The sequence below is a fragment of the Methanobrevibacter sp. genome (assembly GCF_050872065.1).
GTDB lineage: Archaea > Methanobacteriota > Methanobacteria > Methanobacteriales > Methanobacteriaceae > Methanocatella.
Genome location: NZ_JBNMGD010000001.1, coordinates 1 through 57,128 on the forward strand (window position 1 = coordinate 1; position 57,128 = coordinate 57,128).

71 protein-coding genes (1 of these 71 running past the window's edge) are annotated in these 57,128 nt (G+C 30.6%); 12 read left to right on the forward strand and 59 right to left on the reverse strand.

Annotated elements, in window-relative coordinates; all coding sequences use genetic code 11:
- Positions 1-146 precede the first annotated feature (146 nt).
- Genes ACR0P1_RS00005 through hemA form a run of 3 tightly spaced genes read left to right on the forward strand, consistent with a single transcriptional unit; the run spans position 147 to position 2,441 of the window.
- Positions 147-629, forward strand: coding sequence for a methanogenesis marker 9 domain-containing protein (locus ACR0P1_RS00005; RefSeq protein ID WP_432644358.1), 483 nt, complete (start codon positions 147-149; stop codon positions 627-629).
- Position 630: 1 nt separating this feature from the next.
- Positions 631-1,251 carry a precorrin-2 dehydrogenase/sirohydrochlorin ferrochelatase family protein gene (locus ACR0P1_RS00010; protein WP_432644359.1) on the forward strand — a complete coding sequence of 207 codons (621 nt, stop codon included), beginning with the start codon at positions 631-633 and terminating at the stop codon, positions 1,249-1,251.
- A complete protein-coding gene (gene hemA, locus ACR0P1_RS00015) occupies positions 1,248-2,441 on the forward strand; it encodes a glutamyl-tRNA reductase (RefSeq protein ID WP_432644360.1) in 1,194 nt (397 codons plus the stop codon). Before ACR0P1_RS00010 ends, hemA begins: the two co-directional genes overlap by 4 nt.
- 14 nt (positions 2,442-2,455) lie before the next feature.
- Here the strand turns inward: hemA and ACR0P1_RS00020 are convergent, their stop codons facing one another.
- Complete coding sequence (locus tag ACR0P1_RS00020; RefSeq protein ID WP_432644361.1) at positions 2,456-3,580, reverse strand: AAA family ATPase; 1,125 nt, start codon at positions 3,578-3,580, stop codon at positions 2,456-2,458.
- 90 nt (positions 3,581-3,670) lie between these two features.
- Between ACR0P1_RS00020 and ACR0P1_RS00025 the strand changes: the two genes are divergently transcribed.
- Positions 3,671-4,738 (forward strand): metallophosphoesterase, encoded by a 1,068-nt coding sequence (locus tag ACR0P1_RS00025; protein WP_432644362.1) that lies wholly within the window; start codon positions 3,671-3,673, stop codon positions 4,736-4,738.
- Between the two features lie 206 nt (positions 4,739-4,944).
- On the opposite strand, the gene ACR0P1_RS00030 is transcribed toward ACR0P1_RS00025, so the two are convergent.
- The 10 genes from ACR0P1_RS00030 to eif1A form a co-directional block, all read right to left on the reverse strand.
- Positions 4,945-5,781, reverse strand: coding sequence for a TIM barrel protein (locus ACR0P1_RS00030; RefSeq protein WP_432644363.1), 837 nt, complete (start codon positions 5,779-5,781; stop codon positions 4,945-4,947).
- 36 nt (positions 5,782-5,817) lie between these two features.
- Entirely contained in the window at positions 5,818-6,834 is a 1,017-nt protein-coding gene (locus ACR0P1_RS00035) for a phosphorylating glyceraldehyde-3-phosphate dehydrogenase (RefSeq protein ID WP_432644364.1), read from the reverse strand.
- A 294-nt stretch (positions 6,835-7,128) separates the two neighbouring features.
- Positions 7,129-7,332, reverse strand: a complete 204-nt coding sequence (locus tag ACR0P1_RS00040; RefSeq protein ID WP_432644365.1) for a heavy-metal-associated domain-containing protein — start codon at positions 7,330-7,332, stop codon at positions 7,129-7,131.
- A 60-nt stretch (positions 7,333-7,392) separates the two neighbouring features.
- Entirely contained in the window at positions 7,393-9,231 is a 1,839-nt protein-coding gene (locus ACR0P1_RS00045; RefSeq protein ID WP_432644366.1) for a heavy metal translocating P-type ATPase, read from the reverse strand.
- Positions 9,232-9,290: 59 nt separating this feature from the next.
- Positions 9,291-9,563: a metal-sensing transcriptional repressor gene (locus ACR0P1_RS00050; protein WP_432644367.1), complete on the reverse strand. Its 273-nt coding sequence runs from the start codon at positions 9,561-9,563 to the stop codon at positions 9,291-9,293.
- Positions 9,564-9,724: 161 nt separating this feature from the next.
- Positions 9,725-10,819, reverse strand: coding sequence for a DNA topoisomerase IV subunit A (locus ACR0P1_RS00055; RefSeq protein ID WP_432644368.1), 1,095 nt, complete (start codon positions 10,817-10,819; stop codon positions 9,725-9,727).
- A 9-nt stretch (positions 10,820-10,828) separates the two neighbouring features.
- Positions 10,829-12,535 carry a DNA topoisomerase VI subunit B gene (gene top6B / locus ACR0P1_RS00060; RefSeq protein WP_432644369.1) on the reverse strand — a complete coding sequence of 569 codons (1,707 nt, stop codon included), beginning with the start codon at positions 12,533-12,535 and terminating at the stop codon, positions 10,829-10,831.
- 293 nt (positions 12,536-12,828) lie between these two features.
- On the reverse strand, positions 12,829-13,449 hold the full coding sequence (locus tag ACR0P1_RS00065; RefSeq protein WP_432644370.1) for a KH domain-containing protein: 621 nt from the start codon (positions 13,447-13,449) through the stop codon (positions 12,829-12,831).
- A gap of 53 nt (positions 13,450-13,502) precedes the next feature.
- Complete coding sequence (locus tag ACR0P1_RS00070) at positions 13,503-14,276, reverse strand: serine protein kinase RIO (protein ID WP_432644371.1); 774 nt, start codon at positions 14,274-14,276, stop codon at positions 13,503-13,505.
- Between the two features lie 27 nt (positions 14,277-14,303).
- Positions 14,304-14,609 carry a translation initiation factor eIF-1A gene (gene eif1A / locus ACR0P1_RS00075; RefSeq protein WP_432644372.1) on the reverse strand — a complete coding sequence of 102 codons (306 nt, stop codon included), beginning with the start codon at positions 14,607-14,609 and terminating at the stop codon, positions 14,304-14,306.
- A gap of 605 nt (positions 14,610-15,214) precedes the next feature.
- Between eif1A and ACR0P1_RS00080 the strand changes: the two genes are divergently transcribed.
- Positions 15,215-15,547 carry a hypothetical protein gene (locus tag ACR0P1_RS00080; RefSeq protein ID WP_432644373.1) on the forward strand — a complete coding sequence of 111 codons (333 nt, stop codon included), beginning with the start codon at positions 15,215-15,217 and terminating at the stop codon, positions 15,545-15,547.
- 69 nt (positions 15,548-15,616) lie between these two features.
- On the opposite strand, the gene ACR0P1_RS00085 is transcribed toward ACR0P1_RS00080, so the two are convergent.
- From ACR0P1_RS00085 to ACR0P1_RS00155, 15 genes are all read right to left on the reverse strand, one after another.
- Positions 15,617-16,291, reverse strand: coding sequence for a cysteine peptidase family C39 domain-containing protein (locus ACR0P1_RS00085; protein WP_432644374.1), 675 nt, complete (start codon positions 16,289-16,291; stop codon positions 15,617-15,619).
- 16 nt (positions 16,292-16,307) lie between these two features.
- The gene (locus tag ACR0P1_RS00090; protein ID WP_432644375.1) at positions 16,308-18,431 is read right to left on the reverse strand and encodes a hypothetical protein; all 2,124 of its coding nucleotides are present in this window, start codon (positions 18,429-18,431) and stop codon (positions 16,308-16,310) included.
- A 3-nt stretch (positions 18,432-18,434) separates the two neighbouring features.
- Positions 18,435-21,254, reverse strand: a complete 2,820-nt coding sequence (locus tag ACR0P1_RS00095; RefSeq protein WP_432644376.1) for a hypothetical protein — start codon at positions 21,252-21,254, stop codon at positions 18,435-18,437.
- Position 21,255: 1 nt separating this feature from the next.
- The gene (locus ACR0P1_RS00100) at positions 21,256-23,400 is read right to left on the reverse strand and encodes an Ig-like domain-containing protein (RefSeq protein ID WP_432644377.1); all 2,145 of its coding nucleotides are present in this window, start codon (positions 23,398-23,400) and stop codon (positions 21,256-21,258) included.
- On the reverse strand, positions 23,397-27,827 hold the full coding sequence (locus ACR0P1_RS00105; RefSeq protein WP_432644378.1) for a hypothetical protein: 4,431 nt from the start codon (positions 27,825-27,827) through the stop codon (positions 23,397-23,399). Before ACR0P1_RS00105 ends, ACR0P1_RS00100 begins: the two co-directional genes overlap by 4 nt.
- A gap of 65 nt (positions 27,828-27,892) precedes the next feature.
- Positions 27,893-28,060 (reverse strand): hypothetical protein, encoded by a 168-nt coding sequence (locus ACR0P1_RS00110; protein ID WP_432644379.1) that lies wholly within the window; start codon positions 28,058-28,060, stop codon positions 27,893-27,895.
- Complete coding sequence (locus tag ACR0P1_RS00115) at positions 28,035-28,478, reverse strand: hypothetical protein (protein ID WP_432644380.1); 444 nt, start codon at positions 28,476-28,478, stop codon at positions 28,035-28,037. Before ACR0P1_RS00115 ends, ACR0P1_RS00110 begins: the two co-directional genes overlap by 26 nt.
- 2 nt (positions 28,479-28,480) lie before the next feature.
- The gene (locus ACR0P1_RS00120) at positions 28,481-29,815 is read right to left on the reverse strand and encodes a PEGA domain-containing protein (protein WP_432644382.1); all 1,335 of its coding nucleotides are present in this window, start codon (positions 29,813-29,815) and stop codon (positions 28,481-28,483) included.
- A gap of 26 nt (positions 29,816-29,841) precedes the next feature.
- Entirely contained in the window at positions 29,842-30,357 is a 516-nt protein-coding gene (locus ACR0P1_RS00125) for a hypothetical protein (protein ID WP_432644383.1), read from the reverse strand.
- A gap of 41 nt (positions 30,358-30,398) precedes the next feature.
- Complete coding sequence (locus tag ACR0P1_RS00130) at positions 30,399-30,830, reverse strand: hypothetical protein (RefSeq protein ID WP_432644384.1); 432 nt, start codon at positions 30,828-30,830, stop codon at positions 30,399-30,401.
- A 7-nt stretch (positions 30,831-30,837) separates the two neighbouring features.
- Positions 30,838-31,200 (reverse strand): hypothetical protein, encoded by a 363-nt coding sequence (locus ACR0P1_RS00135; RefSeq protein WP_432644385.1) that lies wholly within the window; start codon positions 31,198-31,200, stop codon positions 30,838-30,840.
- Between the two features lie 23 nt (positions 31,201-31,223).
- Positions 31,224-31,511, reverse strand: coding sequence for a carboxypeptidase-like regulatory domain-containing protein (locus ACR0P1_RS00140; RefSeq protein WP_432644386.1), 288 nt, complete (start codon positions 31,509-31,511; stop codon positions 31,224-31,226).
- Positions 31,493-32,500, reverse strand: a complete 1,008-nt coding sequence (locus ACR0P1_RS00145; protein ID WP_432644387.1) for a phage major capsid protein — start codon at positions 32,498-32,500, stop codon at positions 31,493-31,495. Before ACR0P1_RS00145 ends, ACR0P1_RS00140 begins: the two co-directional genes overlap by 19 nt.
- A gap of 63 nt (positions 32,501-32,563) precedes the next feature.
- On the reverse strand, positions 32,564-33,205 hold the full coding sequence (locus ACR0P1_RS00150; protein ID WP_432644388.1) for a hypothetical protein: 642 nt from the start codon (positions 33,203-33,205) through the stop codon (positions 32,564-32,566).
- Complete coding sequence (locus tag ACR0P1_RS00155; protein WP_303347367.1) at positions 33,206-33,550, reverse strand: XkdF-like putative serine protease domain-containing protein; 345 nt, start codon at positions 33,548-33,550, stop codon at positions 33,206-33,208.
- Between the two features lie 214 nt (positions 33,551-33,764).
- On the opposite strand from ACR0P1_RS00155, the gene ACR0P1_RS00160 reads away from it, so the two are divergent.
- Complete coding sequence (locus tag ACR0P1_RS00160; protein ID WP_432644389.1) at positions 33,765-34,478, forward strand: hypothetical protein; 714 nt, start codon at positions 33,765-33,767, stop codon at positions 34,476-34,478.
- Here ACR0P1_RS00160 and ACR0P1_RS00165 read toward each other — a convergent pair.
- The 19 genes from ACR0P1_RS00165 to ACR0P1_RS00255 form a co-directional block, all read right to left on the reverse strand.
- Positions 34,468-35,085 (reverse strand): hypothetical protein, encoded by a 618-nt coding sequence (locus ACR0P1_RS00165; protein WP_432644390.1) that lies wholly within the window; start codon positions 35,083-35,085, stop codon positions 34,468-34,470. The two genes, ACR0P1_RS00160 and ACR0P1_RS00165, sit on opposite strands and share 11 nt — an antisense overlap.
- A gap of 174 nt (positions 35,086-35,259) precedes the next feature.
- Positions 35,260-35,544 (reverse strand): hypothetical protein, encoded by a 285-nt coding sequence (locus tag ACR0P1_RS00170; protein WP_303347364.1) that lies wholly within the window; start codon positions 35,542-35,544, stop codon positions 35,260-35,262.
- 54 nt (positions 35,545-35,598) lie between these two features.
- Positions 35,599-37,236: a hypothetical protein gene (locus tag ACR0P1_RS00175; RefSeq protein WP_432644391.1), complete on the reverse strand. Its 1,638-nt coding sequence runs from the start codon at positions 37,234-37,236 to the stop codon at positions 35,599-35,601.
- A gap of 32 nt (positions 37,237-37,268) precedes the next feature.
- A complete protein-coding gene (locus ACR0P1_RS00180; RefSeq protein ID WP_432644392.1) occupies positions 37,269-38,666 on the reverse strand; it encodes a phage portal protein in 1,398 nt (465 codons plus the stop codon).
- 8 nt (positions 38,667-38,674) lie between these two features.
- Positions 38,675-40,024, reverse strand: a complete 1,350-nt coding sequence (locus ACR0P1_RS00185; protein WP_432644393.1) for a large terminase subunit — start codon at positions 40,022-40,024, stop codon at positions 38,675-38,677.
- Positions 40,021-40,638 carry a hypothetical protein gene (locus ACR0P1_RS00190; protein WP_432644394.1) on the reverse strand — a complete coding sequence of 206 codons (618 nt, stop codon included), beginning with the start codon at positions 40,636-40,638 and terminating at the stop codon, positions 40,021-40,023. The genes ACR0P1_RS00185 and ACR0P1_RS00190 overlap by 4 nt, the downstream gene beginning before the upstream one ends.
- Before the next feature lie 11 nt (positions 40,639-40,649).
- Positions 40,650-40,958 carry a hypothetical protein gene (locus ACR0P1_RS00195; RefSeq protein ID WP_432644395.1) on the reverse strand — a complete coding sequence of 103 codons (309 nt, stop codon included), beginning with the start codon at positions 40,956-40,958 and terminating at the stop codon, positions 40,650-40,652.
- Positions 40,959-41,683: 725 nt separating this feature from the next.
- A complete protein-coding gene (locus tag ACR0P1_RS00200) occupies positions 41,684-41,845 on the reverse strand; it encodes a hypothetical protein (protein WP_432644396.1) in 162 nt (53 codons plus the stop codon).
- A gap of 121 nt (positions 41,846-41,966) precedes the next feature.
- Positions 41,967-42,341, reverse strand: a complete 375-nt coding sequence (locus ACR0P1_RS00205; protein ID WP_303347357.1) for a hypothetical protein — start codon at positions 42,339-42,341, stop codon at positions 41,967-41,969.
- A 27-nt stretch (positions 42,342-42,368) separates the two neighbouring features.
- A complete protein-coding gene (locus ACR0P1_RS00210) occupies positions 42,369-42,674 on the reverse strand; it encodes a hypothetical protein (protein ID WP_303347356.1) in 306 nt (101 codons plus the stop codon).
- Between the two features lie 33 nt (positions 42,675-42,707).
- Positions 42,708-42,998: a hypothetical protein gene (locus ACR0P1_RS00215; RefSeq protein ID WP_432644397.1), complete on the reverse strand. Its 291-nt coding sequence runs from the start codon at positions 42,996-42,998 to the stop codon at positions 42,708-42,710.
- An 8-nt stretch (positions 42,999-43,006) separates the two neighbouring features.
- Positions 43,007-43,165 carry a hypothetical protein gene (locus ACR0P1_RS00220; protein WP_432644398.1) on the reverse strand — a complete coding sequence of 53 codons (159 nt, stop codon included), beginning with the start codon at positions 43,163-43,165 and terminating at the stop codon, positions 43,007-43,009.
- A 5-nt stretch (positions 43,166-43,170) separates the two neighbouring features.
- Positions 43,171-43,338 carry a hypothetical protein gene (locus ACR0P1_RS00225; protein ID WP_432644399.1) on the reverse strand — a complete coding sequence of 56 codons (168 nt, stop codon included), beginning with the start codon at positions 43,336-43,338 and terminating at the stop codon, positions 43,171-43,173.
- Positions 43,335-43,475, reverse strand: a complete 141-nt coding sequence (locus ACR0P1_RS00230) for a hypothetical protein (protein ID WP_432644400.1) — start codon at positions 43,473-43,475, stop codon at positions 43,335-43,337. Before ACR0P1_RS00230 ends, ACR0P1_RS00225 begins: the two co-directional genes overlap by 4 nt.
- The gene (locus ACR0P1_RS00235; RefSeq protein ID WP_432644401.1) at positions 43,472-43,876 is read right to left on the reverse strand and encodes a hypothetical protein; all 405 of its coding nucleotides are present in this window, start codon (positions 43,874-43,876) and stop codon (positions 43,472-43,474) included. The genes ACR0P1_RS00230 and ACR0P1_RS00235 overlap by 4 nt, the downstream gene beginning before the upstream one ends.
- A complete protein-coding gene (locus ACR0P1_RS00240; protein ID WP_432644402.1) occupies positions 43,873-44,034 on the reverse strand; it encodes a hypothetical protein in 162 nt (53 codons plus the stop codon). Before ACR0P1_RS00240 ends, ACR0P1_RS00235 begins: the two co-directional genes overlap by 4 nt.
- Positions 44,024-44,347: a hypothetical protein gene (locus ACR0P1_RS00245; RefSeq protein ID WP_432644403.1), complete on the reverse strand. Its 324-nt coding sequence runs from the start codon at positions 44,345-44,347 to the stop codon at positions 44,024-44,026. The genes ACR0P1_RS00240 and ACR0P1_RS00245 overlap by 11 nt, the downstream gene beginning before the upstream one ends.
- Positions 44,344-44,619: a hypothetical protein gene (locus tag ACR0P1_RS00250; RefSeq protein WP_432644404.1), complete on the reverse strand. Its 276-nt coding sequence runs from the start codon at positions 44,617-44,619 to the stop codon at positions 44,344-44,346. The genes ACR0P1_RS00245 and ACR0P1_RS00250 overlap by 4 nt, the downstream gene beginning before the upstream one ends.
- 139 nt (positions 44,620-44,758) lie before the next feature.
- Positions 44,759-45,103 (reverse strand): hypothetical protein, encoded by a 345-nt coding sequence (locus ACR0P1_RS00255; RefSeq protein ID WP_432644405.1) that lies wholly within the window; start codon positions 45,101-45,103, stop codon positions 44,759-44,761.
- Positions 45,104-45,172: 69 nt separating this feature from the next.
- On the opposite strand from ACR0P1_RS00255, the gene ACR0P1_RS00260 reads away from it, so the two are divergent.
- Complete coding sequence (locus ACR0P1_RS00260; RefSeq protein ID WP_432644406.1) at positions 45,173-45,373, forward strand: hypothetical protein; 201 nt, start codon at positions 45,173-45,175, stop codon at positions 45,371-45,373.
- On the opposite strand, the gene ACR0P1_RS00265 is transcribed toward ACR0P1_RS00260, so the two are convergent.
- The 7 genes from ACR0P1_RS00265 to ACR0P1_RS00295 form a co-directional block, all read right to left on the reverse strand.
- Positions 45,363-45,581 (reverse strand): hypothetical protein, encoded by a 219-nt coding sequence (locus ACR0P1_RS00265; RefSeq protein ID WP_432644407.1) that lies wholly within the window; start codon positions 45,579-45,581, stop codon positions 45,363-45,365. The two genes, ACR0P1_RS00260 and ACR0P1_RS00265, sit on opposite strands and share 11 nt — an antisense overlap.
- A 203-nt stretch (positions 45,582-45,784) precedes the next feature.
- Positions 45,785-46,273 carry a hypothetical protein gene (locus ACR0P1_RS00270; RefSeq protein WP_432644408.1) on the reverse strand — a complete coding sequence of 163 codons (489 nt, stop codon included), beginning with the start codon at positions 46,271-46,273 and terminating at the stop codon, positions 45,785-45,787.
- The gene (locus tag ACR0P1_RS00275; RefSeq protein ID WP_432644409.1) at positions 46,266-46,538 is read right to left on the reverse strand and encodes a hypothetical protein; all 273 of its coding nucleotides are present in this window, start codon (positions 46,536-46,538) and stop codon (positions 46,266-46,268) included. The genes ACR0P1_RS00270 and ACR0P1_RS00275 overlap by 8 nt, the downstream gene beginning before the upstream one ends.
- On the reverse strand, positions 46,539-47,357 hold the full coding sequence (locus ACR0P1_RS00280; RefSeq protein ID WP_432644410.1) for an AAA family ATPase: 819 nt from the start codon (positions 47,355-47,357) through the stop codon (positions 46,539-46,541).
- Between the two features lie 2 nt (positions 47,358-47,359).
- Positions 47,360-47,488, reverse strand: a complete 129-nt coding sequence (locus ACR0P1_RS00285) for a hypothetical protein (RefSeq protein ID WP_432644411.1) — start codon at positions 47,486-47,488, stop codon at positions 47,360-47,362.
- Entirely contained in the window at positions 47,485-47,880 is a 396-nt protein-coding gene (locus tag ACR0P1_RS00290) for a hypothetical protein (protein ID WP_432644412.1), read from the reverse strand. Before ACR0P1_RS00290 ends, ACR0P1_RS00285 begins: the two co-directional genes overlap by 4 nt.
- A complete protein-coding gene (locus ACR0P1_RS00295) occupies positions 47,877-48,098 on the reverse strand; it encodes a hypothetical protein (RefSeq protein WP_432644413.1) in 222 nt (73 codons plus the stop codon). The genes ACR0P1_RS00290 and ACR0P1_RS00295 overlap by 4 nt, the downstream gene beginning before the upstream one ends.
- A 138-nt stretch (positions 48,099-48,236) precedes the next feature.
- Here ACR0P1_RS00295 and ACR0P1_RS00300 point away from each other — a divergent pair, with 138 nt between their 5' ends.
- Positions 48,237-48,410, forward strand: coding sequence for a hypothetical protein (locus tag ACR0P1_RS00300; protein ID WP_432644414.1), 174 nt, complete (start codon positions 48,237-48,239; stop codon positions 48,408-48,410).
- A 232-nt stretch (positions 48,411-48,642) separates the two neighbouring features.
- Here ACR0P1_RS00300 and ACR0P1_RS00305 read toward each other — a convergent pair whose 3' ends face one another.
- The 4 genes from ACR0P1_RS00305 to ACR0P1_RS00320 all read right to left on the reverse strand — a co-directional run bounded on the left by ACR0P1_RS00305 (position 48,643) and on the right by ACR0P1_RS00320 (position 51,376).
- Positions 48,643-49,035, reverse strand: coding sequence for a hypothetical protein (locus ACR0P1_RS00305; protein ID WP_432644415.1), 393 nt, complete (start codon positions 49,033-49,035; stop codon positions 48,643-48,645).
- A 37-nt stretch (positions 49,036-49,072) separates the two neighbouring features.
- Positions 49,073-49,468 (reverse strand): hypothetical protein, encoded by a 396-nt coding sequence (locus tag ACR0P1_RS00310; RefSeq protein WP_432644416.1) that lies wholly within the window; start codon positions 49,466-49,468, stop codon positions 49,073-49,075.
- Positions 49,458-49,970, reverse strand: coding sequence for a Panacea domain-containing protein (locus tag ACR0P1_RS00315; RefSeq protein ID WP_432644417.1), 513 nt, complete (start codon positions 49,968-49,970; stop codon positions 49,458-49,460). The genes ACR0P1_RS00310 and ACR0P1_RS00315 overlap by 11 nt, the downstream gene beginning before the upstream one ends.
- Positions 49,971-50,197: 227 nt before the next feature.
- The gene (locus ACR0P1_RS00320; protein WP_432644418.1) at positions 50,198-51,376 is read right to left on the reverse strand and encodes a tyrosine-type recombinase/integrase; all 1,179 of its coding nucleotides are present in this window, start codon (positions 51,374-51,376) and stop codon (positions 50,198-50,200) included.
- A gap of 111 nt (positions 51,377-51,487) precedes the next feature.
- Here ACR0P1_RS00320 and ACR0P1_RS00325 point away from each other — a divergent pair, with 111 nt between their 5' ends.
- The 3 genes from ACR0P1_RS00325 to ACR0P1_RS00335 are packed head-to-tail and all read left to right on the forward strand — an operon-like array spanning position 51,488 to position 53,460.
- The gene (locus ACR0P1_RS00325) at positions 51,488-52,711 is read left to right on the forward strand and encodes a molybdenum cofactor synthesis domain-containing protein (RefSeq protein ID WP_432644419.1); all 1,224 of its coding nucleotides are present in this window, start codon (positions 51,488-51,490) and stop codon (positions 52,709-52,711) included.
- 26 nt (positions 52,712-52,737) lie between these two features.
- The gene (locus ACR0P1_RS00330) at positions 52,738-53,199 is read left to right on the forward strand and encodes a GyrI-like domain-containing protein (protein WP_432644420.1); all 462 of its coding nucleotides are present in this window, start codon (positions 52,738-52,740) and stop codon (positions 53,197-53,199) included.
- A gap of 9 nt (positions 53,200-53,208) precedes the next feature.
- Positions 53,209-53,460, forward strand: a complete 252-nt coding sequence (locus ACR0P1_RS00335) for a hypothetical protein (RefSeq protein ID WP_432644421.1) — start codon at positions 53,209-53,211, stop codon at positions 53,458-53,460.
- Positions 53,461-53,472: 12 nt separating this feature from the next.
- Here the strand turns inward: ACR0P1_RS00335 and ACR0P1_RS00340 are convergent, their stop codons facing one another.
- Genes ACR0P1_RS00340 through hypD form a run of 3 tightly spaced genes read right to left on the reverse strand, consistent with a single transcriptional unit; the run spans position 53,473 to position 56,543 of the window.
- On the reverse strand, positions 53,473-54,783 hold the full coding sequence (locus tag ACR0P1_RS00340; protein ID WP_432644422.1) for a TldD/PmbA family protein: 1,311 nt from the start codon (positions 54,781-54,783) through the stop codon (positions 53,473-53,475).
- 7 nt (positions 54,784-54,790) lie between these two features.
- Positions 54,791-55,495, reverse strand: coding sequence for a phosphoglycolate phosphatase (locus ACR0P1_RS00345; RefSeq protein ID WP_432644423.1), 705 nt, complete (start codon positions 55,493-55,495; stop codon positions 54,791-54,793).
- A gap of 1 nt (position 55,496) precedes the next feature.
- On the reverse strand, positions 55,497-56,543 hold the full coding sequence (hypD, locus tag ACR0P1_RS00350; RefSeq protein WP_432644434.1) for a hydrogenase formation protein HypD: 1,047 nt from the start codon (positions 56,541-56,543) through the stop codon (positions 55,497-55,499).
- An 85-nt stretch (positions 56,544-56,628) separates the two neighbouring features.
- Here hypD and ACR0P1_RS00355 point away from each other — a divergent pair, with 85 nt between their 5' ends.
- Positions 56,629-57,128, forward strand: the 5' end (the start) of a protein-coding gene (locus ACR0P1_RS00355; protein ID WP_432644424.1) for a cytidylyltransferase domain-containing protein. 1,174 nt of this gene lie beyond the right edge of the window; 500 of the gene's 1,674 nt are visible here — the first part of the coding sequence; it begins with the start codon at positions 56,629-56,631; its stop codon lies beyond the right edge, outside the window.

Sequence of the window (57,128 nt, forward strand, 5' to 3'; positions counted from 1 at the left end):
ATTAGTAATTAAAATATTAAAAATTTAATCATTATTAAAATAAGCCTTATTTATAAAAAAGATTTATATATGTTCATTGTTAGAATAAATTATATTGTTATTTTATAATGATAATCGAATAATGAAGAATGAATTGGAGGTTTATTATGACTTGGGAAGATGCGCCATCTCATATTTGTAGAGGGGGAGATGTTAGGGGGCTTGCTTTTTGCTGTCCACCAGTTAAACCATGTCCTGTTTTAAATGCATTACAGGAAGTTAACTTAACTCCTAAAGAATATATTGATATTAAAACTCAATTTGCTAAAGAAACTAGATTAGGTGATGGAGCAGGGACTTGTTTTGGGTCACTTGTATGGTGTTGTAAACCATCTAAACCTTGCCCATTAAGAGACATGACTTTAAAAAATATGGGAATGAGTCATGATGAATATTTAGACTTAAAAAAAGAATTATCTGAAAGGTTAGTTGGTGTTGAAAAACCAGCTCCCGATGAGAAAGCAGAAGCATTAGCTGAAACATTTAATATCACAAAACTTGAAGCAATGAATGTTTTAACTGAATGTAATGATGACTTAAGAGCTGCTGTGAAAGTTTTACGCGCACAATCTCTTGAAAATTCTGATTAAAATGGATTGGACTTCTCTTTACTTGAAAACAGCCAATTTGAATGTTTTTATTTTAGGAACTGGTGAAGTTGCAACCAGGCGTGCAAATAAATTTTTAGACCATGGAGCTAATGTTAAATTAGCAGGGAATAAATTATCTAATGAATTGGAATCTAAAGGAGCTATTTTATGTTCCACTAATGATGTTAATAAATTGGTTAATTGGTCTGATTTGGTTGTTATAGCTAGTGGTGATCGGGAGTTGTCTGATTATGTTTGTGGAATTGCTAAAGGTAAACTTATTAATCGTGCAGATTTTCCACAGGAAGGGGATGTGATTGTCCCAACAAGTTTCAACATTGGTGGAATTGAATTTTCTATTTTTACAGGTGGTAAAAGTCCTTTAATGGCTCGCCAGCTTAGAAAAAAAATACAGTCAATAATCACTGAAGAAGATATTTTAGAAATTGAACTTCAAGATTATGCTAGAAGTAAATTAAAAAATGTTGTTGAAAATCAAAAAGAGCGCAGGAAATGTCTTTATGAAATATTGGCAGATGAAGAAATTAATATTTTGATTGAAAATGGGAAAGTTAATGAAGCTAAGGATTATATTGATGAGTTAATAAGGGGATTATTTTGATATTAAATTTAAGAGTTGATCATAAAATTGCAGATATTCAATCAATGGAAGTTATTGCAAATGAGATAGATGAACTGTTCACTAAGTTACAGGAAAAATATTCTATTGGTGAATATATTGAGATTAATACATGTAATAGAAAAGAGTATTATATCCATAATAATAATATTCTCGAAGATGATGTTTTACTGTCTCATGAAAATAAGAGTATTGTAATTGATTATGGTCAATCAGCAGTTATGCATTTATTGCGTATGACTTCTGGTTTGGAATCTATGATTGTAGGTGAAGATCAGATTCTAGGTCAAGTTAGAGATGCAAAACATAAGGCTGAGAAAAACCGTCATTGTGGTAAAGTTCTAGATTTAATTTTCACTAAAGCAATTCATGTTGGTCGTGTTGTTAGGAAAAAAACCAATATTAATAAAGGATCAGTGTCAATTGGTTCTGCAGCTATTGATTTAGCTGAAAAACATATTGGTTCACTAGATAATAAATCTGTTTTGGTAATTGGTGCTGGAAAAATGGGCAAATTAGTTGCTAAAGCACTTGCCGAAAAGAATTTAAATGCTATTTTTGTTGCAAATCGTACTTTTTATGTTGCTGTTCAACTTGCTGAAGATTTGGGAGGTCAAGCTATTCTTTTCAATGATTTGGAAAAATATTTAGCTACTGCTGATTTAGTTATTAGTGCTACTAGTGCTCCGCATCCAATCATTACTAAAGAACGTCTTTTAGGAATTGATATGGACTATGAAAATGTGATGATGGTAGATATTGCAAATCCTCGTGATATTTCTGAAGATGTTTTGGAATTGGGTGTTAAATCATTTAATATTGATGATTTAAGGGAGATTGCTGATGAAAATACTCGTCTTAGAAAAAAGGAATTTGGTGAAGCTGAAAACATTATCAATGAAGAGTTCATTTTACTTCAAGAATCCTTTAAAATGATAGATGTTGATGAAATACTTGGTAATTTAAGAGCATCTATGGAAGATATAAGGCAACGTGAGATAGAAAAAGCTAATGCTAAGTTGTCTAATGTAGATGGTAGTACTAAAGTTTTGGATAATTTAACAAATTCAATTGTCAACAAAATTTTTTATGATATTTCTAAAAAAGTTAAAAAAGCTGCTAAAGATGAAAACAAGGAAGTAATTGCAGCTTGTGAATATATTTTTAATTAATTTGAATGTTTAACTTATTCAAACATTCCTTTTACATCTTTATTTTTAATTTTAGTTAATTCTATGGAATACTCTATGTTTTTCATGGTAATAATATCGCAGTCATTGGCAATTGCATTGTGAAGAGAAGTTTTTAATATTTTTTCTTTTATATCTCTTCCAGATAATCCTTTAGTAATTTTAACAATTTTTTCTAAATCAAGTTCATATTCCAACGGCATACTTTTTAGATTATTTTCTAAAATAGCTAACCTTTCTTTGTCATTAGGTAATTTGAATTCAATTTCTTCTTCAAATCTACTCCTAACTGCATAATCTAAACTACTAGGATTATTTGTAGCACCAATAGTTATTACATGTTCATTTTCACTAATTCCATCCATTTCTGTTAAAAGGGAGTTTACAATTTCTGAAACATCTCCTCTCAGGGATTGGAATGATCTATGAAGTGCGACTGCATCAATTTCATCTATGAATATTATTGATGGTGAGTTTTCACTGGCTTTCTTGAATAAATCATGAATTTTAGATGCACCATCACCAACATGATCTCCAATCAATGATGTTGCTTTAATTAAATACAATGAAACTTCCAGCTCATTAGCTATTGCTTTAACCATCATAGTTTTACCAGTACCTGGAAGTCCGTAAAACAGTATATTTTTAGGAGCCCAAGGTCCAAATTTTTCTGGATTTTCTAAATATTTTGTTATAACTTTAAATTTATTTTTAGCATTTGTTTGCCCGACAATATCTGAAATATGCACATCTGTTTTAAATGCGTGTTTGTCTTTTTTATTTTTTAATTCATCTGTAACTAGTTTTATTCTAGTTGTCTCAGAGATTATTGAGTTATTAGGTTCTGCTTTTATAACTTCAAAACCATAATCGGGAATAATTTTTTGATCAAATAAATGTGAATTTTCTTTTACAACTAATCCCATCCATTGTTCACGAGCATATTCTTCAAATAATTCTTTGTTGGTAATTTCAATATGTTCATCCATTAGATTGAATTCAAATGGATAACCAACAGGTTTTAAAATGATACATTCAGCGCATTCTTTACTTTCTGCTTTTTTCATTTGCTGCTTTTGATTAGTTGCTTTAATTTCAGCTATTTTGTTATCATTTTTCAAGTCACTCGCCTCCAATATTTTTTTATATGTCTATCATTTGTTTTAATTATTTAAATATTTGATGGGATATAATAAATATATGGTGTTGTTATGAGTTTTAGGTCAAAAAGAGTAATATTTATCACTCCATTCTATATGATATTCCAATTTTTTCTATTGAAATATTTATTGCTTCTGTTTGGTGGACTTAATGATGTATATTTAATTATTCTTTCAGTTTTAATTGGATTAATTCATTGTATTCCAATGTTTTTTGAAGCTAAAAAGTCAACTATTGTTGGAAGATTTCTCACAACAGTTGATGGTATTTGGATGTGGATGTCTGTAATGTTTTTGATTGATATTTTAATTATTTATATAATTGGAACATTCATGATGTTACTATTTAGTGTAACTTTAGGTTTAATTTTAATAGTGCCTGTTTTAGGTCTTTATAATTTTTACAAGGCCAATAAATTAGTAATCAATGAAAAAACATTAAAAATAGATGATTTACTTAGAGATATTAACATTGCACATTTATCTGACATTCATTTTGGATCTATACGTCATAAAAAAACTATTAAATCAGTAGCTAAAAAATTAAAGGAACTTGAAGGCATTTGTGAATTAGCCATTATTTCTGGTGATTTGGCAGATGGTTCTTCAACTGTTGAACCTGATGACTTTTTAGCATTTAAGGATGTTGAAATGCCAATAGTGTTTACTCCTGGAAATCATGATTTCTATCCTGGAATTGATAATGTTCTATTGGCCTGTAAAAATGCGGAAATTATTGTTTTAGACAATGAAAGAAAGGAATTTGGGGATTTAAGTATATTTGGATTGACATTTAGCTTTGGTGATAGGAGCATTCCAAAATTGGATGAAAATTGCTTAAACTCAAGTTTAATTAATATTATAAATTATCATGTTCCTTATTATTGGGGGGAATTTTCAAAATTAGGTTTTGATATTCAGCTTTCAGGTCATACTCATGGTGGACAATTTTATCCAGTAGTTTGGTTTTCTGATATGATGTTTGGGTATAATAGAGGATTATTTAAAAATAAATCAGGTAAATATTTACATGTTACAACAGGTGTAGGTTCAATGGACACTCCAATGAGATGGGGAACTGATTCTGAAATTGTCATTTTAAAATTGAGAAAATCATAGTATTTATAAAATGTTAAACTATTGTCATATGACAATTAATGAAAATCATGATATTTTTGTATTGAAAATAAAGTCAAAATATTACATACATTCATTGATAAAATGAATGATTTAATTGATGAATTAAGTTCTAATAATCAGGATAATGATGAGATTAATTGTCTTTTTGAGAATATGAATGATTTAATAAACTCTGTAAAAGATTATTAAATCATTTGTTCGTATAGTTTTTTCATTTTAATCGAATCGATATCTTGGAGTGGAGTTTCACATATGATATTTGCATTCCATCCATTGTCGATTAGATTAGAGAGTAAGTCCTGAATATTTGGTCCATATTCATCATTTTCATCTAAAGTATGATGTTTTACTTCGCCACTGTTACTATATTCAATGGTTGTAAAATGACAATGAAGAATATCAATATCTAAATTATCTTCGATTGTTGAAAAAATACAATTGTAATCTTCTTTTTTATTTAAAAATCCTCTTCCTCTTGCATGAACATGCGCAAAATCAATTGTTGGTTCAAAATGGTCGAAAGTTGCACATAACTCCACAACTTCATTTACATTTCCAAGTTGTGTTCTTTTGCCTGTTGTTTCTGGTGCAAATGTAAATTTTTCAATTCCTTCTACCTCAAGTTCTTCAAATAATCTGTTAATAGTATTTTTGGATATTTCCATTGCTTTTTCAGGTTTTCTATTCATGTAAGCTCCTGGGTGGAATACCAATCTATATGCACCCATCCATTCGCCTGCACGTGCTGCGGCTATTAAATGACCAATACTTTTATCAAGTTTTGATTCTTCTTTTGCACATAGATTAATATAATATGGAGCATGCATTGAAATTAAAATATCATGTTTTTCGGATTCTTCTTTTAGAGTATTTGCGGAAGATTCTCCAATTCTTACACCATAAGGTGATTGGTATTCATAAGAGTCAAGACACTCTTCTGAAATATATTTCGGAGCTTTGTATGCTGGGCCTTTATAATCAACAGGACTTCCTGCAGGTCCAAAAAGTACTTTATGTTTCATTTAAATCATTTAAAAAATAGTAAAAAAAGAGGGAATTTAGAAGATTCCCATAGCTTTGTTAGTTTTTGCAATTGATTTTTCGTTGTCACTTTCCATTTCTAAAAGTGCACGGATTGCATCAATGTTTTCTGGAACAACATCAGATTCTTGGTGTACCGCTTGCATGTAGAACAATTCATTACCTACAACATTAATTGATTCTCTCCAAACTGGGATTTCATATAAATCATTTCTGTTTCTTCCAAGCTCTTTAGCATATTCCATTAGTTCTGCAGTAGATCCTAAACCTTCTTCAGCAGAAACAACAAGAACTCTAGAACGTTTTTCTAATGCTTCAACTATTTCTTCGGTTTCTACATCATTATTAAGTTCTACCATGATGTTATGTTGGTGCATTAATGTAGTAGGTACAAGTAATGCCATAGTTGTTACGTCAATGTCTTTCATAACGGTTTTTACATCAGGACCGTGGTGAGATGGTACTTTTGGCGGATTTGGTACAATTGAATTAATTGGACCTTTTTTAACTTCGGATGGATCTGAGCCTCTTCTTACCATTACTGCTCTAACTTTTTTGATATCTCCAATTGGATCAATTGTAGATAATGTACGAGTTAGACCAGTGGTGTTACAGGATACAACTCTTGTGTAATCTGCGCCGTATGAATCATCGTAGTTAGAAATAGCATTAAATGAAAGACCTGTTAGTTCATGGTCTTCTCCACCTTGATAAATTGCTTTAACGCCTGCTTTTTTATACATTTCAAGATTTTGTGGTCCGATGCTTCCAGGTGTACAGTCAACAACAATATCTGCTTCTTGAATCATGTCTTCAACAGTACCTGCTATTTCGATTCCAGCATCTTTGAATAATTGTTCTCTTTCTGGAATTCCAATGTATAAAGGATAGCCTTTTTCTTCAACTGCAGTTCTTGCTTCGTAGTTTGGTCTAGTTTTACTTACACCAATTACTTTCATATCATCTTGAGCAGCTACAGCATCAGCTACTCTTTTACCGATGGTTCCATAACCATTAATTGCAACAGTTTTCATTTTAATCCCTTTAATTTACAATAATTTTTATTATGTTATAATTTATGTTTTTTTAATTATTTATAATTTGATAGTTTGTTTTACAAATCGGTAAATTATAATTGAGGATAATTTGTTATGAGGTATTATTCTAAAGGTGACTTATTATGTTATCAAGTTTTTATTCTTGCAGTAATCATCCTGAAGATATAAATTATTTTTGATAATTGAGAAGATGATAATTGGAAAAATATTAGTAAAAAATAGTATTTTAATGATTGAGATAGTTTTGGTAAAAAATAAATGGAAGAGGAGTTATTCTACTTTAAATCCTGCTTCTTCAACAGCTTCATTAATGTCTGAATCGCTTACGTCACTGGATAATGTGAGAGTAGTAATTCCAGATTCAAGGTCTGCTTTTGCATCATCGATTCCATCAACATCTTTTAAACATAATTCCACAGCGTTTACACATGAAGGACAGTGCATACCTACAACTTTAATTTCTTTTTCGCTCATAATAATTCACCTTTTTTATTATAAATTATCTTATAAAATATTAAATATTTAAAGTTTTGTTTAATCGAATAGAGTAATTTTGTAATCTATTTTTGAACTTTTGTAGTTGACCAATATGGCAGAATAGATAATGACAATAACTGATCCGATGTTATGTATTAATGCTCCTTGAATAGGATTTAATATTCCTAAAATGGCCAATATCATAGTTATTATATTCAATGTTAATGCAAATCCAATACTTATGTTGATTGTTCTTATCGTCTTTCTGGATATTTCGATTAAATGTGGAATATTTTCTATATTGTCATTAATTAGTGTGATGTTGGATGATTCAATCGAGAGGTCACTTCCGATGTTTCCCATTGATATTCCTACATTTGATTTTCTCAATGATGGAGCGTCATTTATCCCATCCCCAATCATTGCGACTCTATGGTTTCTTATTTGTTCATTTGTTATGTATTTGATTTTATCTTCTGGTAGACAATTAAATTTAAGGTTATTTATTTTAATTTGATTTGCAATTGATTTTGCGGTGTTTTCATTGTCTCCTGTAAGTAATGTTGTTTTGATTTTTAATTTCTTCAGATTTTTGATTGTTGATGTTGCATTATTTCGTATTGTATCTGCAAGAAATATTCTCCCAATTAACTTTTTTTCCTTTGCAACGAAAATTTCTATTTTGTCATTGTTTTTAGTGTTACAGGAATCTAGTTGGATATTTTCAGATTCCAACAGCTTTTTATTTCCAGCTATTATTCGTGTTCCAGCAATTTTTCCTGTAATTCCTTTACCTATGTGTATCTTAAAGTCATCAACTTCTGCTAAATTATCATTATCGTAATATTTAACGATAGCTTTTGCTATGGGATGTTCTGATTTGGATTCAATTGATGCTAGAAGATACATCATTTCATGTGGATTTTTTGAGATTATTTTAACTACATTTGAGGTTCCATGAGTCAATGTGCCTGTCTTGTCGAAGATGACTTCATCAACATGAGCCAATTCCTCTATGGATTTTCCATTCTTGACTAAAATTCCATATTTTGTTAAATTGCTTGTTGCTGCCATAAGTGCTGTTGGTGTTGCAAGGACTAATGCACAAGGGCAGAATACAACTAATATTGTAACTGATCTTATTATTTCAAATGTGAATAAATATGTTAATATTGCTGCGGTAAATGCTATTATAACAATCATTGTAGCCCATTTATCTGCGGTTCTTACAATATTGGCATTTTCAGGTTTTGAAGATTCAACTAGCTTAATTAACTTTTGAATAGAACTGTCTTCACTTATTTTTGTTGTTTTCATTGTAAATGAACCATAAAGATTAATAGTCCCACTATATACTTCGTCATTTGTTGTTTCATCTACGGGTATTGATTCTCCAGTAAGTGTAGCTTGATTAATGGATGTGTTTCCTGTAATAATGATTCCATCAGTAGGGATGCTTTCTCCAGGGAGTATTTTTAGGATATCTCCAATTTTTACTTCTTCTATAGGTATTGTTTCTTCAATTCCATTTTTTATTCGTGTTGTAACTTTTGGAGTCATTTTTACAAGTTCTTTGATTCTATTTTGTGCTTTTGATACAGTATATTCTTCTAAGAATCCTCCAATTGCCATAATTGTTGCAATTTCACCAGCAGCAAAAGTTTCTCCAATAATTATGGATGCAATAATTGCTATTGAAACAAGTAGATCCGCCTTGATGTCGAATTCTGTAATTAATCCTTCAATACATTCTTTGAATATTGGGATTCCACATAATATTATTGAAATCCATGAAAGATAATTAATGGATAATGTGAATTCTAAAATTAAACTGATTGTTGATATTAGGATAAATATGATTTCAATTTTTTCTTCATTATTAAATTTTAAATTCATATCATAACCTCTAATTATAGGTATACCCATTAGGGTATATAATTATTTCAAAAAAAAAATTAAAGTCTGGAATAATATTCTAAAATTGATGAAATGTCACCCAAAGCTTCATCTGCGTCGCCTTCTTCAATAGCTTCTTTAACACAGTGTTCCAAGTGTCCTTCAACAATAATGTGTCCAACTTTATGTAAAGCTGATTTAGATGCATTTACCTGCATTAATATCTGTTCACATGGAATATCTTCTTCAATCATACGATCAATAGCATTTAATTGGCCTATGATTTTTTTAAGTCGTCTATGTAAATTTTCAGTATCCATACATTGTTTCATAAATAACACTACCTATACCTATTAGGGTATATGGATTTTTTAGTATATAAATATTAGCTTGAAAGGGGGATTTAATTTTTAGTTATGTTCAAAATAGAAAAAGAATAAATCGATTGATTTTGCAGATAAAAAATAAAAAAAGTAGGAAGGAAAATTAAAATTTAATTTTCCAATTCTTCAAGTTTTTGTGGGAAGTATGTGTCTACTACATACTCGAGCCCATATTTGGAGAAAGATTGCTGTTCTGCTTTTTTACCGATTTTAAGCATCTTTTTGATTTCAGTTTGCCAGAAATCACTTTTATACCTTGGGTCTTTAGAAAGTTCTTTAAGTCTCATTACATCAACATCTTTGAGTTTATCAGTAGGTAAATCATAGTTGATGATATCAGATGCAGTTACTCCCATAAATTTAGCATCAGGAGTTGCTAAATCATGATTAACGTGAGCTAATTTAGCACTTCCAGAAATAATTACTTGTGCGATGTGGAATCCCCAAGGGTCTCCGTCGTTACAGATGTAAACAGGTAATCCTATTTCTTCATTAACCCTTTTAATGAATCTTCTTGTAGCACGAGCAGCTTGTCCTTTAAGTCCAACAATTAATGTGTTGAATCTTTTATGAGCATTTTCTTGAACCATCCTGTGGAACATCCCCATAGTTTCCACAGCAATAACTCTTTCAACACCACAATCTAAGAATTCTACTTGATCGATAGTAGGTGAAATGGTATAACCAGATTTTCCAGTTTTTGCAGCATTAATTTCAACACCATCATCTAATAAGGTAATGTCTCCATATACGGATGCTCCATCTTCCTCTGGCATTAATCCTAAATCTTCACGAGTAGTTCCGAGGGTTACTTCTAAATCTTCTCCAACAATGTTGGATTCTTGTTGTGTTTTAAAACTTATTCCCCAACCTTCGGACACATAATACATTTCCCTGATTGTTGCTGTTTTTTCACGAGCAACTAAGTCCTTACAGAAATTAGCAACATAAACCATTTGTCCTAATTTCCTGATTTGTTTTACGTTACCTAAAGATCTTCTACCGTATCTGTCACCTAATACATAATATCTTTTAGCATCATCATAAACAATATTTCCAGTACCTCTGGACGGAACTCTAATTGAAGGAACTTTTTGTTTTTCAATGTTTTCAATGATTTCCTGACCTAATCCTTTTAACTTATTGTAGGTGTATTCTTTCCTTTTTTCCCTGTGTGTTTTTTGATCTTCTTTTATTTCAGTCATTTAAATCACCTAATCCTCGAATTCATCATCAGCATCATCATCAACGAAGTTATCTAAAGTACTATCTCCTTTTTCAACTGCATATCCTCTTTCATCAACTTCTTCCATGATAATTGCATCAAATTCTTCTTCTTCCTCATCTTCTTCAACTTTTTCACCAAGCAATTCTGCAAGAGCCCTTTTAGTGACTTTTGCTAAAACTTCATTATATTCTGGAATTCCAGTTTCTCCGAGTTTAGCTGCTTCTTCAATAATGACCGGTACATATTCTTCGAATACTTTTGAACGTTTTTCTTTTTCTTTTGCTGCTTTTTTAGCTCTAAGATGTTTTTGAAGTTTACGAGCTAATTTCATAGATGCTTGTCTAATCTCATGAACGATTTCAGGTTCTGGTGAAACACTTTGTTTACCAGTTGAAAGGTAAGGGACCTGTGTTGAAATAATGTTCACAAATAAAGTCAATGGAGTATTATCTAAGTCTTTAAGACCGTAACGTTTCCAATCAATACTTTTAAGTGCTTCGGTAATAGCACAACTTCCAGCATCGAATGTTAATGGAACTCTATTAGCGAATCTCATAATTTCAGATTTTCTCTGTTCTTTTACAACTCTTCCAGCATCTCCACCATAAGCAAGTCCTGCTTCAATAATGAATGAAACACCACCTTGATATGTTACAGGTTTTCTAGTAATTGTTGCTACGAATTCAGGTTTTAGAATTTGTTTCATACCTTTTTCAATTTGTTCAGATCCGATTGGTATAAGTCCATCAGTTGGAGGAGCCATGAATTTCATTTTCTTAAAGCAGTGTACAATAGCTTCTGCTTCAGGGAATGTTAGGTCTTTTGGGCGTTTGTTCATGTCTATTCCTGTAATCTCAGAAATTTCATCAACTCTTTTGTTGGACATTCTAGATAATGATGATGTTAACATACTTTTATATCTTCTGCTGTCTGTATTTCGGGCCATTGTCATTAAATCATCAGCACTCACACCTTTTGGGTGAGGTAATACTTCTTTTGGAAGGATTGGGACAATGTTTGCAGCTCTTTTAAAGATGTATTTGTGTCCAGATGGGTCTCTGAATGTAATTTTAGCATGAGGGTTTCCAATCATGGTTCTTCTAATGTATTCAAAAGCACCTTGTTCTGCAAGGGAATATGAAACTTCTTTAAATTGGAGTTCAATGCATACTCCTGTACTTTCAGCAGGATAATCTTCTCTTTCCATTAAAATTCCACGGTTGTTTTGCACATCCATCTGGAATTTCATTTTTACTCCTTTGATTTTGCCGTCTTCTTTATAACATGAAATTACACGAGCAGGTTTACCAGTGGTCATTTGTGAAAGTAGTACACAACCACTACAACCTAATCCTTGTTGTCCTCTGGATTGTATGTTTCTAAATTTAGATCCGGCAAACATACTACAGTATACTCTCATTACATAATCTTCAGGAATACCTGGGCCGTTATCTTTGAGTCTAAAGATATAATGTTCTTTGTCAACTCTTTTTAATTCAATATCTATTTCTGGTAAAATACCAGCTTCTTCAGCTGCATCAAAACTGTTTGTAATTAATTCGTGGAATACAATAGTTAATGAACGGATTTTACCAGTAAAACCTAACATTTGCTTGTTTTTCCTAAAGAACTCGGATGGAGTCAAGTTTTTAAAATCATTTCTCCAATCGGTTCCAACATCTTGTTCTGGCAAAAAAATTTCCTCCTAAAATTATATGTTTTAATTTATTATGTGATGTTTTATATTTAAATGGAGTTAGAGAGCATTTGAAAAGTAATATTTTACATTACCCTATCTAACTTGGATAAATATCTAATAAAATAATAAGTTAAAAACATGTAGAAAATATGGTATTTATACTACACTATCTATATATGTTTGTTGCAGTATATAATAGTTTTCTATTGATAGTATAATAGTTGTATTAAAATTGCATTAAAGTAATACTTTAATCTAAAAAAAATAAAAAGTAGTAACATTTAATGTTACTGTAATGTTTTTTCATCAAATTCAATTCCATCTTTGAATTCGATTTTATCATCTTCGATTCCGACAAGGTCTTTGAATTCTTTCATTTTCAAATCTTCTTTTTTATGTTCTAAGAATCCATAAACTGATTTGTGTCTGGAACCTTTTAAAATCATTTCAATAGCTTCTTTAGCAATCATTATGTTTTCCATTCCACCAATTAATGAAACGGTTTTTCCATAAACTGCCATATCTACTTCAGCCATTTGCATGATTATTTCACGTGTTTTTCCCTCAGTTCCAATGATTCTGGATTTATATCTTGCAAGGGCTTTTTTGGATTTACCTATGTATAGTGGTAAGCTAATTACTTCTAAATAACAATCATCACTGACTAATTTTAATGCAACTTCAGGATTGAATCCACGTGCTATTGCTTTTACAATATGGTTTGCATTCCATACTCCTAATGGATCTTCCATATTTTCGCCAGGTTCGATATAAACAGTACCTTCATCACTGTCTATGTCGAGAATAACTCCAGTTGCATTTTCAATAGATTTTTTAACTCCTCCATTTTTTCCAATTAATGCACCTATTCTATTTTGAGGTATTTTTAAATAATCTGTTTCTGGCATAATTTCACCTTTCTTAAATTAGAATTAATTAATAATTATTTAATTGAAGTTATTTAAAATTTAGGATTAATGTATTCCCAAATTTCATTAAAACTAGTTTTAACACCAAGCTTAGTATATTCACGAACAAGTGTGTTAATGTCTCTTTCAAGAAGTTCTTTTGAAATTGGATTGTCTAAAACAACTGATTGTGAAACATCAATAATTACAGGTTCTTCATCTTTATTTAATATATTGTAATTTGATAAATCCCCATGAACTAATTTTGCTTCATTTACAAATAATTTTAGATTTACAAGAAGCTTAGTGAAAAATTCATCAGGGTCTTTTGGGGGGTGGTTTTTAACGGGTTGTGCAGGATTTCCTTTTTCATCTCCAATAAATTCAATTAACAATACATTATTTGCACTTGTAATTGGATGAGGTACTTTAACTCCTGCATTTTCTAGTCTTGTTAGGTTTTTAAATTCTTTTGTAACCCAGGAATAGATAATTTTTCTTTTATTTTTACTTTTAAGGTTAAATCTTGGATCTCCTTTAAGGTAATAATCCATTTTTTTAAAATCAGATGTAGCAATTCTGTAAACTTTAACTGCTATAAATTTTTCATCATCGGTAATGCCTGTAAGTACATTAGCTTCTTTTCCAGTACTTATAGCGCCGTTTAAAATATCAATGTATCCTTGATTAGCTAATTTATATAATGTTTCCAATGTTATTTTATCGAAAATTTCATTTCCCACTTTTCTATCGGAGCTGTCTTTTTTTCTTTTTTGGGAATGTATTTTTTCGTGTTTTGCATCTGCTTTAGCTATTTTAGAATCCATTAAAATCAAAAAAAGTAGGTAGTTAGACTACATTTTTAAGTAGCCTTTTCTTTCAAGCCAATTTGATTCGGTTTTTGTGTATCTCCAAATTACATCAGCTTTTTCATCAGATTGGAAATCCCATGGTTTTACAAGGATTACGTCTCCTTCACGAATCCAAATACGTTTTTTCATTTTCCCAGGGATTCTGGTCATTCTCATATGCCCATCAGCACAGCGAACTTTTAACTTTCCGTGTCCCATGATTTGTTCAACTACTCCTGCAATTTCACCTTTTTTAGGTGTTCTTACTCTTCTATATTCTTGTTGTTGATTTTGATTAGGTTTAGACAAATACTCTCCTCCAATTTTAATAAGATTAAATTATTTATATATTTATCAATATATGCATTATAAATTTATCGTACTTTAATATGTCCTCATATATTATTTATACACATTTATTTTAAAATAGTTTATGATTTTTCGGAAAAAATAAATATTGATTTGTTTTATTTGTATTGTTTTTTTAAAATTGTCCCTACTTTTTAAATAAAAAATAGAAATCTTTATATACTATGTAGTACAATATAATAAACAAGGAGGTGAGAACATAAATGGAAATGTTAACAATAATATTTCAAATAGTAACATGGTTACTAATGATAATAACCATATTACAAAACAAAAACAAGAGGGATAAATAAATCCCTCGCCCTACAATTATAAAGTTTATAATTTTTTTTATTTAAATTTTTACCAAAAAAACAATAGGAGAAAAAAAATAATGTTAACAATACTCGAAATAATAAACATAATATTACTAATCATTTTAGCAATATTAATATACAAAAACCATGAAAACAAACTAATAATCGCACTATTAATAATCGACATAATAATATTTATTTGTGGGATAATACTCCCATAAATAAAACCAGTTTAGGGAGAATATAAAAATGAGTGAATACACAAGCATTAAAATAAAAAAAGAACTTGCAGAGCAAATGCAATTAATTAAAGCTAATAATAATTATAAAAGCATTAATGAACTATTGGAAAACACATTAGATAAAACAGTAAACGAAAACCTTGAAGTAATACAAGAACAACCATTATTTATGGTAGGTGATAAAGCAATAACATGGACAGAACTAAAACAAAGTGAAAATAATGATAGTTGGAGTCAAGGAAACGAAACAGTAACAGTATTATTTAAAGATACCCAAGGAGCATTCCTAAGATTTGAATATAATGATGAAGTAGGAGTAGAATATTTCCACTTCATCTAAACTTATTTTTTTAGGAATTATTTAATAAAAAAAGTAGTAAAAAAAATAAAAAAATTATAAAAAGAATTTTTATAAAATCCCCACACCATAATAATTAATACTTCTACCTAATTGAGCTTTATCCAACACACTAAATTTACATCTTTTTAAGCCTTTGGTAGGGTCTGCAACAAAATAATCCGTACTATTAGCCCCATAAATAAGTACATAATGACCATAATTATTCTTGTATCCTAAACATGTTGCTGGTTTAGTGTCAATATGTGCAATAACTGGTTTACCCATACTTAATTGTGCTTTAACACTAGACTTATTACGACTAATCTTTTTTAAAGAATACCCTAATTTTTTAGCACCACTCATCATATCAGAAGGAGATGTACCACTACCAATAATAGTATTAACTGCTTTTGCACATTCCTTTTCAGATACATAATCAAACAACATTTGAATAGCCATAGATAATGAAGTTGGACCACAAGTATACGCATTATCCTGATAATCCATCACCAATGGATTATTTGCTGTTGAATTTAATGTCACATAGTTAGGATAACGACCATGTTTCCTAATAAAAATATTCTGAGCTTCAAACAAACCCATATACTCTTTTTTACTTATTTTATGTTTCTTACTAGACATGTCAGTCATTGTTATACTAGACAAATATCCTTTATTCTCTTTAATACCTTCTCTTAATTGACTACTTGCTTTTTTCATTTCATTTTTACTAAATCTAATCATATTCTTTACTCTCCATTTATTTTATTTTTAATGTAATTTCTTTACTAACTGCTCCGTATTCAATGTCCCCACCAAAATTAAAATTAACCACATAATCCCCTGGATTTAAATTAACTTTTAATTTAAACTTCCCATCAGCATCTGTCTTTGCAGTGTATGTTTTACTTACTGCTTTTTCAGTTGTTGTGGTAGTGACAGGAGTGGTTGTTTTTTTAGTTGTAGTTTTAATTGACATTCCTTTCTTAAAACCTGGAAAAGTACTTGCGATTTCTTTAGCTGATTTGCCTTCTGCAATACCAATTCCAGCATTCAACAAGTTAGTTCTAGGCTTATTCCATCCACGAAAACTTGACGGACTAAAATTATCATCATGAGCTCTTGGAAGAAACTTATCAGTTAACACACGATTATAAAAACCAATAACCATTTTAGCATTTCTCTTTTTCAAAACAGAATGAAAATGAGCAGAATAACATTGTTCCTTAAGAGTACCTGCACATAACCCCCCATACAATGTAAAATAAATACCATTCTTTTTAACTTTAGAAATATCATTATAATGTGTTGATGGCCCAATACCTCCAACAGTCACACTATACCCTCTTTTTCTAAGATATCCTGCAATATCATTCATTAACTTCTTATCCTTTGATTTACTGTTAATGTTATCAGTGTTCATGTATATATGAACTCCAGCACCTTCTTTAAGTTCTGAAGTAGTAGTTGTAGTAACATTTTTTGTAGTGGTTATAGTCTCCTCAGGTTTAGTTATATTAATAGAACATAACTTATTACTAAGTGATTCATCTTCAGTTTTAAGTACTGCAGTAATAACTCCTCCTTTTTTAATAGTTGCATTACTCGCAGAGATTATTGTTGCTTTTTGATTAATCCTTGTTCCAATATCAGTATTCGCCAAAGTAATTTTAGTTTCTCCAAGCAAATGAGGATTTTTTTCAATTTTTGAAATTTGAACTTTTATTAATTTTGAATAACCTGGTACTTTCACATACAATTTATCATACACATTTAAATTATCATCTCCTTTTAATTGAGATATATCTTTTAAATCAACTTCAATATTTAACTCAGGGTATCTTTTATCAATCAAAGTGTTTGCACATCTGTTATAGATAACATATTTGTTAGTTTCTGATGTTTGAATTGTTCCTATCTTTGGGAGTATCACAGTAGGGTTTTCACTTTTTGATAGTATTTTACTGTATTCTACTTCTGTGTCTACATCATCACGAATAAATAATTCATTAGCCCTTTTCTCAAAAGGAGCTGCCCAATATGCAGTGACAGTTTCAACAACATTATTATTCTCATCAGTTGATTTTTCAACAATCATAGGAATATTAGCACCTTTCTTAACAACAAGATTATTCCATTCATTAATAATTTTTTGTAAATCCGTACGAGTTATTTCACCAGTTCCTCCAATTTCATTTAAACTCAATACTGGAGCTATTGCTTTATAAGTATCTGCTTCATTGATTTCATGTTCAATATTTTCTGCATTGAAGTTTAGATCAATAACTTTATCATGTTCGCTCCCAGCATGCCCGGGTTGTACAAAATCAAGATATCTATGTATGATATTGCTTTCTGTGTCTTTTTCGTATCTTGTTAAGAAAATATTACTTGTTTCTTCTTCAATATATCTTAAAAGTCCTAATTTGGTCATCGTACCATTTAATGGAACATTTCCACGACTGCCCATACATGATTCAACAATGCCTATGTTAAAATAATCTCCGAATTGTTCTTCTAGTAATGTTCTGTTAATTGTTTTAGTTTCAGCAGAATATTGTTTAAATAACTCAACATAATTCAGTTCAACAAGTACTTCTTCCAATTCCAATTTTACACTACTTTTATCCCAGTAATCATATTTGATTGAATTACTAATAACATACAAACAAGCGTTTAAACCATTTTTTTCAGGAACCCATACCTTATTACCTATTTTAAACAATTCTCTTATCAGATTAATGTTTATAGTATCAAGAGGATAAGTTATAGTTATCCTCTGTAATTCGCCTATTTCACTAACTTGCGTTATCTCTAATTGCTCTGCATCAAGATATTTTAATGGTTCTTCCTGTTGGTTCAATATTACTATTGTAAAACTCATCTTTTACCATCTCTCAAAAAATCTTACAGATTGTATATTCGCTGTATTATTACAATTGAAACTATACTCTCCCTGTATAACAAAAAAATCACTATTAATGTCGATATTAGGAGTAATGTTTATGTTTACATATTCTTCAGTATTATCAGAATTGTCTTCAAGTATATATGCTTCACGATTGCTACAGTCAACTCGAATTAATTTATTAACAATATTTTCCCCTCGAATAATCAATTCCTGATTACTTTTGTCTTCGGTGATCACTACAGTATTTTCTAATGCAACAACATAAATTTCAGGATTGACTTTTGCAATACTGTTATTCACACCGTATGCATTAGAAATATTCATATTTTTGTTAGTACTAGTACCAGACGGAACAATTAATTTTATGCGTCCATCATAATCGGCTGAGTTTGAATCCGCATCAATTGCATCTTCAGTAAGGAATTCCCAAACTCTATCAGGATAATGTGAAAATTCAATAGTATTCAAAATAGGTTTATTGAATTTATCACGTTCATTCGCAAATAATCTTCCTATACGTTCTAAGAATTTTGAAGTTTCAGTGATATCACAACCAAAAACACTAAAATCAATTTCAATTTTTTTTTTCTGTATACTACTACGATATGCCACTGTTGAATCTGTTCCATTAACCTCTAAATATTTCACTTCATTTTCAGTACCAGACGGAATTTTAACATCATTAAGAAACATATTATAATATCTTACATCTACACCATTCACCCAGCATTTCACTAATGATTCAGGCACTTCAACGTAATGAAATGTTACTCTAAGATTATTTAATTCAATGTAACTATCATAGTTGAATGCATTCAGTAATGTTAATTCTAATTCAAAATCATCAAGATTACCATCAATGAAATCATCGAAACTAAGACCCCACAAGTCAAATTCCCCACCTAGATTTTGAGAATCAGTTATGGAATTAAAATTAATACTTCTTTGACCAATTTTATTGTTTACAATTAATTTCATTAATAATGCAACTTCAGAATCACAATTAACATCAAAATCAACACTAACTCCTTGAATAACTGCATTATCCGATAATTCTAAACCAGACATATTAAAATTATACACCCGGATGGAATTTGTACGTCTGTTGCTTGGAACATTTGCAACACAAAAATCATCAATACTACTTATTTGTTTTATAGGATATGGGAACAGTCCAGGAGATTCACGATTCACAATAAACTCAGTTTCCATCAAGCAAGGATAAGTGTATTGTATTTTAAATGCTCTTGAATTTGCTTCAAGATATTCTCCAGTCATAACAATTATCACAGGATATTCAGCATGATAAATAAAATCCACACTTAACTCCTCTTCAACATTAGGCTCACTCACAGATTCAGAGAAATAAGTATAATTTAAATAATCTAAATCTGTAAAATCCTCATATATTTCACTGTTAAAAACACCTAAACGATAATTAGCATTAAATGGATCAAAAAGATTAATATTATCCTCATCAAGCAATAATTTAAATACACTACTTACAGTATATGTTCTCCCATCTCCTAAACGATCTAAAATTTTTTCATCTAACATGATTTTAGAGAAAAAAGGAACTGTTAATTCACTATTTTTAATCTTAATATTATAATTTTTTGTAACATTCTCAAAAACAGTAGTGAATGTATGATTACCAGAAACAGAACAATTGACTCGGAATATGATTTCATCAACAGTTTGTTCTATTAAATTAGGTGTAAACACATAATTATTCCCATCAAATATAATATTATCCTCTTCAATAACTACTGTAACATTGAAAATATCCGGAAAACTAATAATCACTGGAGAATAGTTACTAGTTATTTTCTCTGAAACAACAGATATACTAACATCAGTCTCATCTGAATCATTAATTATTGGTGGATAATCAACATATAATTCAATGTAATTATCTAAAACTTTCAAAATATTTTTAGAAGTTGTATTTGTTGTGGATTCTTTAAAAATGAACGTTTTAGTCCCATCAGTTTGTAATACAACATTAAAACTAACATTAATAGTTTTTGTATTTTGGAAATTTCCTTGCCAAGTTACAATATCATTATTTACATTAAAAGCACCATTACCTTTTGTTTTTTCTTTAAAAACAACTCCTGGAGGTAATGTAAAACTAACATTAGAAGTATAAGAAGCAATATTACCCGTTTTACTAGTTAATGAAAGATTAATCTCAGCAGTATCACCAATATATAAATTTTCATTAGAAACCTGTATAGATGAATTAATACCAAAACTAAAATCAGTATAAGTAACTTCTACCCACACATCTTTTAATTGTATTTGTGATGGATTTGTACTACTATTTGCAGGGTAATTAATTTTTACTCCAAAATTACCATTATTGATTTTAGATGGTGAAATATCAACATTACTAAAAGTTGTAACGAAACTTTTACTCTTTGTTGGAACAGCATATCCTTTACTACTATAATTTGTAGTTAATAATGAAATTGTAGGTGCTGCAAAAACACCATACGTTCCACCAATACGATTTTTCCGTTGAGTATAACCTACACGAATACGAGTTATTTTTGCATGAGATGGAATATTAAACCCAAAATTTTTAAAACTAATTGTACTAGGTCTATCCCAAGTACCAGTTTTACCTCCAATGAGAGTGTAATTATTATTGCTACTTGTAACTCCACAACTAGCCCAATTATCCTCACTTTTGAGATTATTTAAATTAGTCCATTCACGATAATATTTCTCAGTTTTATATGCTCCTTTTGTTTGGCTAATACTTTGAGCATGTTTTTCAACTGTAACCATTTTATATTACCTCCTGTGCAGGAATATACGTTGCGGTTAACTTAACACCCATGAAATATATTTGCCCTATTTCCCCACTAGTATTTGCAGGGAACTGAACTTTCACATTAACCCCATCATTTAATCCAGCTGCATTTGCGCCTGAATAATTAAAGGTTCCAGAAACATAACTGCCTTTACCTGGAGTTCCACCAGTTTTTGTATGAGCTGAACCTGAACCATCACCACTAATAGTAATTGTTGGAGCACCAATACTTGCATACCCACTACTACTTGTGTATTTAACAAGTTGACTTTTCCAATCAGCTTTTAAATTTTTCACGGTAGCATTAGCTGGAAGGTTAAAATTCACACTTCCGGTTAATGCAGCAGGACGTTTATAACTACCACTACTAGTTGCGATATTGGTACATCTACAATAATTATCATCACAATTACTATACACATCAACCCATTCACGATAAGGTACTGCATTACTTCCACTAATCATAGTACCAGTACATTTAGATTGTGTTAATGGAGATTTTATTATGAATGTCTTATTAGCAGTAACAGCAGTATATTCTGAATCTCCTGTGAAAATGTATTGAGAATACACGGTGCAAGGATTCCCGTTCATTTGAAGTTTTGATTTTCCTTCACCATCACTTATTTGCGGATAACTTGAAAAAGTAGAATTATCCTGAGAAACTTTTATATTTATATTTTTACCAGTTAATGGGCGTCCAAGACTGTCTGTAATTATACATGCAGTATACCAGCTTTGATATATATCTCCTGTGATTACATTGATTATTGGAGTGTCTTTAACAATGTTAATGGTTAAATTACTGCTTTGACTAGAATAATACTCCGAGGATCCATTGAACACTGCATAAAAATTATGTTCTTTGATTTCATTAGTTGAATATGTATAATTCGCAATATTATCCACTAGTGATACATTGTCTAATAATACTTCATTATCATAGAAACTAACAGTGCCTTCGATAGGTTGACTAATATCCGTGGACACTGTTGCAGATAATGTGAACTCTTCAACAAAACTAATGTTTGATGAACTATTACTACTTGTTAATACAGTAAGAGTATTTAATTTTCCAACTGTTATAGTTTCATGTATACTAGTTGAAGAATAATAATTATTTTCAACAGAAGTCACAGTTATATCAATGTCTTTTGCTGACAAAACCGTATAATTCATAACATATTGTCCAAAAGCATCAGTAACTCCATCATAACTATTACTCCCAATATTTATTACTAAATCTACTCCTTCCAAAGCATTTCCTTTTTTATCATTCACAAGAAAAGTTAAAGGAATAATATCTCCTATACTATACTGTGCAGATGGATATTGTAAACTAATATAGGGTTCAGATAATTTTATAGTTTTACTTACAATACTTGACTGTGAAGGTAAATACGCAACAGTCTTATTAAAAACTGCTTTAAAATTTAAATTACTTCCATGATCTCTTTTTAACTCATAGGCATTATAATAATCCGAACATTTCCCTTGATCATCAGTGACACTTGAATTTAATAAAACATCACCATTATAAATTTCAATAAACTCACCATTTATAGGAGTACCATCATCACGTAAAAGAGTAGTATTAACAACAACAGTATCTGCAGTATCAATAAGTTCTGGAGAAACATTTAAATCAATACTAGTATTGTAATAAACATAAACATTGACATTTGTACTTGTAGCATCATATTGTAATTCATCATTTGTTTTAACAACAATAACATGTTCTCCACGAATACTACTTGAGTATTCATATTCACAACAACCATCTACTGTTTCACCATATCCTAATAACACATCATTTTCATAGAAAAAAATATTCACATTATCTATGAAATCCCCATCACTATTTGTAAGAGTTGCATTCAAAATCAAACTCTCATCTGGAGCAACACTCCCTTCCGGTGGAGTTAATTCCACCGCAATATATGCAGGTTCACCATTTAATTTTATCTCAAAAACAGGTAACTCAAGGTTATCATGATTAAAAATAATATCAGTTAGAATGGGAGAGCAATTACTACCCTCCATGTGTTCTAACTGATTATCACTATTCATCACATTACCCAGTCCCCGACTATTCTCGGAATAAACTGTGTATTTTTTCATATTCCTCTACTCCTTTTTTGTTTACTTTCAATTTTTGATTTAGCTTTTAGATCTTCCAATTGAAAACGAATATTATTTGCTAACTTTTTAACCCATCCATCACTACTAGTTGTTTCGTTAATCATACTGACAATTGTTGCTTCATCAACATTATCCGGCAGATTTTCAAATTTATGAACAACAGTAACTTCACCGTTTAAGTTAACTTCACTTTCATTAGAGTTGTTATTCACTACAACAGTAGAATCATTTTCAGATTTAATGGCATCAACAAATTCACCAAAGGTCAAACCTTTTTGTGCGGGTCCTGCATGACTGGCTGCAGGGGTCCAATTACGTTGATTCATCCAACCAGTAGTATCCATTTTATGACCCGCTACATTTGCCCAGAAGTGACCGTATTGGTTCCAGTGCCCATGAACTTTACTAGCAGACAAACCACAAGCATGAGCAAGAGCAATTAATGCATCACTTGAATCACTACAATTCATTCCTCCATTACGGAATGCTGCTTGCCATGACCCATATTTATCACTGTCATAATAAAATTCATAATGACATTGACTGAATACATCCTCAGCAATCTGTTTAAATGTTCCAAAATCAATGTTTGGTGTTCCATTTTCAAAATCACCAACTTTAAATCCTATACTTGTTGCATATTTACCTATGATTTTAGGACCTTTCATTCTCCATTTATCAGATAATGATTTAATTTTTTGTACGTGTTTTCCAACACCATCAGACCAACCCGCACCTTTGTTAGATGGATCTTCTAAACCAATTGGAATTTTGATATTACCTGATCTTACTAAGTCTGCAACATTAAATTTATTGTTATTAGTAGAGATATATGAGCCAACATTATCCATGGATACTAAAGGATTTCTTCTTATTTCTCCTAATGTCATTGTTTGTGGCATTTGGTATTTTCTTAAAGCATTTGAAATTGCTTTGAATCCATTTGTTCCTGAACGTTTTACTGTTGAAACTCTGCCACTAGCTGGAGCGGGACCCGCACCAAAACCTCCTGGATTTTGAAGTTTACGATAGAATGATCCAATTTTACTACCTAATTTATCAAAGTGTTGACTTGATTGAGTTTTAATTTTAGCCGCAAAACTGATAACATCTCCACTCATTTTTTTCCATGAAGAAATCATTTTACTGTTAGCAGTTTTAGTTTTACTAACCATACTGTTTAACTGAGTTGTAGTGTCCTTTTTAGCAGAGATAAATCCTTGTTTATTATTCAAAACAATACTATTCATGTTAGTTTTAACATTATTAGTCATTTGTTGCATTTTAGTTCCAACAAGAGTAGTAATACTACTCATTTGTGCAGTATCATTTGCTTTAATAGTATCAAATGCAAGTTTATCCTGTGAAACCATGTCTTGAAGACTATTTCCAGTTAGATTAGTAAGGTCTCCATATTGAGTCATGACATTTTGATTCACTGAATCTAATTGACTAGCATCCATTCCCACATTCACGGTTGGAGCATCTAAATCTTGAACAAGACTTGTATCCACATCAAGTGATGGATTTCCAAATTCATCAACGAATGTTTCACCAAATTCCTTAGCAGTTTCACCAGCTGGTTTAATCCAATCAGCGACTCTACCAACCATATTTTTGAATTCAGTTACCACTTTAGTTTGAATAATACCTGGTGAATGTATACCCATAGCACCTAATAAACCATCAACAATGTTTTTACCAATGTTTTTAGCTTTATTAATGAGGTCAGAACCTGCACTCATTATTCTTGAACCAATGTTAATGAATTCAGTGTATACTTTACCAGGTAATTGTTGAACATGACTTATTACTCCAGATACCATGCGAGAAGCAGTACTAATTCCACTGCTTACCCAACTTGCACCGGCACTAATAATTCTACTAGCCACACTTATAAGATATGAATATACTCTTCCAGGTAAACTGGATATTCTGGATATTATTGCACTGACAAAACCTCTAGCAGCACTTATTGCACGTGATACTAAACTTTTTGCAAATGATCCAACACGAGTAATAATAATTGTTAATACAGAGAAGAACATTGATTTAATAACTTCCCATATTTGCCCAAGCATTGCACTTAATGTTATCTGACCACTTAGAAATTGACTAAATATTAATATAATCTGTTGAAGATGATTCCAAACAGTCATGAATACTAATATTATTGTTTGCCATGCGAATTGGAATGTACCTAATAAAAATTCTCCAATTAATGTGAGTATATCTAAAACAGGTTGAATAGCAGTTAAAACACTAGGAATAATTCCACTTAATAATGAAACAATAGTATTCCAAACTGTACCAAATATTTCTAATACTTTTCCTAATGCTGGAACAATTCCTGGACTACACCCAAGCAATATACAAACAATAGGTTTCAAAGCATCATATATTCCCTGACCAATGCCTACTGCAGTACCGACCAATGATGATAATACACTCCATGCACCTTGCAATACCATAATAGCAAATCTGATAGGAACACTTATACCTTTAAATGCGGCACCTATTGAATCAATGATTATTCTTGTACCATCAACTTTACCTTTAGCAGACTCAGGGAAAATTTGATTCCATATTCCTTTTAACCAATCCACTACTGGTTTTAACGAATCATTTAACCATTTCCAAGCATCACCTATAGCATGGATTGTTGCCTGAACATCTGGATGATGAATAAAAGCATCCCATAATCTACCAATATTATTTTTAATAGCATCTATCATGGAACCTACATCATCCCACCAGCCAAATGCTTTTCCTAATTCATAAACTGCGAAGATTACAGCACCTATAACCGCTACAACTGCAATCATAGGAGGAGTAATTCCCCCAATTATACCGATTATTGGTGCTAGTGCAGTTTTTAATAATCCTACTGCTCCACCAAGTGAAGATATATAACCCATAAGAAGTAATACTGCACCCGCCATAACCATAATGCCTGCTGCATCTTGAACCCAATCAGGTAATCCACTCCACGCAGCTTGTAATTGACCCATAAAATTTTTAATTCCATCAATCACACCAACTACAGCAGTTGCAATACCAATTAATGTAGGTGTAAGAGGAATTAATATGGATCCTAATAATTGTCCTCCACTAACACTTAACATTTGATAAGCTTCATCAAGAGTGTTAACTTGCATTGCCGTATCTGTAAAACCCATTTCATCTAATGTTTTATTCATTGCTTGAAGCAGAGAAGTTTTATTATTAATATCTCCGTCCCAACCATTGTTTTTTAATTGGTCTTGACTGATACCTAATTCTTGGAGTCTTCTAAATTGACCGTCCATTGCATCAGACACTGCTAATATTGCCTCTTCTTGGGTACGTCCTTCTTTAACGAATGCTGAACTCATTACTGCAGTAGTTTTAGTTAACTCTTCCATGGACTCTTTCGGTAATTTCAGTTTCACCCCCATTTCTAGTGCACTTGCACCTACTGCTTTCATGTCAACTTTTTTAAAGCTTTGTTGTAATTTATCACAATGTTGGCTGAATGAATCTATCTCTGATTGTGACATGTTCATTCTTTTACCAAATGCTTGAAAATTACCTGCAGCATTTATGGATTCTCTAGCAGATTGAGCCATACTGTTGACAAGGTCGTAACCTATCATACCTACGGTCATTGATGCTGCACTTCGAAGGAATCCCAATCCTCCACCAGCACCTCTTGCAGATGCACTGAATTGATTTAGTTTTGCTCTTGCTTGAGTAATGCTGTTACCCAATCCTGCCAGTTTGCCTTTTGCACTTGCAGTTGCACTAGTAAATGCTTGAGTGATACTATTTTTTGCAGTGGAACTGAAGTTAACTATCTTAGTCTTTAAATTATCAAAACTTGAACCAGTTCCCATTACTGTTCCTTTGACTTCTATAAATGAAGAATCCATTTTAGAACTAACAATACCTGCTTCTGTGCCTAATTGTTGTAATGGTATTAATGCTCTTTGTTCACTATTACTTACTTCAGAAAATGTTTTTGTACTTGATGAACCAAATGAAGATACCGAATTTTTTAAACTATCAAATTTACTTCTGACACCATCAGAAACTCCTTTGATTCTATCCATTGCTTTAGAAGCAATATCCGTAACATTTGTAATTTTACCAATACTATTAACAGCATTTCCTACTTTTTGTTTGATTTTATCAAATGCTGATGATCCACTTTTTCGCAGACTATCAAATTGGGTTCTTGCAGATTTCACGAATTTTTCCATTCTGGACATGGTTTGTTGTGCTGTACGTGAAGCTTGATTAATTCCTTCCATACCTTGTTTGCCTGACAACCCCATGTCTTTTATTGCTTTTTCTGCTTGTTTTGCAGCTTTACTTATTGTTTCTTCTGCTTCTATTATTACACGAATTACTTGTTTAGATACCATCCAATTATTCACCTCCATTTAAAAATTTTTGATTAAAAAAAAAGGAGATGAACAAAATAAAAGCTTTATATGTCTTTTACTTCATTCATCTCTTTGTATAAATTCATTCTGCCTTTACTAATTAATAATGCTTGATTTGGAGTTAAATCACTTTGTTTTTCTGCTAAGTGATAACCACAATAATCAAGCCATATGATTCTTGTACCTTCAGCTGTTTTCAGGAAAGTCTTCAATCTCAGCTTCTAAGTCTTCCTCAGTAGCTCCTGAAATTTCTTCAATTTTTTCATAAATTTCAGCAACCTCATTTTTACGGAGTTTCTTAATATGGTCCATTGTCCATTTTTCAGGGTTACCTGGATTATCTGTACTTAATTTGATTGCTTCATACATTGCTTTTTTAGTGGCTTTACTTGAAGCATTGATGTTGAATTTTGCTTTGGATTCCATTTCACCTTTAACTCTTCTTTTCTTTTTGGTGATTGTTTTTTCGTTAATGGTGTAATCTCCTAAATCTTTTTGTTTGATTTCATCGATTTTATCCCATTCTCCACTTGTCAAAGGTCTTAAGCAAATTTCACCATCGAGAGATTTAATATGATACTCATGATAATCATCTCTTCCGTTTAATATTTCAGATATTGATAATACCAATGTTATTCACCTTCCTTATTTAATTTTATTTCAAAAGTAATATTTTCATTAGAAACATTTATTGTTTCAGAGTAATTTTCATACCCAGATGCAGTTACAATTATAGTTTGAGCACCTATTGGAACATTATTTAATGTGCATCCTCCAGCACTTCCGGTTGTTGAAGATATTTCATTAATACTTACACTTGCGCCGTTTACTGGATTTTCACCATCATTTACTGATACACTAATATTTACTGTTTCAGGAGTTTCCTCACCTATGGGAGTGGAATCAACACCTAATTCTGTTTGATTATTTTTAAGTAATACATACATATCAGTTTGAACTTTAGTAGTTTCATCAGCAAGAGTGATTTCATTTGAACCTAATGTTTCCATACTAATCGTAGCATCAATACTGTCTGCACCACTCATATCGTATTCAACAGCAAGAGTGCACATTGGGAATACTATTCTCATTAATAAATCAGGATACTCGCACATTCTCACATTTATTGCAAATGGAATTTCAAGAATAGTACATCTTGAAGGTTCATATGCTCCACTGTCACCTAAAGTTAATTCACCAATTTTACCATATTCTGCTGCAATAATTGATTCGAGTGTATCTTCTGTTAAACTAATAGTTACACTTGGAGTGTTTTCTCTTTTTTGTGCTAAAGCTATAGCTTGCGGTGCTCTTGAACCAAAACCAACAGTCTTATCTACTGCAAGGTTGTTTTTACCTTCAAAAGATAAATTAGTTCCTATACCAGTCATTGGTTTATTATTTAATTCTAAGCTTATGTCATAGAACATTAAGAATAAATCATTGATAAGTTCTTCTGGTTTATTGAATGTTTCACCATTTTTACCAATAATTCCGGCATGTTCTGTTTTATAAATCCAGTTTGCTTCCACGCTCATGGATTCATCAGATACTTCGAATTTTAAACCATCACAAAGTAGACCAAATATGTATTTTTTCAATTGATCTGCAACATATACTGCTCTGAATGATTGGAGTTTTTTATTTTCTCCACCCCAGAATTCATGAGTATGTACATCTCCAGAACCTGCAGTATATTTGTAATTGTCAAGATATGCTCTGAAATATATTGCAAATCTTTGTAAATCTGCATCTGCTTTTGTGGTTCCGGTTGGTTTGATGATTCCTGCACGTGAACGTTTGTTCATTCTACTTGAACCTGATTTTGTAACTGGTTTATCATTTAATTTAAAGTCAGCAGTATCTGCTTCACTCCACCAGTCCAATTGGGATTCATTGAATTCGGAAGTACTTAATACTTCTCCGTATGTGCTTTCTTGACATAATCCAAATCCTCTATCTACCATTGTTTAATCACCATTATTTTTTTTCATTATATTTGATTTTTAAGTTCACAACATATTTTCCAATCAACGTAATAAATGAAATTAATTCTTAGCTTTGTAATGGGTACTTTTTCTCCAAGTTCATCATCTTGTATGAATCCTACTGGTTCTAATGATTCAAATACTGGTCTTAAACCTTGAATCATCGTATTATCTTCTTTGAGCACTCTTATATGATTTTTAGCAATGCATGCTGCTATTCTACTTGCTAAGTTTTTTCCTTTTATTTCGGATTGTTCTATGTCATCTTCGTCATATACTATACAATAAAATTCAAAAGGAGTTTGCAGTTCTAATTTGCTTGAAAGTGTTCCTTTTCCACTTGCTGTTGTTGTTTTTTGTTCAAATAACCATATGCATGGTTCTTCGATTTCTTCATCAGAACGATAACTAGGAATGAACATTTCAACATCAGATAAAATTCCGTCTTCAGTAAGTTCTTTAGTGATGCATTGTTTCACCATTCTTGTTACTGCTTCTGGACCTTCAATAATATTCAACATTTTATAAACACACCATTTTTTTTTACACACTATTATTTTTTTTATTCCAATGTTCCTTTCTTAGCAATTACAACTGCACTTTCAGCAGAAGATAATATTTCCGGTATACTCCTTTCAACGAATTTTTGAGGTTTTTGACCTTTAACATATTTAAGAAACCATTCCCTACCCCTCCAAGTAAAATGTAATACTTTTGCTTTTTTAGGTCTTATCACAGCACGTCTTACACCATAAACTCCAGTACCATCATTAACCAATGGTAACCAAAAAGCATCATTGGTTACTTCATGCTTGTCATCAGATTTAGTAATTTTATAATTATTCGCTCCACGACTTGTTTTTCTTGGAGTGTTTTTTTCAAGAATATTCTTAGTATTTTCACTGAGTTGATCCAATAATTTCTTTTTAAATTCAACTGCGTTTTCTGCAAGGTGAATATCACTTTCAACTTTGATGTGAATTGTAACCATCATATCCACCTTATATTTTGAATACTTTTGCTCGTGATGATTTCTTAAAAGGTTTAAGGTCTTGTTTTAAGTCATTTGTGAAAACTTCACTTGAGTAAATTTTAGTAGTGTAATCATTGACTTTCTTGATTGGTGATTCACCACGTGAAAGATGAAATGCAATCATATTAGAAACTAATCTACTGCAAACGTTTTTCACAGCCGAAGGAATATCTTCTTCCCATTTTCTGTTGCAGTAAGAATTGATTAATCCTTCACTTTGTGAAATCCATTCATTTATAAGTTTGTTAAATTCAGTTTCATTGTCTTTATATCCTAGATTTTTAGGTTTGATTCCACTCATGTTTTTAACATCCTCAACTGTACAATACAAGACCTCTTACCTCCTTTTTATAATTATTCTGCTGTTAAAGTAATAGTAAGCGTAGTGTTTTCTTCACCTACTATAATGTTTCCAGTGTAAACAGTATATCCTGTCTTGGAAGCCATTACAGTGTAACTTCCTTCTGGAACATTATTTAATGTGCATCCTCCAGCACTTCCAGTTTTACCAGCATATTGATTTTCATCTGCATCTTCCAATACAACATCAACACTTCCAATTCCAGTTGTTCCATCTGTTACAGATACTGAAATGTTCCTGGTAACTGTTGGTGTTGAAGGAATTATGCTTCCTTTAACCATGCAAGACTAGTAGCATCTTTAAATGCAAAGTTGATATCTGCATACATTGTTGAAGCAATATCGTAAGTGTTACTTCTTAACATGAATTGGGATTCGACCATGATGTTATCAGGGTCTGCTAACCATTGGATGTTTTCTTTGTGAGTTAAGAAGATTGGTTTTTTAGTGAATCCATTACGTAAAGTACTGAATTGTGGTATCGCAATAATTGGAATATCTTCAACTATTAATGTACCATCTGTGGTAATGGAAGCTACATCACCATATTTGTCCTTGTTATCAGCGACAAATCTGTGTAATGTTCTTCTGTATACTGGAGGTACGAAACAAGCCATTCCTCCATCATTTTGATATTTATCAGGGAATAAATCAATCATTCTACGGAGTTCATTTAACGGGTTGGAATCGGTTGCTGTTAAATCGATTTCTTCAACAGCAATGTCACTATTATCCCTTACCTTTTTAACAATACCATCAATGACTTTATAACCAGATGATGCAGAAGAGTCAGAGGAATTTTTATCCCCATATAAAAGAATTCTTTCTAATGCAAGACCGTTTGCTTCTGCAAAGGTGTTGGTTAAGGTGTTCATGAAGTTTTTACCTTCAATGGAATCGTATAATACTGTACGATGTAATCCAGTTAATGCTCTTAGTTCTTCTGCATCGAAACTTGCATCTGTGAAAGTTGGGTGTTGAGCATCAGATAATTTTTGTGGTGTTCCATTGATTCTTCCAGCTTCAAGTTCAATATCAAAACTCATCATGTCCAATTGTCTTTTGTGATTGTGGCTGGGGATGAGTTTGGTTTTATCGAGGAAGGTTGCTTTGTTACTTAATGCTTGGATGTATTTGTCAGATTTTTCTGCTTGTAATACTCCATTGTTTAATTTTCCACTTCCTTTACCAATATCTACGAATTTAGTAACGAATCCTTTTCCATTTATGATACGGTCACGGATAGTGTTTTCAACTAGTGCTATTGACATTTTATTATACCTCTATAAAAAAATTGTAAAAATTTTGATGATCATATAAAATTATTATTTTTTTTACCAGGTCATACCATTACTATTCCTACCTGTTCTTTTCATGAAAGAATCATTAGTGGTGGAAACTGTACTGTTATCTGGGTCTAATTCTTGTGATTTAGCAATAACAGTTCTAGTATCTAAAACAGCATTATTATCTTCTGGTGGTTCTGGATCATTTCCCTGATTATTACTATCATCATTTTTACCTACTGCACCGGGTGCAGGATTACCCTCATCATCATCTTTAGGTGGTTCTGGGTCTTTATCAGTTTCAAGTTTAGATACTCTACCATCAAGGGCATCGATTTTTTTATCCATTGCTTCTAATTTTTCCATGATTTTTTCAGCAGCACTTTTATCGCCATTATTAGGTTTAGGTGGTTGTGCTGGTGGTTCAGTAGGTGGTTCTGTTGATTTAGTGATGGATTTTCCTAAAAGTTTTTCAAGAAAACTTTCACTAACAGAAACCCTACCTTCTTCATTTGCTTTTCCTGTTGGTTCAGCCATGATTTCACTTCCAGTTATATCTATTGATTTTTTAACATATTCATCATCATCTTCATACACTTCGAAATGGCAAAGTGGATGTGAAGGTTCATCTACAATACTAATACTGGATGGAGTCCATTCATTAATGTCTTTAAACTTTAATCTAGCCATTTAATGTATCCCCCTGTCCATTTGTTGAACAGTTTTTATTGGTGCAGATAATATACTGAAACCAGTGTATTTACCGTCACGTATTGCTTGTTGTATATCTTCTTTTAACACATCAACACTAGCGAATAATGTTCCTTTAGGTAATGTGTTACCCATCCATTCTGTTGGTGAATCGGTAATGTATAACTCCAATAGTTTTCCTACGTTCATTAGGCTGTGTTGTACATCCATTAGTACGCCATTACGTGCGATGATGAGTAGTGCTTTTCTAATTGTTTCTTCATCAAGTACGTCCCCAGCTTTATCAGGTATGTCTGGTACTAGTACTGGACCTTTAACAATCATATTTTATTTTACCCCCATTTTTGAGGTTTAATTTTTTATTTAAAAGATAGAAATTGGAGAGGAAAAAAAATTAATGGTAAGAAACATGAAAGTGATACGTGAAAATAAAACAGTTAATATTAATTTTTTCCTCTTCAAAATACACTGTAACGAATTAGACAAAATATTATATAAATCAACTAACCAAATACAATATTGTAAGGAAGTGAAAAAAGTGACAGTTTCATTAGTATGGTATACACTAGAAGGCATTGGCAAAGAAAAATTTAAAGAAATTTATTCTGAATACAAACAAGAAGTTGGAAAAATCGGTGAAATTTCACTTGATGTAACCATTGACAATCTATCCGAACAGGAAGAAGACACCATTTATTTTGAATTTCAACATGATTTCAAACATAGTACTAAAATTAGAGGCAATCTCATTGAATATCCTTACTCACATGAAGCTAAATTTTGGACAATATTCACTCAAAATAAAAATTATTTGTTAATTAGTGGTAAAGAAGAATCCATAAAGTTTTTAGTTGGAAAATTAGTAAAAATATGTTCTGATGAACATATAAACCAAGGAGAAATGAGACAAATACTAATCAAACCTATGGAATTAACCCCAGAACATATGGCAAAAATAATAAATAAAGATGCAATTTCTGTTAATACACGTTGGTTCAATGATCTAGGTGAAAGAGAAACGACTGCAGGACTTTATGGAAATTTAGAAGATGAACATGGAAACCGCAGCCCATACTATGATAAATTTTTAAAAGAAGCAAAAAATTCACCTTATATCAACTTCTTATCTGAAACATTAGGATACAATATTGGGATTAGTACACAAAAATTTTCTTCAAACAAAAAAGAAGCAACCTACGAAAGTTTTGTAGACTATTTTAAAGATATTATTCTCGCTGAAATTAATCTCTAAAAGCCAATTCTAAGTTATTTTTTATATAATCAATAGAATTAATATCATTTTCTACGGAAAAATTCATTTCAATTTTTCCATTTTCTTTAAAGTTTACTTTTAAGTTATCTGAATAAAAGGATTCTCCAATAATGTTTCTAAAATTGTTAAAATATTGAAATTTATCGGATGAAAAATTTATCTCAATATTATTTGAAGCAGAGTTTATAGTAGTTATTTTATCTAGTTTGCTTAATATATCAAACTGAGCATTAATATATTTTTCAAAATTCTTAAACTTAAAAGTGAAATAATGACTATAATATAAATCAAGTTTTCTTTTTTTCTCATTAACTGTAATTGTAATATCAAAAGGAATATCTCGTTTATTAAAAGATAATCTTAAAGAATATGGTTTTATCTCTTTAATAAAGTTATGTTCCTCTGAAAAAATTTCAATAAACTCATTAAAAACATAGTCAAGTTCTTCTTGAGAAGTATAATGTTTAAATACAGATGATTGAATATTTGTCTCCCTATTCAAAAATGATCTAATTGGTTTGTTGATATAATTTTTAAATAAATTAATTTTATAGGGTAAAATCCATTCCATAAACTGGATAACCATAAATAACAACCCCATAATTGAAAGTAGATTATATATTAAACTTAAAGTATTCCATATATTATTCAAAAATACTGATATATCGAACATGTTTCTCAACTCATCAATGTTTCAAACATTATTATATTAAATAGTATTATGTTAAGATTAAGTAAGAGAGCATTTGAAAAGTAAAAATTATAATATTAACTTAGAATGCTCTGGGTGTTTTTCAATATATAATTTTAATAATCTAAATGATTCATCAAGAAAATTTTCATTAGGTTTACTGAAAAATCCCTCATTGTATTTAACATATACTGAATTTTTACCACCATTTTTAATTTTTTCAATCATTATATTTTCAATGTCTGGAACTATCAACTCTAAAATACCTAATGGTAATGGCACATCATTAACATTCATCATTTCACGATAATGTTTTTTTAAATAATCTTCATTAATTCTTATAGGGTTTCCCATAATAATTCCACACAATTGTTATAATATAAAATTTGTTTTATAGACTATATAAAATTATATAATAACTTTAAGTTTTACTTTATGAGAAACATAATCAATATCTATTATTTTTAACTTTGTATGCCTGTCCAAAATAAATTCCATTTCAGGAGCATATTTTTTCCCTGCTTTTGGTGAAATATACACACCACGTGTTCCTTTTGGTGCTAAAATTGTAAATTCCCATTTTTGTTTTTTATATTTCTTCTGGAAATATCTTAATCCTTCTTTAGATATGGATACTGAATTATAAGAATCCCATTCAATTATGTTACCAATTTGAGGATCATTTCCTAAAAATAAATCTTCTTGTTGTCTGTAGAATACCATGTCTTTTTTAGTATAACTATTTCTCATCAATTTTTCCATTTGTTGGAGACTTATTTTAGCTTCTCTCATAAGCAGGGGAATATAATAATTTAAAACATTTTTATCTTTTAAAAGTAATTTTTCTAATTTTTTATAATCAAATCCACAATTTGCAAATATTCTAAGTTTTTTATCGAGAGGAGTATTTGCCCATCTATCAATGATATTATCAAATTTTGAAGTTTTAGTAACATCTTTAGAGAAATAATCTGAGATTTGTTCCTTATTTGGCAACATCCCCTTTTTAGTAATTCCTTTAAAACGTTTATATCTCTTTACATTATTTTTTCTTTTTGGTTTAGACTTTTGATTTTTTGGTTTTATTTTGTCATAGATCTTCTTACTAACATTTTTAATTTTTGAAGATAAATTTTTAGTATTATGTGATATAGTTGTCTTGATTGTTTCTATTGGTTTTGTGAGTGTGCTAATAATATTTCCAGTAAGTGAGGGTTTATTTTGTGGTGAGAAGTAAGAAGTGTTGGATATATTGTAGGTGTTTGGTGTTTTACTTAATCCTTCTGGTCTTCTGTTAGTGTATCTTAACCAGCATCGACAGTTGGCAACATTTTCTGCTCCACTATACAAGTCTCCAGGATACATTGATTCTTTATGTCCATATGGTCCATAAATGTCAAAGTAATCTTCAATAGGTACTGGTGCGATAAGTTTGGCTTTGTGCCATGCTCTAGTTTTTCCTTTGCTTCTACCATTCATCCATATTTTATAATTGTATCCTTCGTTTAGGGCATTGATGAAACTAATGTTGGATTCGTTGGTGTGTACGCTGTCTCTTATGATATTACGTATTCTTGCTTTGGCAGTATCTTGATATTTCTCTTGTAGAACATTTCTTGTTTGTGCTTCACTTAAACCATTATGTACTCCACTTCTGAGTTCGGATTCTATTTTTCTCTCTAATTTAATTGCTTCAGTGTTGATACGATTAGTTAATATTTTAGTGTATCTTTCAGAATTTAGTTCTACAGCACGATTAACATATTTATCCTTTTGATGATGTATACGCTTACGCTCATTTTCTAAAGTTGAATTCATTAACTTTTCGATAGTAGAATCAATATTTTTAATAGCATTTGCATTCCCATATACTGCATCATCAATTATGGAATTAATAATCTTATCCTGCAAGGAATGTGCATTATGTATGGCTTTGTTTTGATTTTTATACTTGTAGGTTAAGTGAATGTTGTCTTTGATTACATATAGTTCATGTAATCTTTTGAGTTTACGAGCATATTCTAACCTTTGTTGATATGTATACACACTAATACACACTCCATTAATATTTTATGAATTTATGCTTTTAGATCTTCATCCAAATCAGCAATCAGACTATTTAATTTCCCTTCAGCATCCACCGGATCATCACCATACAGCACACTATCCAATGATTGATTATTCATAAACCTTGCATTATAATACTCATCACTTTCATCCATGTGCAATTCAAATGATTCACCAAACCTGTTAATAAACTCCCCTAATCTCATTGCACCATTCTGCAATAATTTTATACCTCTCTCAAGTACTTTATCTTCCTCATCAAAGTTACATGGAAGATATTCTATTTTATGATCATTAGTTGTGAATTCATATTTGATGATGGTTTTGTTAATGTAGTTTGCCATTCTTTTTTGAATATTACCCACAGTGGATTTACTGTAGTTTTTGAGTAACATTTCAGTACGGTTACTTGCAATGCCGGATGATTTGCTTTCACCTAATCTTTCACGTGGAACCCTATGAATCCTGTAAATTCTATCTGCTACACTTTCAGCCAATGCAAGAAAACTACCTTCTTTTTTCTCCTCACCTATCTTATGAACATTCACATTGATTGGTGCATCACCATCACTTGGAACACACATTACCAATGCAGTTCCAGGTTCATTTGTAACAGTACTGAATTCAGTTTCAAGATCCCTTTCAAAATCATCCATAGTGTAATCTTCTTTTTCCTCAATACTTCCCGTAACAGTAATCACATAGTTGGGAATTCCTTTAGCTTTGAAATGCCCTTGTTGGTATTCAATTATTGCATTGTCTGTTAAAATAGCATCTAATTCACTTAAGTACTTGGGTTTACCATAAACCTTTGATTCATTACTTTTACCATTAAACCATAGTAATTCATTTGCAATTGTATCACTGTTAATCCCCTCTTCAAAGACTCCTGTGAATTTATTCAATCTTTGAGCATTCATTGGATCATATAGTTTGAAGTATGATTTTTGATTACCGATTTTTTGAACAACACGTTTTTTATCACGACACATACGAAGATATAATGATGGAATATGATTCACACTTTTAAATACTGATCCTTCACGCAATATCTCCAATCCTGCAAAACCATAAGTTTCCAGGTCATTTAAGAACGACTCACATTCCTCATCAAATTGAAAATCATTCAAGAATTCTTCAAGTTCAACAGGTATTTCCATTCCTTCCTTACTGATAATCTTCTTACCACTGAAAATTGCATCTTCACATTTTACAGTTATACAAATATCATGCAATCCAGAAATATCTCTAAGCTTATCTAATTGAAATGGATTGAAAGGAGGATCTATAACCTCATCACCATAGTTCATATCATCTTCACTTAACTCTTGACTTTTCACATCATATTCATTCAATACACTTTTAATTACAGCATCTTTTAAGAATTGATTTGTTACAATTTTAACCATAAAATTACTCACCTCTTTTTTCTCTTACGTAAAGTTGATTTAGAAACTTGCGGATATAATCCCTCATGTAATAAACTAACACTATCAACACGATCATCATGTGTTGATTCATCATCCCCCACAATCTTTTCAACAGGAAACTTAACAGCTTGTTTAATAAATTTCTTTAACCATTTACCACGAACAAATAATACTTTTCCTTTATTTATTCCCCTTACAGTTCTACTAGCCCGTATAAGTTTTGATTTAGGTACTCTAATAAATCTAGGATTATAATCTTTGAATTCATTAGCCCAGTATTTTTTAACTATTTTTCCTGCTGCTGCAGGTTGTTGTTCAATCCAATTTTCATACTCACTATAACTATCCATAACAGACATCATTTTGTTTTCCAGTTTACCAGGCCTTTTTTGCGTACTATCCTGATTATGAATTGCAGCAACTTTTCCTTTAAACACGGTTGATAAACTCCACGCAGTAAAATCAGCATTCTTAGATTCAGTAGCAGCAACATCCCAAGTTATAACCTGTTGAAGAATTTCTTGTTCTGTTAACATTTCATCATATTCATTCTTGGATATTGTATGTGATTCAATTAAATCATAATCAAAAATATCTCCTTCCTGAACTTCATAATCCCAGTTACCCATTTGAAACTGATAATCAGCTTTACTTAACTCTTTTAATGTTTCCAAGTAATCTTTACGATCAATGTATGGATTATGCCAGAAATTCATTTCATAAAATGGATATGGTCCTTTAACAAATTTTTCATTTAAGTATGATGATCCTTCAGCGGCAGCCGGATTACTAATATAGTATAATGCTAATGGAAAATGAGATAATCCTTGAGTTGGACGAAGTGACCGGTTCAAGAATTGTAGGTTAACTTTAAAAAATTCTGAAGCCTCATCAACTATAATTTTATGATACGCTCTTGATTTGAATTTTTCTTTATCTTTTTCCAATAACATATAAGAATAATAAATTTTAGCATTTGTTTCAGTATTGATAAAGCATCTCTTGGATTGGTTGTGTTCTACATGGTCAAATGGTTTAATCCATTCATCAATATAATCAACAATACCCCCCGTAGCAGTTACATTATCATAAGTACTTCTAAGTATTAAACATCGATAATTAGGAACTTCAAAATGTTGTAATGCTAATACTGAACCTAATATACTTTTACCACTGTAAGCTGAACCACCAATAAGTTTTCTTTTACTCTTATCTGCAATAGCATATAATTGTCTAGAATAAGGTTCAATAGGAATATACTTATTTTCAAATATGGTTTTTCTGATGACTTGTTTTTGTGTATCATCAAGCCTTATTTTACTGTAGTCAACTTTCATTGTTTCTGTTCTTCCAAGAATGCATCCATGTCAAAATCATCATTAACAGACAATATTTCTTCCAGTTCTTTGTCAGTCTTTTTAAAGATATTAGTTTCATCTTCTTTTACTGATACTTGATTATCTAAATCAACTTCTAGTTTATCAGTGTATTTAGCAGGTTTACCAAAACAAGTACGAATATTATAGTTTGCTCTATCTATTATTCCCATTAATGTTGAGATTAATGATAATCTTGTAGTTAAAGCATACTCTGCATTATTATCCATGATTTCTTTTAATGATGTATCACAATAATCAAGTAAATCTTTAAGAAGATTTATTATTTTCTTATTCTCTCTTGTGAATTCCTCTTCATATTTTAAAGATTCCTCCAATTGCTTTTGAGCATCATAAAGTCTAGCTCTTTCAACCCACCTCCAATTAACAGAGTTAGTTTCAATTGCAGTTAATGTTGGAATTTTACTATTTTGGGATGAATTTTTATAACTTTTTGCAATTTTTTCATGAACTTTTCTTGAACTTCTTTGTTCTGGAGGTAAATTTAAGTAAATTTTGAATCTTCCATATGCTTTTGCTGATTCGCCTTTTTGTCTTTCCCAAGCATCAACCATAAAATAACACCTTATTGTAATATGATTAGTAACTCTGGTATTGCTAAGATGATTGTAATAATACAACCTATTAGTGCTATAATTAGACTAATGTTTTTTATGGTGGTGTGTATTCCTACAATTTCTAATTTTAACTCATCAATACTCTTTGTTACGTTTAAATCTATTTCGTGTTGTTTTTCTTCAAGAGCATCAATTTTATCATTGATTTCATGAACTTCACTTTTATAGTGGTCTAATCGTGCTTTTTTAATATCATTTTCTTTTTCAAGTGACACGATTCTATGTTCATTAATGCATGTTTCATGATCATATATCATATAAACATCACATCCATTTTTTTATTCTATTTCTTCTGGATCATCTGGTTGTTTGTTAATTGTGATGTTAGCATCTTTACTTAAGTATCCTACGAGTCCTGAGACTATTGCTAGTGCTATTTGTTCGTAATTGTTTAGCATTGCACAGATTGCACCGATTATTAGTCCTGTTATGAGTATTGTTTTGTTATCGAATTCCATTGTTTTATTTTCTCCTTTTTTATCTTTTTTGTTGTTTTGTTCAGTTTTTTTAATATTTTATTAAACACGATTTTCTAAAACCTCGTGTTTTTATAAAATAATATTGAATGAAATAATATATTTTAATGTTTTTTATTGAACGGTTCTGAATATTAAGAAAAATGGTAGGCGAATAATAAAATTGAATGAGACAGGATAAAAAAAATCATATTTTCTAACTTTTTACCTACACATCTTAAATAAAAAGAAGAAGAAGTATAAACCTTGATTAAAACATATAAACATCCTATTTTTTCAAACAATGAAAAAATGGTTATTGTATATTTTCCCTTTTTTTTATAATATATTTTTAAACTAAAATTTTAATATAATTTCAATTGGAGATCTATTTTTTTTTAAGGAGGAAAAAGAATGGCAGAGACTTTTAACAATCATTTTTTCCCTAAATTTCATAATATACAAAATGTCCAAGGTTAAAATAGTATTTTTTTTACATTTATAAACCAGAATATACTCTCTTTTTTTTACAAACTACTAATTTCATAAAGTATTAATCCACATGTTCGACAATAGATTAATTTATGATGAGTATCATAGAGTATCTCCTTGTGTTCATCGCATTCAGGGCATCGCAAACCCGGAACATGTTTATGCTGATACTCATAACCCATCATTAAAATACACAATCCATTTTTTTCACCATATGAAAATAAAATATATAAATGCCTTATAAAAGTATATACTCCCCCCCTTCAATAGTACACTGTAACGAAAAAGAAAAAAATAGTAAAATAAAAAAGATTAAGTTTATTTTAAATAATCTTTTTTATCTGAATAATTATATTCGATTTTATTATCACATATGAAACTAATTGCTTGATTCATATGTCCTTTAGTATATTCATCTAAAAATAACTGAAGATTATCTACAGAAATAGTATTTTCATAATTTGTAGAACCCCAATCCATATCATCAAATAACTTTTGAGCATCCCACCCATGATCATGAAAAGATATTAAACCTAAAGCATCTCTGGCCGTTAATCTTAAAATTTTTCCAGTGCTTGGTTGTTTAAAATAACTTTCTTCATAATCGTGATATTTGCTTTTTTGAGGATTAAAATGATACTCCCATTGATTATTTCTAGTAATCTTTTTTTTAATTGAAGTAAATAATCCCATTAGTAATTACTCTCCATTTATCCATTTTTATTTTGCAGGTAATTTTAATCTCCTGCGTTCCCTTAATATAGCTTTATGTTCCTCTTCAAAATTATTTTTTGGTGTTCCGTGTAAATAACCACTACCCAGACCCCAGTAGTCATCTGTTTTACTATGGTTTTTACGGTGTTTACGTACACGTTTTTCAGTATGTTCAAGATCACTATTTCCTCTACATTTTGGGCTACAATATTTTGTAGCATTTTGGAATTTGATAAAAAGTGATCCACAGTATTTACATTTGGTTACCCAGAATATTGTTTGTGGATCATTTTTTATTTTTTTCAGCAACATCACATTTTTTTCATATAAAAGGGGATGTTCAACTTAAGAATATTTATTTAATAAAAATTCTTTTTTATGTTCAAGTATATATTCTATTGCAACATTCTTAAATACTTTTAAAGGGATTTTCACATTCATATCCGGTATATGGAAATATTTCTTATTAGGATTGTAATGTGATTCATCAATTAACAGGTGAATATAATCTTCAACCCTAAAAATATTTAATTTATCGTAATCAGGTATACTTTCATTACATGCAATCATTATTTCACGTGTAAGTTCATGTCTTAATTCATGCTTACCATTGAATTTACAATCAACAAACTTCATGAAAAAAATCACCTCCTTATAAAATAATCACAGTGGCACAAACCACCACTAGCATTTGGTTTGCCTCTTTTATCTAAGCATCCAGTTTCAAAACTATCGGGTTTTTGTCCTGGAACATCAATACTTTTCTTACAATCACAACAACAATGGATTTCAGTAATACACATGCTTTTTATACCTCATTAATTTTCTGTTTCAATTTATGGAATTGTTCTTTAGTTATGATATAATCGATACAGGGAGTTTCAAATAAAATTTTATCTGATCTGTCTGGATGATTCTTATCAACATATTTTTTAACATTAAAACAATCAATCCAATCCCCTTCATATTTCCTCATAATATTCCTTTCCTCCAGTTATACTCATTAACATACTTATAGAGAATATTGCAACGGATAGGATAATCAAGTTTACATGGATACCTTTTATTATCCTCATCCAACATTGGACATTCTTTACAATCACTACTAATCATAACTCCACACCTAAATTACTTGCTAAATTAACCAATGCATTATGACCAAGATGAGTACGCTCATTTTTAATAGCTTCCCTTAATTCAGCTTTAAATTTAAATAATGTTTCTCTATCCTGTTCCAATCTTTGATTTTTAGTTTTCAACTCATTCAAATCCTCTTCATATCTATTTAAAATAGTGACAATACTTCTATTAGTATGAGGAATTCCTTCCTCACAAATATCAGTACCTTCAATAACATCAGTATTTAAAAACCATCTTTTTTCAGTCATAAATCCACTCTTAAATTCATCTTTTACAGAATTTTTTACAATTTTTTCAACTTCCTCTAAAGGAATATTAAATCTTCTAGAAACAATAAGTGGCATCATAAAATTAATAACAAATCTCTCATTCATTCTAATATCCCCATGTTTAACATTAAGATATAACCTGCTAAATCAGAATCAGTTAACTTTTCATTATTATTCAATTTTTTAACGATAGGTACATCATCAATTGTTGCCTTTCCTTCTTTTTGCTTTTTAAAAAAATTTTCATAATCATCATTCATCATGTACACATCCTTGTCTTAACAATAATAATTCAAAAGAATATTTAACTTCACGGTCTTTAATAGACTCAAATTCACTTTTAATATTTTCTAGATTTTTTAAACTTTCAATAAAATTAGATTGCTTATCTTTAGGATAAAGAAAAATAGTGGATTCACTTAACGGTAAATCCACAGTTAAATTAATTTTAAAATCCACAATAAGATCATAATCCAAATTTTTCAAGAATCGGTCAACAATACACCATTTATCTAATTCATAGTTTTCATCAGTAATTTTAAGAAAACCTTCAACAGGTTCTGAAACTTCAATCATTCTAAATCAACTCCTTTTAAACCTGCCTGGTCCCATAATTCTCTCCATTCTTGCAATCTTTGTTCACTACTTGGAATTAATTTTGCCAAACCTACCTTTGATAAATCAATGATCATCTTCTCATTAATGATTAAATATTCCCCATTACCAGAAGTGTATTCATCTTCAGGTTCTATTGTCACACATTCGTCAAAATGTGCAGATTGAAGTTCAACTGCTAATTTCTCTTTTGTAGCTTTTTTAATTAAAACTCTCAATGAATCCATATTCATTATATCATCTTCCTGTAACGTTCTTGTCTTTTTTCAAATTCTTTTTCTGCTTTTCTTTCACCATACCATGATTGTATTAACCATCCGAAAGCACCCCAAAAACTTAGAACCATTATTATTATGAGTAGTAATTCAAGAATCATAAATCAACACTTCCCATTTTCACATAAGTCATGGCTTTTAAGAAACTGATCCTTCTTTTGAGGTAATCAATACTGAATTCGAATGTTTTCAACTCACTCACTATATCGGAGAGTTCATTTTTAACATGATTCTTTCTGACTGTTTCATTATTCTTACCGTAGAGTTCTTTAAAATCCGTACTTGCAATTATATTTTCAGATAATCCATTGTACTTTTCTTTTAAATTATAATAATCCACTTCTTTATCAGATAATTCAATAATCAAGTTTTCCCATTCCTGACTTATTTCTTCAACATTTTTGTATACTGTAGATAAATTATTTTCCATATTCCCATCCAAACCATCGTTTTTTAATAAAATTTTAAAACATAACTATAATCACCAAAAAACATAGGAGGTGATTAAACTTTGTCTGATATAATTCAAGATTTGAAAACAGAAGATGACTCTGTTTCCAACATTGAATTATTAAATTATGTTATTGCATTGCAACTACAGAAAATAGAAGATTATAACAGTAACCATCCAAGTGTTATAACTTCTAAAACTGAAGAGGCAATGAACAACTTAATTAGATTATTGGAATTACGAAGTAAATTCAATCTCTAAGTCTTTCAACCATTGACTTTGGAGAGTCTTTTCCAATAATCTTAAAATTTTTGTTTTTAATAAAATCCTCAATACTTTTCTCAGAAGCAAAATGAACAATAACTTCTGGTTCAATATATATTTTATAAGTTCCGTTTGTTTCTAAGACAATTTGAGGATACTCTTCATTTTCATTCATATCATCACCAACTAATATTTCAATTTGCATTTTTTAACAATTCTTATAACATTGTTATATTAAATCATTTGTTTTGAAAATTTAATAAATAATAATAATAAATAATAATAATTTTCCCCATTTTAGATGTATTACAAAAATGTAACACATTTGAAATTATAAATTCTACAAAATTGTGTTACAGTAATGCATTACTGTAATACAATATCTTACAAAATAGAATCTGAAATGTATTACAACTTTGTATTACACAATTTTTTCAAATTATCCCTCACTAAACTCAAAAACTTATTACCATCATAACCCCACTCACGAGCAGTAGTCAAAACAGCATGACGGCCTTGATCCAACTCAACACGCTTAAGACTATTCTCACCATGAGCACTGAAAATATCATTAGCATAATCCCTAGCGGAATCATTAATCAAACCATCTAAAGTTTCTTTATCCAACTTAGTTGGATTGATAATCCTTATACGATTATTAATAGCAGCCAACTTAGCTTCCTTAGAATGAATATCTTTTTTAAGATTAGCAATATCCAACTCTAATTCACCTTTCTGATACATTAAAAGATTAATCTCTTTAGAGAGTTTATCACATCCAATCTCAAAAATCTCCGCATAGGAATAAGGTAACTCCTTAGCCTTACGTTTCAACCTCGGATGAACACGCATATTAATAATCTCAGATTTCGGAAATTCACCTTTCTGATTAACCAATTAAACCACCTTCAAAAACAGCGGGATCATCTAATAAACTCATGTCAACAAATTTCATGAAATCAATACAAGCAAGTATATGCCTACATAAATGCCTGCCTTTTAAACATCCTTGACAGGTACACAACCAAGTACTTGTATCCATATCATATGATACAATATAAGTCTCATCTTCCTCTGTAGATGATGGAACCTCAAAGCTAATACCCTCCTTATCTCCAAATGTAATGAGAACATCTAAAGTAATAAGATTAGAGGAGGACATTTATATGCCTCCAATGTTTAAATTGTTATCTATCCATCTTATACATTCCTTGTAGATTGTTTTATCAGGATTAAGGTCATTTTCACATTTATCTAGGATACATCTTTTGACTTTATCAATTGTTGGTTCCATCCCACGTTCATATAATGCATTCATACAATCAGTTATTAACTGAGGCATTGGTGCTTCCTCTTTAGGAGTAACAGGGATACTTGAAGTGACTGGTTTACTTATTATTGGTTTGCCTATTAATGGTTCGATTTCACCACGAGTTTTAGTGCAAACATAAGTAAAATCATCATTAGTGAATCCTTTACCAGTATGACTACAATGGAATTTATAATCAACCATATTATTAATCATCTCAGCAAATTTAGAGGATTCATTCTCCTCTGTGACAATCATATCCTTTTGCCCTATGAAAATCACATTAATCCTTGAATGTAACAATACTTTCCAAATCTTTTTGAAATTCTGAGTCCGGACCAAATAAGTCCTCTGTGACTCTTTACCTTTGGGTAATAACAAATTATTGAAAGTACCCACACCATCAATAATAAGAGTATCAAATCGTGAATCTGTTTCAACATCCTTAATGATACTAATCACACCATTAATAACATCACGATCACTATCCCAATCACATTTCAACCTAGGCAAACCAGTATGATTAGTACAATCAAAATCAATTACCACAGGATTTAACCCCCTGGACTCACAATACAATTGTGCACCAGTAGATTTACCACTACCATCAATACCATAAAATATAGTTTTTAAGAACCTTGGTTTAGACTCATCAATAAATTGCAAAACCATACTTAGAAACCTCCAAGATTAATGAATATGAATAACATTACAACTGCAACACTCATACAACCATACAATAATGAATGAGTGTCCAATACTGGACATTCCATTCTTTTATCTAATCTAGCAGGAGATTTCATTCTTTAACCTCCATTGCCCTAAAAATATCAAGTAAGTGTTTAGGGTCAACCAATCCAAATTCATCACTAATAAATACAATAGACCAGAACTTATTATGTCCTGTTTCAAGGAGTACTTCATAACCGTACTCATTCATATGTTGAATGAAACGGCCTGTTTGACTTTTATACATAGTCAAACATGCTTCACCATGAAAATAATTCCAATTCACACTACGAAATCCTCTTTTAGTGAAGATAGTATTGATCTCACTTTGAAGATCCATCATACTTTCAAGATCTGCATTTTCTTTACAACAATCAAAAGTACATTCATTGCAGAACATACTTTTACAATCAAAAAGCTCATCTGCATTTGATGGGTAAACTTCAGTGGTGGAGTAGATACTCATAAACTAGCCTCCTTAATGTCCCCGAAGACTTCTTTATATGCTTCAAGTTCTGCTTTTTGTTCAACAACATTCATGAAAAATCGTAATTGTTCTTCAGGAGAACGATTACGGAATTTCTCACGTAACAATCCAGCCTTAACAGGCAAATTATCTATTTCCTTAGTCATTTTAACACTTCTGTCGAATTTGTGAAAGTCATCCTGAAATTGCCGTTTCAAGAATCCTCTCTTGATAATTAATATAAACTTAATACTATATAAACCTTTACACTACACTTTACACTATTCTAAACATATATATTTATACTGCTTCTTACAGATATATTACCATGAACACATAAAAAGGAGATTATGCCAATGTTTAAATATAAATCAAAAGTAGGAAAAGGAAGTAGTAAATTTGATTCAGCAAGGTTGATAATCCCACAACAAGTTAGAAAATTCTTAGAAATTGACCCTGGAGACACTGTTACTTGGGAAGTCAACATAGATGAAACTGGAACTACAGTAACAATAAAAAAAGCTGAATAAACACCACTAACAACCTCACTAAATTTTAAAAATAAATCTTGAAAAATATTTTTGAAATTAGTAAGTATTAAATAATTCTTATTCTCTAATATAATATTGGTTACTAAAATTTTAATCACTTCTGTCGAGGTACTTATTTTTTTGTAGCCAGAGTATGTGGGAGAGGAATTGCCGTTCCTACGACCTCACACACTCTTTTTTTACAAACTTATTTATTTCTTTTTATTTATGTTTAATCTTCATAATCACTAGCATCCATTGATTGCCAACTACTTTTTCCGGAATCTTCATCATATACTCTTTTATATTCTTTCCCATCATCACCAGTTTTTACAGGTTGATCATGAGTATATGCCCAATCCCCATCGGTTTGCTGAGATTCATCCCATTTTTCAACATAACTTTTAGAATCTGATGAACTGCTTTCATGAGAAGATGAATCTTCTTTTACTGGTTCTTCTGTAACATTAGTATTATTTAATGTTGCATTCTTTGTAATGTTAGTTGTATTATTTACATGAGCACTACTATTATTTGTAGTGTTTTGGTTAGTGTATATGAAAGTGGCTCCCATTATTATTACACAAATGATTATTAAAATCAATCCGATTTTTTTAATCTCCATTTTTTCATCCTCTCTTTTTTTTAATGCATTTCATTTATTATTTTTTTGGTGAGAATAGGTTGTTAATTCTTTCTTTATTTTCAACTGGTTTTTTATTTTTATTATAAATTTCAACGAAATAAAATAAATTGTCTTCTCTTGAAAATAGGAATGTAATTCTGAAACCTGAACGTGACCCTTTATTTATTCCTTTGCAACGAAAGTTTTTAACAATGAAAGCAGGGAATTTAACGTTCCTATTTAAACCAGAAATTCTATTACATAATGAAACTGGGAATTGGTTGTCATCTTCAAGTTTTTGAACTAATACTATTTTTAATCTTTCAAAATCTTCTTTTAATGAAGGACATTGGTGTTTACGAATGATTTTGTTAAATTCATTTTCGAAAAGAGGATGGTTATCAAAGGTATAATTATCCAAGTTACTCATCATACTCCCTCACAACATATTCTGGGTCACGGTAAAATACGAATTCATAGTCTAATTCTTCACCATTTTCAGCAACTTTCCAGGGCATGTCTCCATGTGAGTAATCGCTAATTTCCTTTGCACTCATATTTGAAATATTATTGATAGTATCGTTAATAACATTTAATTCATTGTTGTTTAAACATGATATTTCAGGTTCTTTTAAAGATGTGTATTTGTATTTGTTATAATCAATTACTTTTTCAGTGGCCTCTTTAATTTTCCCTTCCTTTATTAATTCATCTTTTAGATCTAAGAAATGTGAAGATATGGGACCATTTGGTTTTTTAATATATGTTTCTCCAGTGATTGGTGTTTCATATAATTCATAAAAATTAAAATCAGAAAAGTATAATAATTTATACATTACTGTTCTGCCGACATTATGGTTTAAGCCACATTTACTTATGATGTAATGTATTACTGCTTTAAGTTTTTCAGGGCTATAATTAATATCTTCATTCATGATTTTTCCTCCAATTTTTTTCTCCTTTTTTATGTCAATTAGTATGTTTGTTGAGAGTTAATATAAAACTTTCTATTCATTTTATTTGAAAATTAAAATATTATTGTTCAATATTATAATAAAATTCTTGTTTGTTTGTTCAGTAGTGAAAAATGAAGTACAATGTGTTTGAAAAACTAGTGTTCAACAAAACAATATAAACACTAACCAAACACACAAAAAAAGAACTACATAAACAAATCCTCCAAATCATCACTATTATTCTTCATAGCAGCATTAATTTTCTCATCAATGCGAGCATCAATATTATCAACAATCTCCTGATAATGTTTATTCTGTTCCTTCAAAATAGCATTCTCATTTTCTAACTGGATAACCTCCTCGGGTTTGACTTCTTTAATATCAAAGTCAACAAATAAACAATGCATGTACTTGACATATTTCTCTTTTAATTTTGAAGGGTTGACTTTGAAGTAAGCTTCATCAGTAGGGTTTTGACCTTTTCCCTGCAAAGTATTAATTGTATCTTTATCCAAACCTTCACTTTTCAGCGTGCTTGCGTGGTATCGTCTGAGCATATGACTGGTGAAACGATTATAGTTTCGCACTTTCCCCAATCCTAATGCAGTGTTGATTTCCTTGAAGTAATTGTTGAAGTAATCTTTATTTATATCAAATATGCGAGTATCTGGCTTGAGATGTGCATGATTGTTAAGCAGTTTAACTAAGTGATGTATGATGGCTTCGGTTGCTTCAGGTGTGCAGCAAGTATAAAACCATTTTTTTGTTTTATATCTGTATAAATGAAAGATTGGTACTATATCATCACGGTCTTTTAATTCGTTAAGAACATCATGTATATCAGTTTTATCATGGTATTCACTTGTGGCGTCAATAAAATCTTGTATTGTTAAATGACGGGCTTCTTTTTTAGCGCAGCCTGATGATACCATGAATAATATTAATGCCCGTATCATGGGTTCACTAATGCTTAATGCTTTTTGTAATATTGATTTGGTTGGCAGATCCTTGTATGTGATTGGTGGGTCCAGGTCTTCTGATTGTATTTCAGGTAGTTTGTGTATTTCTATATAGAAGTGTGTGTAGATTGTTCTGATTCTGCTGAAGTGTATTTTTGCGGTTTTTTTACTGTAGTTATCGTAGAGGTATGCTCGGAAGTCTGTTAATCTTTGTTTTAATGTACGGTCTATCCATGGTAAACGGTCTTTTTCTTCGGTTCTTGCTTCTTCAAGTAATTCAGTAAGGGTTAAATCGTTGAATAATGTGTATATTCTTATAACGTCTTTGTATCCTTTTACTGATGATTTTTTTAGTCGGCGTGTTTCGTAGAATTCTTGGAGTATCATCATGTCTTCATCATTCATTTTCATAATTATGTCCTTCATATTTATTTTTTGGTTTTGTGAGAGCATTTGGTAAGTAATTGAATGATAAATTTATAATGACTTATCAATATATTATATATTAATTTATTGTATGTTATATAAGTGGTGATTATGGGAACTGAATTTTTAAAGATTAAAGAATGTGATGAAGCCAGTGATATTATCCAAGATTTATTCAATGAAAAGTTAAATCAACAAAGTGAAGAAATTCCTGTTACAGAAGCATATGGAAGAGTTTTATTTGAAGATGTTTATTCAAAAATGGATTTTCCACCTTTCAATAAAGCTTTAAAAGATGGATTTGCGATTGTTGCTGAAGATAGTTTTGGTGCATCAGAAGAATCTCCTAAAACATTGGATGTAATTGATTTCTTAGAAGCAGGTGCCGTAACTGATAAAAAAGTCGAAAAAGGAAAATGTATTGAAATCAGTACTGGTGCTGCAATGCCTGAAGGTGCTGAATCTGTTGTAATGGTTGAATATGCTGAAAAATTAGATGGTAAAGTTAATCTATTGACTACAGCCACTCCTACACAAGATGTAGCTCGTAAAGGGTCTGATATTGAAGAAGGTAAATTAATCCTCAAAAAGGGTGATTTTTTAAATCCTGGTAAAATTGGGGTGTTACTATCCCAAGGTTTTGAAACTATTGAAGTTTATAAGAGACCTAGTGTTGGCGTTATTTCATCTGGAAATGAAATCACACTTCAAGGAGAAGAATTAAAATACGGTAAAATCTATGATGTTAATGGTGGTATGATTAAAAACGCAGCTATTTCCTGTGGGGGAGATGCACGTTTTTTAGGCATCATGAGGGATGATTATGATGAAGTTAAACAAAAAATAACTGATTGTTTAAAAGAATCAGACATTATTCTCTGTTCTGGTGGAACTTCTGCAGGTCTTGGGGATGTTTTAAACAGTGTTTTAGAGGAATTAGGTGAAGTTTACATTCATGGTATTTCAGTTCAACCTGGTAAACCAACCATTGTTGGTGTAATCGAAGATAAATTAGTCATTGGACTTCCGGGAAATCCTGTTTCTGCTTTAATGATATTTAATGCATTTATAGCAGAACCACTAACTAAATTAGCAGGAATCAATAAAGACTTTGAACTTGACACTGTTAAAGGTAAAATGACTAGAAGAATTCATTCTCCTGTTGGAAGGATGCAATATCAACTTGTTAAAGTTGATGGAGAAGATATTCATCCAATATTCAAAGATTCAGGAGCAATATTTTCACTTTCAACTGCTGATGGATATGTAAAAGTTCCAAAATCTGTTGAACTTTTAGATGAAGGTGAAGAAGTAGAAGTTTATTTATTCAATTAACTATTATAAAATATTAAGGTGTAAAAATGGAAACTGAAGTTAAAGTAATTCCAGAACAAAAATTAGCTGTTATTAATTGTAAAACTCCAATCACTGATTTGGAAATTTTCCTTTCCATGTTGATGGGTTGGGTTGATGCTGAAGAAATTGAAACTGTTGGTGAACCATTCATTGTTTATTTCTCACCAAGACATCAAGTCAATGAGGGTGACGTTGTATATGATGTAAGTATTCCTATTAAAGATGATGCTAATGAAACTGATAGAATTCGTGTTGTAGATATGATTCCAAACAAAGTTTTATCTACTATTCATTATGGTTCTAATGATAATATAATGGAGACCTACGAGAAATTAGTTGAAATTGCTCAAGAAAACCATTATGATATTATTGGATCCCCTAAAGAAGTTTTAATAAAAAATATTCATAATTGTAATGATGAAAAAGAATATATAACTGAGATTCAATTGCCTATTATTGAAATGTAGGTGTTTTATATGCCTAAAAACGAAGAATTTGATATTGATAAAGAAATTGAGAAAATATCTAGAAAAACAAATAGGCTCATGAAAAAGTCTGAATATTCTTTTGAAAATCAAATAAGAAAATTAGATAAAGAAATTGATGAAATTATGGACGATAAGCTAAAGGAGTTTGATGATAACAAAAAAATAACATTAGATTATTTATCCATTGATTATAATGATTCTACAATCAGTAGATATAGAGAAAAATTAAAAAAGATTTAATTTTTCTATTTATTAATTTTGTCCAACAACTCTTAAGTCATGAACTAACAATTTTGGAATAATAAATGAACCGTATTGTTTTATTTCTGATTTTATTCCTTCTACTTTTTTCATAATTTCAAAGATATTTCCAGAAATCATAGCTTTATTGATGGGGTCAGTCAATTCTCCATTTTCTATTTTAAATGCATTGCTTGCCTCAACTGAAAAGTCTCCAGAAATAGGGTTTGCAGTGTGTGCTCCTAAAACACTAGTTGTTAAAACACCTTTGTTAACTTCGGATAAATCTTTCATGTCTTTAAATTTAAATTCAAGATTTGTAGGAGAAATCATAGGGGTTGATAAATAGGAATCTCTAAGACCATTAGATGTTGTTTTAACACCTGATTTATTTGCAGTATAAATATCATAAATAAATGAATTTAAAACTCCTTCTTTTATTAAATCAGTTTTTTGACTTGCACTACCTTCTCCATCACATTTTGAGGTGCACAATCCTTTTTCTAAAAGAGGATTATCAGTAATTGTCAAGTTAGAATTAGCTATTTGGGAGTCCATTTTATCTTTTAGAATGGATCTTCCTCTCATAACACTCTCACCATCAAATGCACCCATAAATGTTTGTAAAAGACCAATTGCTGCATAATAATCAAGAACAACACTATAATCATTTGTTTCAATCGGTTTTGTATCAAGAGAACTTTTAGCAAGATTACATGCTTCAATAGCTAATTTTTCACCATCTAAATCAAAGAATCTTGAGGATTGTGAGTTATAAGCTGTTGCAATTTTTCCATCTTTTTGAGTAGTCACAGATAATCCAATACCAAATCCTGTGCCTTCGTTTTCAATAGAAACTCCATTTGAATTTAAGATAAGTGATTTGCCTTCAGCTGCTGAAAATCCGGAACCAGTTATGTCACACCCTTGGTCAATTGTTGTATCAATGGTGTTTTTTAAAAATTCAATGGATTCATCTAGACTTAAGTCATTAAATTTTTTATCATATACTTTTTTAACACTTGGGATTTCTTCAACTTCTGCAAAAGCATAATTTTCATCAGTTTTATTTAATTTTGTGTTTTCAATTGACTGTGCTGCGGTTTCAGCTATTTTATCCATATTTGAAGTGAATGCAAAACCTACTTTATTGTTCTTAATTACTCTGATACCTACTCCACGTTCAATTTCTTCTTTTGCAAAATTCAATTCTTCTTTTCTGGAGTCAAGCTCGATAGATTTTGATTCATCAATATATATTTCGTAAGCATCACAATCATTTTCTATTGCTTTTTTCGCTTTTTGTGCTATTTCGTATATCATTTTATCACTATAATGCAAATTTTTCAATAGCTTCTGCTACGCCATCACCAAAATTATTTTTACAAGTGTAGGTACTAATTTCCTTTAACTTATCCTCAGCATTTCCTACAGCTATTCTATATCCTGCTTGTTTTAAGAAATCTTCATCGTTTTGACCATCTCCAATAGCCATAACATTATCCATATTTATTCCGTTTCTTTCACATAAATATTTGAGTGAAGTTCCTTTATTCACACGTTTATCTGTGACGTGTAGTGCAAAGCCACTGTCATAAATTTCAAGTTCATCTAGGAATTTAAAATCTTTTAGTGCATCTTCTAATTCTTTTTCACTGAGGGTCTTGTAGAATACAGTTTCTGTTAATCTGTACATGTTATCATGAGATGCATGTTTGTCAAATTTTTCACCTAGTTTTTCTTTTAAATGTTCCTCAGCAGATGTCACAAAGGATCTTTCAACTAATGTTTCAACTGCATTATTGTTTTCTCCTTCTTTAAAAACAACACCACCATTTTCAGCTACAAGTCCTCCACTACAACCAATTAACACTTCAGCAGCATAAGCAAAGTTGACAACGTTACCAGTTACAATAATTGTTGGTATTCCGTTAGCTTCTGCTTTTCTTAATGATTCAATAGCAGAAATACAAATGTGTCTTTTTTCATCTGTTATTGTTCCATCAATATCTACTGCAATCGCTTCAATTGTCATATTATCCTCTTGAATATCTGTGTGCGATGTTGCAGGTTCCTTCTTTACTTACCATACATGCTCCAATAGGGTGTAATGGATTACATGTTTTTCTAAATAGTTTACAGTCTTCTGGTCTTGCAAGTCCTCTTAAAATAGGTCCGCAAATACATCCTTTCGGTGCTTCTGTAACATTTTTAACTTCAATGTCGTATTTTTCACGTGCATTAAATTCACTAAATTCATCTTTAATTTCTAAGATGGAATTTGGTATCTTTGGAAATCCTCTCCATTCTCTGGAGGTTACTTCGAATACTTGTTCCATTTTTTCCTGTGCGATAGTATTTCCTTCTTCTTTAACTGCCCTTGTGTATTCATTTTCTATTTTTGGTGTTTCGTTATGGATTTGTCTTAAAATCATATATACTGACATTAGTGTGTCCAATGGATTAAATCCAGCTACAGCTTGAGGAATTCCAAATTTGCTTGAGAAATATTCGAATGGTTTGGTTCCAATGATTGTACAAACATGTCCTGGTTGAATTAATGCATTTAAGCTGGTTTCTCCGGAGTTAATTAAAAAATCAATAGCTGGAGGTATTAACCTATGGCATGAGAGCACTGAGAAATTTTCAGGGGGTGTTGCTAACAATTCTGCTGCTGTGGTAGGAGCAGTTGTTTCAAAACCTGCTGATATGAATGCAACATCATTATCTTCTTTTTCAGCTATTTCAATAGCTCTGTTGATTCCATAAACTACTCTTACATCTCCTCCTTCAGCTTTTGCATCTGCAAGTGATCTTTCAGAACCTGGAACTCTTAACATGTCTCCGAAGGTTGTAATTGTAACGCCCTTGTCGATTAGTTCTAATGCTTCATCAATTTCACGTGATGGAACCACACAAACAGGACATCCTGGCCCTGCAATGATTTCTACTTCTTCTGGGAGTAAGCTTCTAATTCCATTTTCCATTATTGTATGTTCATGTGAACCACAAACATGCATTATCTTAACAGGTGTGGATAATTCATTTATTTTTTTTAATAATTTATCAGACATACTTTTCATATTCATTTTAACACCAAAGATTTAATAATATATTATAAGTATATTTATTATTGTATTAATTAAATTTATGGATATAAAGATTAACATGTTTAATAATAATAAAATTTTAGTAGTTATTCCGGCTAATGGGAACTCAAAGAAGATTCCCAGAAAATATGCTCGTTTATTACATGATAAACCCTTGATTTTTCATGCAATTAACTGTGCTAAATCATCTCAATATGTTGATGATGTTGTTGTAACTACAGATGATTCTGAAATTGCATCAATTTCCGAGAAAGTTGGTGTAAGTGTTATCAGATGTTCAAAAGAATTACCTGAAGGAGGCATGTCATTAAGTGCTATTGTTTTCAATGCTATGGTTGAAAAAGAAAAATCAGCATTTGACGAATATGATATTGTAATTAAATTGTCTCCAACGTCTCCATTGATTAAAACACAGACTTTAGATAAAGCTATTGAAAAATTTGATGATTTTGCCCTTGAAACTGTAATTTCAGTTGTTGAGGACAATCATTTATCCTGGAGTTATGATGAGGAAAATAGAAGATATTTCCCTAATTATGTTGAAAGGCCTGATAAAAA

Excerpts from the sequence above, each read along its gene's own strand:
- ACR0P1_RS00265 (WP_432644407.1), bottom strand. The coding sequence starts at position 45,581 with ATGCAAATTGAAATATTAGTTGGTGATGATATGAATGAAAATGAAGAG.
- ACR0P1_RS00105 (WP_432644378.1), bottom strand. The coding sequence starts at position 27,827 with ATGGTATCTAAACAAGTAATTCGTGTAATAATAGAAGCAGAAGAAACA.
- ACR0P1_RS00030 (WP_432644363.1), bottom strand. The coding sequence starts at position 5,781 with ATGAAACATAAAGTACTTTTTGGACCTGCAGGAAGTCCTGTTGATTAT.
- ACR0P1_RS00220 (WP_432644398.1), bottom strand. The coding sequence starts at position 43,165 with ATGTGTATTACTGAAATCCATTGTTGTTGTGATTGTAAGAAAAGTATT.
- ACR0P1_RS00120 (WP_432644382.1), bottom strand. The coding sequence starts at position 29,815 with ATGGTAGATAGAGGATTTGGATTATGTCAAGAAAGCACATACGGAGAA.
- ACR0P1_RS00090 (WP_432644375.1), bottom strand. The coding sequence starts at position 18,431 with ATGAGTTTTACAATAGTAATATTGAACCAACAGGAAGAACCATTAAAA.
- ACR0P1_RS00205 (WP_303347357.1), bottom strand. The coding sequence starts at position 42,341 with ATGGGATTATTTACTTCAATTAAAAAAAAGATTACTAGAAATAATCAA.
- ACR0P1_RS00150 (WP_432644388.1), bottom strand. The coding sequence starts at position 33,205 with ATGGCTAGATTAAAGTTTAAAGACATTAATGAATGGACTCCATCCAGT.
- ACR0P1_RS00180 (WP_432644392.1), bottom strand. The coding sequence starts at position 38,666 with ATGGTTAAAATTGTAACAAATCAATTCTTAAAAGATGCTGTAATTAAA.
- ACR0P1_RS00170 (WP_303347364.1), bottom strand. The coding sequence starts at position 35,544 with ATGGGAAACCCTATAAGAATTAATGAAGATTATTTAAAAAAACATTAT.
- ACR0P1_RS00305 (WP_432644415.1), bottom strand. The coding sequence starts at position 49,035 with ATGGAGATTAAAAAAATCGGATTGATTTTAATAATCATTTGTGTAATA.
- ACR0P1_RS00280 (WP_432644410.1), bottom strand. The coding sequence starts at position 47,357 with ATGGTTTTGCAATTTATTGATGAGTCTAAACCAAGGTTCTTAAAAACT.
- ACR0P1_RS00315 (WP_432644417.1), bottom strand. The coding sequence starts at position 49,970 with ATGAATGAAGATATTAATTATAGCCCTGAAAAACTTAAAGCAGTAATA.
- ACR0P1_RS00320 (WP_432644418.1), bottom strand. The coding sequence starts at position 51,376 with ATGAAGGACATAATTATGAAAATGAATGATGAAGACATGATGATACTC.
- ACR0P1_RS00140 (WP_432644386.1), bottom strand. The coding sequence starts at position 31,511 with ATGGTTAAAGGAAGCATAATTCCTTCAACACCAACAGTTACCAGGAAC.
- ACR0P1_RS00310 (WP_432644416.1), bottom strand. The coding sequence starts at position 49,468 with ATGATGAGTAACTTGGATAATTATACCTTTGATAACCATCCTCTTTTC.
- ACR0P1_RS00100 (WP_432644377.1), bottom strand. The coding sequence starts at position 23,400 with ATGAAAAAATACACAGTTTATTCCGAGAATAGTCGGGGACTGGGTAAT.
- ACR0P1_RS00190 (WP_432644394.1), bottom strand. The coding sequence starts at position 40,638 with ATGGTTGATGCTTGGGAAAGACAAAAAGGCGAATCAGCAAAAGCATAT.
- ACR0P1_RS00285 (WP_432644411.1), bottom strand. The coding sequence starts at position 47,488 with ATGAAATCTCCTGCTAGATTAGATAAAAGAATGGAATGTCCAGTATTG.
- ACR0P1_RS00125 (WP_432644383.1), bottom strand. The coding sequence starts at position 30,357 with ATGTTGAATATTATTGAAGGTCCAGAAGCAGTAACAAGAATGGTGAAA.
- ACR0P1_RS00155 (WP_303347367.1), bottom strand. The coding sequence starts at position 33,550 with ATGATTGTTAAAGGTCCAGTACTAGTACCAGACATACCTGATAAAGCT.
- ACR0P1_RS00300 (WP_432644414.1), top strand. The coding sequence starts at position 48,237 with ATGTTTAAATATAAATCAAAAGTAGGAAAAGGAAGTAGTAAATTTGAT.
- ACR0P1_RS00240 (WP_432644402.1), bottom strand. The coding sequence starts at position 44,034 with ATGATGAATGATGATTATGAAAATTTTTTTAAAAAGCAAAAAGAAGGA.
- ACR0P1_RS00235 (WP_432644401.1), bottom strand. The coding sequence starts at position 43,876 with ATGAATGAGAGATTTGTTATTAATTTTATGATGCCACTTATTGTTTCT.
- ACR0P1_RS00335 (WP_432644421.1), top strand. The coding sequence starts at position 53,209 with ATGCCTAAAAACGAAGAATTTGATATTGATAAAGAAATTGAGAAAATA.
- ACR0P1_RS00340 (WP_432644422.1), bottom strand. The coding sequence starts at position 54,783 with ATGATATACGAAATAGCACAAAAAGCGAAAAAAGCAATAGAAAATGAT.
- ACR0P1_RS00165 (WP_432644390.1), bottom strand. The coding sequence starts at position 35,085 with ATGGTTATCCAGTTTATGGAATGGATTTTACCCTATAAAATTAATTTA.
- ACR0P1_RS00330 (WP_432644420.1), top strand. The coding sequence starts at position 52,738 with ATGGAAACTGAAGTTAAAGTAATTCCAGAACAAAAATTAGCTGTTATT.
- ACR0P1_RS00130 (WP_432644384.1), bottom strand. The coding sequence starts at position 30,830 with ATGATGGTTACAATTCACATCAAAGTTGAAAGTGATATTCACCTTGCA.
- ACR0P1_RS00085 (WP_432644374.1), bottom strand. The coding sequence starts at position 16,291 with ATGATTAGATTTAGTAAAAATGAAATGAAAAAAGCAAGTAGTCAATTA.
- ACR0P1_RS00345 (WP_432644423.1), bottom strand. The coding sequence starts at position 55,495 with ATGACAATTGAAGCGATTGCAGTAGATATTGATGGAACAATAACAGAT.
- ACR0P1_RS00040 (WP_432644365.1), bottom strand. The coding sequence starts at position 7,332 with ATGAGCGAAAAAGAAATTAAAGTTGTAGGTATGCACTGTCCTTCATGT.
- ACR0P1_RS00215 (WP_432644397.1), bottom strand. The coding sequence starts at position 42,998 with ATGAAGTTTGTTGATTGTAAATTCAATGGTAAGCATGAATTAAGACAT.
- ACR0P1_RS00095 (WP_432644376.1), bottom strand. The coding sequence starts at position 21,254 with ATGGTTACAGTTGAAAAACATGCTCAAAGTATTAGCCAAACAAAAGGA.
- ACR0P1_RS00025 (WP_432644362.1), top strand. The coding sequence starts at position 3,671 with ATGAGTTTTAGGTCAAAAAGAGTAATATTTATCACTCCATTCTATATG.
- ACR0P1_RS00050 (WP_432644367.1), bottom strand. The coding sequence starts at position 9,563 with ATGAAACAATGTATGGATACTGAAAATTTACATAGACGACTTAAAAAA.
- ACR0P1_RS00210 (WP_303347356.1), bottom strand. The coding sequence starts at position 42,674 with ATGTTGCTGAAAAAAATAAAAAATGATCCACAAACAATATTCTGGGTA.
- ACR0P1_RS00275 (WP_432644409.1), bottom strand. The coding sequence starts at position 46,538 with ATGTCCTCCTCTAATCTTATTACTTTAGATGTTCTCATTACATTTGGA.
- ACR0P1_RS00230 (WP_432644400.1), bottom strand. The coding sequence starts at position 43,475 with ATGATTAGTAGTGATTGTAAAGAATGTCCAATGTTGGATGAGGATAAT.
- ACR0P1_RS00290 (WP_432644412.1), bottom strand. The coding sequence starts at position 47,880 with ATGAGTATCTACTCCACCACTGAAGTTTACCCATCAAATGCAGATGAG.
- ACR0P1_RS00245 (WP_432644403.1), bottom strand. The coding sequence starts at position 44,347 with ATGATTGAAGTTTCAGAACCTGTTGAAGGTTTTCTTAAAATTACTGAT.
- ACR0P1_RS00035 (WP_432644364.1), bottom strand. The coding sequence starts at position 6,834 with ATGAAAACTGTTGCAATTAATGGTTATGGAACCATCGGTAAAAGAGTA.
- ACR0P1_RS00325 (WP_432644419.1), top strand. The coding sequence starts at position 51,488 with ATGGGAACTGAATTTTTAAAGATTAAAGAATGTGATGAAGCCAGTGAT.
- ACR0P1_RS00010 (WP_432644359.1), top strand. The coding sequence starts at position 631 with ATGGATTGGACTTCTCTTTACTTGAAAACAGCCAATTTGAATGTTTTT.
- ACR0P1_RS00065 (WP_432644370.1), bottom strand. The coding sequence starts at position 13,449 with ATGCCAGAAACAGATTATTTAAAAATACCTCAAAATAGAATAGGTGCA.
- ACR0P1_RS00185 (WP_432644393.1), bottom strand. The coding sequence starts at position 40,024 with ATGAAAGTTGACTACAGTAAAATAAGGCTTGATGATACACAAAAACAA.
- ACR0P1_RS00045 (WP_432644366.1), bottom strand. The coding sequence starts at position 9,231 with ATGAATTTAAAATTTAATAATGAAGAAAAAATTGAAATCATATTTATC.
- ACR0P1_RS00005 (WP_432644358.1), top strand. The coding sequence starts at position 147 with ATGACTTGGGAAGATGCGCCATCTCATATTTGTAGAGGGGGAGATGTT.
- ACR0P1_RS00145 (WP_432644387.1), bottom strand. The coding sequence starts at position 32,500 with ATGTCAATAGCACTAGTTGAAAACACTATCCGTGACCGTATCATAAAT.
- ACR0P1_RS00225 (WP_432644399.1), bottom strand. The coding sequence starts at position 43,338 with ATGAGGAAATATGAAGGGGATTGGATTGATTGTTTTAATGTTAAAAAA.
- ACR0P1_RS00080 (WP_432644373.1), top strand. The coding sequence starts at position 15,215 with ATGAGTGAATACACAAGCATTAAAATAAAAAAAGAACTTGCAGAGCAA.
- ACR0P1_RS00055 (WP_432644368.1), bottom strand. The coding sequence starts at position 10,819 with ATGACTGAAATAAAAGAAGATCAAAAAACACACAGGGAAAAAAGGAAA.
- hypD (WP_432644434.1), bottom strand. The coding sequence starts at position 56,543 with ATGAAAAGTATGTCTGATAAATTATTAAAAAAAATAAATGAATTATCC.
- ACR0P1_RS00195 (WP_432644395.1), bottom strand. The coding sequence starts at position 40,958 with ATGATATATGATCATGAAACATGCATTAATGAACATAGAATCGTGTCA.
- ACR0P1_RS00250 (WP_432644404.1), bottom strand. The coding sequence starts at position 44,619 with ATGAATATGGATTCATTGAGAGTTTTAATTAAAAAAGCTACAAAAGAG.
- ACR0P1_RS00070 (WP_432644371.1), bottom strand. The coding sequence starts at position 14,276 with ATGGATTCTAAAATAGCTAAAGCAGATGCAAAACACGAAAAAATACAT.